Origin of the sequence: Simiduia curdlanivorans, from assembly GCF_030409605.1 — a bacterium.
In the GTDB taxonomy this organism is placed as follows: Bacteria; Pseudomonadota; Gammaproteobacteria; order Pseudomonadales; family Cellvibrionaceae; genus Simiduia; species Simiduia curdlanivorans.
Genome location: NZ_JAUFQG010000004.1, coordinates 1,150,773 through 1,208,443 on the forward strand (window position 1 = coordinate 1,150,773; position 57,671 = coordinate 1,208,443).

Annotated in this window: 42 protein-coding genes (1 of these 42 only partly in view); 30 read left to right on the plus strand and 12 right to left on the minus strand. The window is 49.8% G+C overall.

The features are described from left to right. The 4 genes in view from QWY82_RS05335 to QWY82_RS05350 are tightly spaced (at most 3 nt apart) and all read left to right on the plus strand, a layout consistent with a single transcriptional unit that may run on beyond the window. A protein-coding gene (locus QWY82_RS05335) for a GlxA family transcriptional regulator (protein WP_290260510.1) crosses the window boundary here: on the plus strand, positions 1-771 show its 3' portion. It extends 159 nt beyond the left edge of the window; the window shows 771 of its 930 coding nt (coding positions 160-930); the start codon falls outside the window, past its left edge; its stop codon occupies positions 769-771. Between the two features lie 3 nt (positions 772-774). Further along, entirely contained in the window at positions 775-2,052 is a 1,278-nt protein-coding gene (locus QWY82_RS05340) for a cyanophycinase (RefSeq protein ID WP_290260511.1), read from the plus strand. Next, a complete protein-coding gene (locus QWY82_RS05345) occupies positions 2,049-3,017 on the plus strand; it encodes an arginine N-succinyltransferase (RefSeq protein WP_290260512.1) in 969 nt (322 codons plus the stop codon). Before QWY82_RS05340 ends, QWY82_RS05345 begins: the two co-directional genes overlap by 4 nt. After that, positions 3,014-3,754 (plus strand): arginine N-succinyltransferase, encoded by a 741-nt coding sequence (locus QWY82_RS05350; RefSeq protein ID WP_290260513.1) that lies wholly within the window; start codon positions 3,014-3,016, stop codon positions 3,752-3,754. The genes QWY82_RS05345 and QWY82_RS05350 overlap by 4 nt, the downstream gene beginning before the upstream one ends. Before the next feature lie 284 nt (positions 3,755-4,038). On the opposite strand, the gene QWY82_RS05355 is transcribed toward QWY82_RS05350, so the two are convergent. After that, entirely contained in the window at positions 4,039-7,068 is a 3,030-nt protein-coding gene (locus QWY82_RS05355; protein WP_290260514.1) for an EAL domain-containing protein, read from the minus strand. Between the two features lie 205 nt (positions 7,069-7,273). Continuing rightward, a complete protein-coding gene (locus tag QWY82_RS05360) occupies positions 7,274-11,083 on the minus strand; it encodes an EAL domain-containing protein (RefSeq protein WP_290260515.1) in 3,810 nt (1,269 codons plus the stop codon). A 187-nt stretch (positions 11,084-11,270) separates the two neighbouring features. Between QWY82_RS05360 and QWY82_RS05365 the strand changes: the two genes are divergently transcribed. Beyond that, complete coding sequence (locus tag QWY82_RS05365; protein ID WP_290260516.1) at positions 11,271-11,732, plus strand: GNAT family N-acetyltransferase; 462 nt, start codon at positions 11,271-11,273, stop codon at positions 11,730-11,732. Positions 11,733-11,827: 95 nt separating this feature from the next. Here QWY82_RS05365 and QWY82_RS05370 read toward each other — a convergent pair whose 3' ends face one another. Then, positions 11,828-12,436, minus strand: coding sequence for an HvfX family Cu-binding RiPP maturation protein (locus QWY82_RS05370; RefSeq protein WP_353958677.1), 609 nt, complete (start codon positions 12,434-12,436; stop codon positions 11,828-11,830). Positions 12,437-12,600: 164 nt separating this feature from the next. Between QWY82_RS05370 and QWY82_RS05375 the strand changes: the two genes are divergently transcribed. Together QWY82_RS05375 and QWY82_RS05380 are read left to right on the plus strand one after the other, a co-directional pair. Further along, positions 12,601-13,200 (plus strand): RNA polymerase sigma factor, encoded by a 600-nt coding sequence (locus QWY82_RS05375; RefSeq protein ID WP_290260518.1) that lies wholly within the window; start codon positions 12,601-12,603, stop codon positions 13,198-13,200. Then, positions 13,194-13,448: a hypothetical protein gene (locus QWY82_RS05380; protein WP_290260519.1), complete on the plus strand. Its 255-nt coding sequence runs from the start codon at positions 13,194-13,196 to the stop codon at positions 13,446-13,448. The genes QWY82_RS05375 and QWY82_RS05380 overlap by 7 nt, the downstream gene beginning before the upstream one ends. A 7-nt stretch (positions 13,449-13,455) precedes the next feature. Here QWY82_RS05380 and QWY82_RS05385 read toward each other — a convergent pair whose 3' ends face one another. Further along, on the minus strand, positions 13,456-15,093 hold the full coding sequence (locus QWY82_RS05385) for a sensor domain-containing protein (protein WP_290260520.1): 1,638 nt from the start codon (positions 15,091-15,093) through the stop codon (positions 13,456-13,458). Between the two features lie 139 nt (positions 15,094-15,232). On the opposite strand from QWY82_RS05385, the gene ettA reads away from it, so the two are divergent. The 3 genes from ettA (at position 15,233) to QWY82_RS05400 (ending at position 21,784) form a co-directional block, all read left to right on the plus strand. Then, positions 15,233-16,897 (plus strand): energy-dependent translational throttle protein EttA, encoded by a 1,665-nt coding sequence (gene ettA / locus QWY82_RS05390; protein WP_290260521.1) that lies wholly within the window; start codon positions 15,233-15,235, stop codon positions 16,895-16,897. A 139-nt stretch (positions 16,898-17,036) separates the two neighbouring features. Further along, positions 17,037-18,398 carry a magnesium transporter gene (gene mgtE, locus QWY82_RS05395; protein ID WP_290260522.1) on the plus strand — a complete coding sequence of 454 codons (1,362 nt, stop codon included), beginning with the start codon at positions 17,037-17,039 and terminating at the stop codon, positions 18,396-18,398. Positions 18,399-18,784: 386 nt separating this feature from the next. Next, entirely contained in the window at positions 18,785-21,784 is a 3,000-nt protein-coding gene (locus QWY82_RS05400; RefSeq protein WP_290260523.1) for a ligand-binding sensor domain-containing diguanylate cyclase, read from the plus strand. A 35-nt stretch (positions 21,785-21,819) separates the two neighbouring features. On the opposite strand, the gene QWY82_RS05405 is transcribed toward QWY82_RS05400, so the two are convergent. From QWY82_RS05405 to QWY82_RS05425, 5 genes are read right to left on the minus strand one after another with little or no spacing between them, the layout of a single operon-like run. After that, on the minus strand, positions 21,820-22,689 hold the full coding sequence (locus QWY82_RS05405) for a mechanosensitive ion channel family protein (RefSeq protein WP_290260524.1): 870 nt from the start codon (positions 22,687-22,689) through the stop codon (positions 21,820-21,822). 19 nt (positions 22,690-22,708) lie between these two features. Continuing rightward, entirely contained in the window at positions 22,709-23,677 is a 969-nt protein-coding gene (corA, locus tag QWY82_RS05410) for a magnesium/cobalt transporter CorA (RefSeq protein WP_290260525.1), read from the minus strand. After that, positions 23,667-24,770 (minus strand): succinylglutamate desuccinylase/aspartoacylase family protein, encoded by a 1,104-nt coding sequence (locus QWY82_RS05415; RefSeq protein ID WP_290260526.1) that lies wholly within the window; start codon positions 24,768-24,770, stop codon positions 23,667-23,669. The genes corA and QWY82_RS05415 overlap by 11 nt, the downstream gene beginning before the upstream one ends. Positions 24,771-24,774: 4 nt before the next feature. Further along, positions 24,775-25,680 (minus strand): 30S ribosomal protein S6--L-glutamate ligase, encoded by a 906-nt coding sequence (rimK, locus tag QWY82_RS05420; RefSeq protein WP_290260527.1) that lies wholly within the window; start codon positions 25,678-25,680, stop codon positions 24,775-24,777. 24 nt (positions 25,681-25,704) lie between these two features. Then, the gene (locus QWY82_RS05425; protein WP_290260528.1) at positions 25,705-26,154 is read right to left on the minus strand and encodes an ATP-dependent zinc protease family protein; all 450 of its coding nucleotides are present in this window, start codon (positions 26,152-26,154) and stop codon (positions 25,705-25,707) included. A 228-nt stretch (positions 26,155-26,382) separates the two neighbouring features. On the opposite strand from QWY82_RS05425, the gene cobU reads away from it, so the two are divergent. From cobU to QWY82_RS05455, 6 genes are all read left to right on the plus strand, one after another. Then, the gene (cobU, locus tag QWY82_RS05430; RefSeq protein WP_290260529.1) at positions 26,383-26,913 is read left to right on the plus strand and encodes a bifunctional adenosylcobinamide kinase/adenosylcobinamide-phosphate guanylyltransferase; all 531 of its coding nucleotides are present in this window, start codon (positions 26,383-26,385) and stop codon (positions 26,911-26,913) included. 66 nt (positions 26,914-26,979) lie between these two features. Next, positions 26,980-28,026 (plus strand): nicotinate-nucleotide--dimethylbenzimidazole phosphoribosyltransferase, encoded by a 1,047-nt coding sequence (gene cobT / locus QWY82_RS05435; RefSeq protein WP_290260530.1) that lies wholly within the window; start codon positions 26,980-26,982, stop codon positions 28,024-28,026. Continuing rightward, entirely contained in the window at positions 28,023-28,664 is a 642-nt protein-coding gene (locus tag QWY82_RS05440) for a histidine phosphatase family protein (protein ID WP_290260531.1), read from the plus strand. Before cobT ends, QWY82_RS05440 begins: the two co-directional genes overlap by 4 nt. Then, on the plus strand, positions 28,654-29,406 hold the full coding sequence (gene cobS, locus QWY82_RS05445) for an adenosylcobinamide-GDP ribazoletransferase (protein ID WP_290260532.1): 753 nt from the start codon (positions 28,654-28,656) through the stop codon (positions 29,404-29,406). The genes QWY82_RS05440 and cobS overlap by 11 nt, the downstream gene beginning before the upstream one ends. Before the next feature lie 76 nt (positions 29,407-29,482). Further along, positions 29,483-29,713 (plus strand): DUF350 domain-containing protein, encoded by a 231-nt coding sequence (locus QWY82_RS05450; protein ID WP_290260533.1) that lies wholly within the window; start codon positions 29,483-29,485, stop codon positions 29,711-29,713. Next, positions 29,713-30,531 (plus strand): transglutaminase-like domain-containing protein, encoded by an 819-nt coding sequence (locus tag QWY82_RS05455; protein ID WP_290260534.1) that lies wholly within the window; start codon positions 29,713-29,715, stop codon positions 30,529-30,531. Before QWY82_RS05450 ends, QWY82_RS05455 begins: the two co-directional genes overlap by 1 nt. Before the next feature lie 29 nt (positions 30,532-30,560). Here QWY82_RS05455 and QWY82_RS05460 read toward each other — a convergent pair whose 3' ends face one another. Next, on the minus strand, positions 30,561-31,010 hold the full coding sequence (locus QWY82_RS05460; RefSeq protein WP_290260536.1) for a winged helix-turn-helix transcriptional regulator: 450 nt from the start codon (positions 31,008-31,010) through the stop codon (positions 30,561-30,563). A 126-nt stretch (positions 31,011-31,136) separates the two neighbouring features. Between QWY82_RS05460 and QWY82_RS05465 the strand changes: the two genes are divergently transcribed. The 12 genes from QWY82_RS05465 to QWY82_RS05520 all read left to right on the plus strand — a co-directional run bounded on the left by QWY82_RS05465 (position 31,137) and on the right by QWY82_RS05520 (position 51,356). Continuing rightward, a complete protein-coding gene (locus QWY82_RS05465) occupies positions 31,137-31,457 on the plus strand; it encodes a hypothetical protein (protein WP_290260537.1) in 321 nt (106 codons plus the stop codon). Between the two features lie 441 nt (positions 31,458-31,898). Next, on the plus strand, positions 31,899-32,459 hold the full coding sequence (locus QWY82_RS05470) for an RNA polymerase sigma factor (protein WP_290260538.1): 561 nt from the start codon (positions 31,899-31,901) through the stop codon (positions 32,457-32,459). Then, complete coding sequence (locus QWY82_RS05475) at positions 32,446-34,599, plus strand: vWA domain-containing protein (protein ID WP_290260539.1); 2,154 nt, start codon at positions 32,446-32,448, stop codon at positions 34,597-34,599. The genes QWY82_RS05470 and QWY82_RS05475 overlap by 14 nt, the downstream gene beginning before the upstream one ends. Positions 34,600-34,882: 283 nt before the next feature. Continuing rightward, positions 34,883-35,800: a DUF808 domain-containing protein gene (locus QWY82_RS05480; protein ID WP_290260540.1), complete on the plus strand. Its 918-nt coding sequence runs from the start codon at positions 34,883-34,885 to the stop codon at positions 35,798-35,800. A gap of 478 nt (positions 35,801-36,278) precedes the next feature. Beyond that, complete coding sequence (locus QWY82_RS05485) at positions 36,279-39,377, plus strand: TonB-dependent receptor (RefSeq protein WP_290260541.1); 3,099 nt, start codon at positions 36,279-36,281, stop codon at positions 39,375-39,377. 105 nt (positions 39,378-39,482) lie between these two features. Then, positions 39,483-41,720, plus strand: coding sequence for a polysaccharide lyase 6 family protein (locus QWY82_RS05490; protein WP_290260542.1), 2,238 nt, complete (start codon positions 39,483-39,485; stop codon positions 41,718-41,720). Then, the gene (locus tag QWY82_RS05495; protein WP_290260543.1) at positions 41,713-43,941 is read left to right on the plus strand and encodes an alginate lyase family protein; all 2,229 of its coding nucleotides are present in this window, start codon (positions 41,713-41,715) and stop codon (positions 43,939-43,941) included. The genes QWY82_RS05490 and QWY82_RS05495 overlap by 8 nt, the downstream gene beginning before the upstream one ends. 32 nt (positions 43,942-43,973) lie before the next feature. Continuing rightward, positions 43,974-44,327: a cupin domain-containing protein gene (locus tag QWY82_RS05500; protein ID WP_290260544.1), complete on the plus strand. Its 354-nt coding sequence runs from the start codon at positions 43,974-43,976 to the stop codon at positions 44,325-44,327. A 162-nt stretch (positions 44,328-44,489) separates the two neighbouring features. After that, positions 44,490-45,788, plus strand: a complete 1,299-nt coding sequence (locus QWY82_RS05505) for an MFS transporter (protein WP_290260545.1) — start codon at positions 44,490-44,492, stop codon at positions 45,786-45,788. A 192-nt stretch (positions 45,789-45,980) separates the two neighbouring features. Further along, positions 45,981-46,733: an SDR family NAD(P)-dependent oxidoreductase gene (locus QWY82_RS05510; RefSeq protein ID WP_290260546.1), complete on the plus strand. Its 753-nt coding sequence runs from the start codon at positions 45,981-45,983 to the stop codon at positions 46,731-46,733. An 11-nt stretch (positions 46,734-46,744) separates the two neighbouring features. After that, positions 46,745-47,701 (plus strand): sugar kinase, encoded by a 957-nt coding sequence (locus QWY82_RS05515; RefSeq protein WP_290260548.1) that lies wholly within the window; start codon positions 46,745-46,747, stop codon positions 47,699-47,701. Positions 47,702-48,272: 571 nt separating this feature from the next. Continuing rightward, positions 48,273-51,356, plus strand: coding sequence for a TonB-dependent receptor (locus QWY82_RS05520; RefSeq protein ID WP_290260549.1), 3,084 nt, complete (start codon positions 48,273-48,275; stop codon positions 51,354-51,356). 279 nt (positions 51,357-51,635) lie between these two features. Here QWY82_RS05520 and QWY82_RS05525 read toward each other — a convergent pair whose 3' ends face one another. Further along, positions 51,636-52,394, minus strand: a complete 759-nt coding sequence (locus QWY82_RS05525; RefSeq protein WP_290260550.1) for a FadR/GntR family transcriptional regulator — start codon at positions 52,392-52,394, stop codon at positions 51,636-51,638. A 404-nt stretch (positions 52,395-52,798) separates the two neighbouring features. Between QWY82_RS05525 and QWY82_RS05530 the strand changes: the two genes are divergently transcribed. Together QWY82_RS05530 and QWY82_RS05535 are read left to right on the plus strand one after the other, a co-directional pair. Further along, positions 52,799-54,625, plus strand: a complete 1,827-nt coding sequence (locus tag QWY82_RS05530; RefSeq protein WP_290260551.1) for a polysaccharide lyase family 7 protein — start codon at positions 52,799-52,801, stop codon at positions 54,623-54,625. 244 nt (positions 54,626-54,869) lie between these two features. Next, complete coding sequence (locus QWY82_RS05535) at positions 54,870-56,228, plus strand: polysaccharide lyase family 7 protein (RefSeq protein WP_290260552.1); 1,359 nt, start codon at positions 54,870-54,872, stop codon at positions 56,226-56,228. Between the two features lie 268 nt (positions 56,229-56,496). On the opposite strand, the gene QWY82_RS05540 is transcribed toward QWY82_RS05535, so the two are convergent. Beyond that, positions 56,497-57,423 (minus strand): pirin family protein, encoded by a 927-nt coding sequence (locus QWY82_RS05540; protein WP_290260553.1) that lies wholly within the window; start codon positions 57,421-57,423, stop codon positions 56,497-56,499. Between the last annotated feature and the right edge of the window lie 248 nt (positions 57,424-57,671).

Sequence of the window (57,671 nt, forward strand, 5' to 3'; positions counted from 1 at the left end):
CGTATGTTTTCGGGCCAGGTTGTTGTGCTCATCGGTTCAATGCTCTGGCCCAAGCGCGGGCACCAAAATGTCGACCTCAATGAATTAGTTTTACTACAGATTAAGCGCAATGTTCATGTAATGGCGCTGGGCAATGCAGTGGTACATTTAGCCGCGAGTGGTGCATTGGATGGTAAGCGGGTCTCGGCACATTGGCAGTTACTGGATAGCTTGCGCATTAAATTTCCAGCGCTTAACCCGAGCGCGGCACTATTTGAGTGGGCGCCACCCTTAACCACCTGTGCCGGTGAGTTGGCTAGTTTGCATTTAGCCTTGCATTGGATTCGTTTGTTGTGTGGCGCTGGCATCGCAACGCAAGTGGCCGATTGGCTGCAGTGCGATAAAATTCGCCAGGGTAACGAAAGGCAAAAAGTTCCCTTACAGACCCATTTAGGCTCTCAAGAGCCGAAGTTGCTAGAGGGCGTACTGCTTATGGAAGCCAATATAGAGGAGCCTCTGGCGACCAGTGAAATTGCCGATTATCTAGGCATATCACGACGTCAGCTGGAGCGCTTATTCAAAAAATATTTACAAGAAGTGCCTTCGCGCTACTATTTGAATCTTCGTTTAGATGCTGCAAAAAAACTATTGCTAGAGAGCAATCTTTCAATTGTGGAAATTGGTTCTCGCTGTGGCTTCTCTTCGGGCCCACATTTTAGTACCGCTTATCGACAGCGCTTTCAGCAGACGCCGCGCGAGGAGCGCAGTCAATTTTTAAACTCGGTGGATTAAATAATGCGATTTCTAGTTTTCTTTGTAGTCTTAATACTGTCGTTTACGTTTGGCTCAACGGCGTTGGCCGGAGGAAAATTATTGATCGTCGGCGGTGCTCTAGAAAGCTCCAATGCGCAAGTGTACCGTGCTTTTATCGATGCCATTCCGGCGCAAGCGAAAATTGCCATTGTTCCAGCGGCTTCGGGTCGACCGGCGCTTTATGCTGAGAAATTTCGCAAGGATTTGAATCGCTACGGCGTTACCAATGAGCGGATAGTGATTGTTCCTCTCGCGCTCGTCGATGACCCGTCAACGGACGTGGACGAAAGCAAGTGGCAAGACAACGCTTATTCTACAGACTTACTTGCATCGCTAGAGGGGGTGCAAGGTTTTTGGTTTGTAGGCGGCGATCAAACTCGGATAACGCAACTTCTAATGCGCGATGGTGAGGAAAGCCCGCTACTGAAGTTCATTCGAGACAAGCTACAATCCGGTGCGATTGTTGGTGGTACTAGCGCTGGTGCGGCAATGATGAGTCATCAAATGATTGCCGGTGGCGATAGTGTTAGCGCACTTTTGTCACCGCCCGCCGAGGCTTATACCGGCATGGAGAGTCAGGAGTTAGGCCAATTATATTGGCAGCCAGGATTGAATTTTTTACCCAGCATCTTGGTGGATCAACACTTTGATCGCAAGGCGCGTTTAGGCCGGCTAGCCGTGGCCATGTGTAGGCTAAAGCAAGGTTACGGGCTTGGAGTGGACGAGGATACCGCGGCTTTCGTTGATCTGGAAAAGCAAAGTCTACGCGTATTGGGGCGCGGCAACGTGGTTTGGCTTGAGGCTGCTACTGGCGGTTGTAACCTGAGTGAGGATTCGCGCGAGCAGGCGGATGTCGCAACTGAGGTTATTCGTCAGTTCTCGCTATCGCTCATGGCCGCCGGGGATAGTTGGCAATGGAGCCGTAAACTATTTAAAGCCAGTGACGGCAAGCAGAAAACTGTTGGCCGGGAAGCCTTTGCAGGTGGCGTGCATTCCGGTGGTGGATTTGCACTGGCGAATGCGAGATTGGACCAAAGTTTGGGGTTTGATTTGTTGGATAATAGTGATAGCACGCAACTTGATCGATTCACGCTGGCTCGATTTCAAAACCATGATTACCTAGTTCGCTATCAATTTAAGCAATCCCCCAAAAGCGAGGGCTATTGGGGCTATCTCGATGGTACTAAAGACAGTTACTCTGCTGTTAATGTCATTTTCTCTGTCGAGTTGCGTCGTTTATCAGAAAGGCTTATTCCATGATGTATGTGCGACCATGTCTACTTTCGGATTTAGAAGCTTTGGAGCAGTTGGCCTACGATAGTCCGGTGGGCTTAACATCATTGCCGGAGGATCGCGATCGCCTGATAAGACGATTGCAGTGCAGTGTGGAATCATTCGCCAAAGAGGTGATCGAGCCAACTGACGAGGAGTATCTATTTGCACTAATCGATGCAGACACGGATAGGGTAGTGGGTGTTAGCGGCATTCTAGCTTGCGCTGGAAGGCATGAACCCTATTTCAATTTTCGGCTGGACAAGCACTACGTATTTTCGCCAAATTTAAATCAGCGCCATGTGCAAGACCGCCTCATTCTCTGCGCCGATAATAATGGCAAATCGGTATTTAGTGGTTTTTTTATAGCGGATAAATTTAGCACTAAAGCCAGCATAAATTTACTGGCTCAAGCCAGAATTCTCTACATGGCTAGCTACCCAGAGCGATTCTGTGACGAGGTTATAGTGGAGTTTGTTGGGGTAACCAATAATCAAGCCGAGTCACCGTTTTGGAATGCCCTAGGTAAAGCTTTTTTTGCCATGGAGTACGATCAAGCCGAGCATTACTGTGGCACTTTGAGTAAATCCTTTGTTGGAGAGTTAATGCCGCCACAACCTATCTATACGGCATTGTTGTCGCGCGATGCGCAGGCCGTTATCGGTTGCCATGATAAATGCTTTGATGACCTGCTGGCGGCTGCTTTGTCGGAAGGCTTTAGCAATACACCCTATGTCGATGTGTTTGATGCAGGCCCCTGCTTTTCATGTAAAAAACATGAATTAAAAAGCTTCAGAAGCAGTTCAGTTGACGGCGCTAATGCGGGTGAAAGCTATTTGATTTGCGGTGGTGACGGTTTGGCTTTTCGCTGTACGTTAATCGATAAAAATATCGGTCTTTATCATGTGCCTACAACGAATCGCCGTTATCTGGTGCAGGAGTCTTTGCCTTGAATATTCGCCCTGTACAAATTTCAGATATATCGGATCTGCAAGATTTTATGCCGAGGGCGAGCTGTATCTTCGGCTCGCAATTAGCCCGTACGTGGCAGATAGAAAACCAGGTTAAGGAGTCTGTGACTGCTTTCTTGTACGGAGAAGGTGAGTCCGCTTCAAATTACATCTTCGTGGCGTATGAAAAGGCTCAGCTCATGGGTATGCTCGAGTTACATACGCTCATTGGTTACAGTATTAACTGTTTAAGCTACCGGCGTTCTAAGGCATTACATAGGTCCGATATGTTGTCGGTATGTCACGAGCAGCAGGTGATCACGCTTGATCAGGGGTTGCTCGGTCAACACTCTCTGGCATTATGTGTTGTGGCAAATGGACGGGAACACCTAGCGACGGATTTGATCTCGGCGGCACTTGGTTTTCTAGCGTCGGGCCAGGATAAGTTTTCCGGTCATATTTGTATTAGCTTACCAGTAAGCAGTGGCGAGCATTTTTGGCGCGTTACTGGCTTGCCTTTAACTGGTATATCTTACCAAGACTGCAATCACCATCATGCCGAGCTCTTACCTCAAACTCCGCTTTATGAATGCTTCTTGGGCGGTGCTTTGTTGACTGCTGACAGCAATGATGCGCTGCATGAGCCGTTAGCGATTTGGCTGAGACAGCAAGGATTTATCGATAGCGCTAGACTGTCCGTCTTTGATGGCGGCCCGATATTGACCCGTTTGTTGGGTTAGGGAACCTCTGAATAACTCTGGTACCGCTCTGCGTGACCTGTAGCGGTCAGCCGCAAGGCGAGTTTCGCAGCTAATGGCCTTAGCCCTTAGCAAGAAGCTCAACGCAGCGGATGGCCGCTAAAGGCCGCGCGCTACGGGGCTTCCAGCAAATTCCGTGTGAGTTGGGGGCGGCCATCCGCTTGCGACTTCTCGACAGACCCCGGTATGCCTTCGAAGCCCCGCCTAGCCCACGAAATTTGCTGGAAGCCAGAGCGGCACCAGAGTTATTCAGAGGTTCCTTAGATCTATTCTTCTTTTGATAGCCAGCACTCAATATTTTCGGCCGTTGATGGTCGGCAAAAGAGATAGCCTTGGCCGAAATTACAGGCATTGTCGTGCAGGAAATTTTGTTGTTCCCGAGTCTCGACGCCTTCGGCAATAACTTCAAGGCCCAGGCTGTGGGCCATGGCGATAATGGCTTTTGTTATAGCAACGTCGTGGGTGCTGTTGGGGATGTCGGCAACGAAAGACTTATCTATTTTTAGGCGCCTGATGGGCAGGGCTTTCAAGTAGGACAGCGATGAATAACCTGTACCGAAGTCGTCGATAGCAACCTCTATACCCATGCTCTTTAGCTCATTGATGATTTTTACGGCTTTTTCCATGTCTTCCATCATGAAGTTTTCGGTAATCTCAACTTCTAAATATTTGCCGGGGATCGCATGTAAGTTAAGCGCCTTCGCTAAGGTGTTGACGAGTTCACCTTGGCGCAATTCGGCACCAGAGATATTAATGCCAATTCGCGGAACGCTAATGTTGTTGTTGAGCCAGTGACGAATCTGAGCACAGGACTGATTGATAACCCACTCGCCAATTTTTACGATCAAGCCGCTCTCTTCTGCTAACGGAATGAATAAATCGGGAGCAATCATGCCTTTGGATGGATGAATCCAACGAATTAATGCCTCCATGCCAATAATTTCTTCTGTGGAAAGATTGAATTGGGGTTGATACCAGAGCTGCATTTCATTGTGCGCGATTGCCTTGTGCAATTCGGATTCCATTTCTGCTTTTTTACGCGCTGCATCGGTAAAGCGCTGGGTATAAAAGGTAAAGCTGTCTCGGCCTTTGTGTTTGACCTGATACATGGCTGTATCAGCGTTTCGTAACAGCTCTGAGGGGCTGGTGCCATCGGTTGGATAGACGCTAATGCCGATGCTGGTGGTTGTGTAAAAATCTTTGCTTTGCAACTCGAAGGGCTTGCGAATTTCATGTAGGATTTTTTCGGCCACTTGAGCTGGAGCGCTAGGGTCGATCAGGTTTTCTAGTAGCACCACAAATTCATCGCCGCCAAGACGTGCAACGGTATCTTCGTTTCGTACGCAGGTTTTCAACCGAGCAGCGACTTGTTTTAAGAGTGAATCACCTATGTGGTGCCCCATGCTATCGTTAATGTTTTTGAATCGATCGATATCTAAGAAGAGTAAAGCAATCGCGTGCTTGTTCCTATGTGCATGCACCAGCGCTCGTCCCATTCGCGCTTGCAACATTAACCTGTTGGGTAAACCGGTTAAGGTGTCGTGGTGCGCCATGTGATCGAGCTTTTCCTCCGAGCGCTTTAATACAGAAATGTCGGAGAAAACCGCGACAAAGTGGCTGGTGGTATTGTTGACGTCTTTAACAGCGCTAATATTCAGCCATTCTGGCACCAAAGATCCATCTTTTCTCTTGTTCCAAATCTCGCCTTTCCAGCTGCCATTGATCGTGAGTTCCTTCCACATGGCTCTGTAAAAAGCAGGGGCTTGGCGACCCGAATTAAGCAGTCTTGTGTGCTTGCCGATAACGTCTTCACGCTTAAAACCGGTTACATCTTCAAAGCCTTGATTGACCTCAATGATGTACCCTTTGGGGTCCGCTATGATAACCCCTTCAGCGGTATTGTTAAAAACCGTGGCCGCTAACTTTAATTTTTCCTCGAGTATTTTTTGCTGAGTAATATCTTCATGGGTACCGACTATTCGTCGAGCTTTATTATTCACGCAATACTCTGCCACTTTTCCTTTGGCTCTTAACCATTGGTATTGATTGGCATTATTTCTCGCTCTAAATTCGACATCGAAGGTTTCTGTTTCGCCTCGCATAATGGCGCTGTAAGCTTGATTTCGTCGGGCTACGTCATCTGGGTGTATTTTTTCGTTCCATCGTTTAATAGGTTGTGGATCTGGCTCTGGGGGGTAACCTAGCATGGTAAAAAATTGCCCGTTGGCGGTCCATTTTCCCGACTCCAAATCCCAGTCCCACACACCTTCTTTAGCGGCATCCAGAGCCATTGCCAGCTGTTGCTTAACGTGATTGAGGGCTTTTTTCTCGTTGTGAGAAGTCGTAATATTTCGAATCAGTATGATAAATTCATCGAATCCGTTGATGTTGCGTAGCCTAGCTTCGAAGCGCGTGGTTCCAGTTGGTAGCTCTAATTCGTATTCGTAGCAAACAAGCCCTTTCGTTGCTCGTTGCTCATCGAGCTTTTCCAGAAACAATTCACCTAAATCTTGCGGCAGCACATCCTGCATGCGTTTACCAAGGAATTCCTTTGCCGGTCGGTACAGTTCCGTTTCGGTTTGGGCGCGATAATCAAGAATGGTTCCGTCTGCCCCCAAGCGAAAGAACAGATCGGGCAAGGATTGCAAAATTGCCTCCAACTCACTTTCGTGTTGGTCTCTTTCTTGTTGAGCTTGATGTAATTTGCCAAAGTCTCGCAAGACGCCATAAGTCCCAAGCACTGTGCCGTTGGCGCGCACTGGGCCTTTTGTGGTTAGGTAGGTTGAAACGCCAATTTGGTTGGCAATATTTTCTTCGAAGGTTTTAATTGTTTCAGTGCTTAGGATTTGTTTATCAATTTGCATCGACTTTTGTGCGAGTGCCGGTGTACTTAGCGATAAATCCGTCGCGCCGATGATGTTTTTTAGGGGGTGTCCAATGGCGCAGGCATAGGCCTCGTTGGCGAAGAGGTATTGGCCGTTGGTGTCTTTAATATAGATTGCATCGGTGCTTGTTTGCGCCAAGTCGTGTAGAAGCACCTGCAAGGTGTGAGTAGGGCATTCATTGACTGGTGTAGTGCTAGCTGCAGCGGGCTCTATGTCTGCTAAGAATAGATTTTCTAGCGTTGTAGAAAGGGAGTGCGTGGGATGCTCGAGCCATGTTTTAAGCTGATTTAGGCTGAGTTCTATCGGTTGGGCACCTTCTACTATCAGGCTTGAAGCACCGCTCATAACGAAAAGAGCGCAAGCTTCGGCTAGCGACCGCTTGCTATCAATATGGGGTATTGGGGCGTTCATTATTGATAAACCACTGGCTTCCAATCCATTTGTGGGGCTTGCATTGCTTTCAAGCATAAAAGTAAGCAGATGTGTCAGCATAGACGCGCTTGAATGCATTTGCAGCGAGGGCCCAGCTTATTGTTGTGTCTTTCTTAGTGCGACTCTTGGTTTGGTTATAAAAACTAAAATTGTTCGCGATTGGCGTTATATGTGATCGCGCTGCTTAGGCTGTTGGGCTAATTTCGGCAATATAATTTTCCGCATCTTGATGGTTCATGGGCCGAGCGAATAGGTAGCCTTGACCGAGGTCGCAACCCAGTTCGGTGATGACCGCGAGTTGCGCCTGTGTTTCAATGCCCTCGGCGACGGAGGTCATGCCGAGTGCATCGGCAAGGGTAACGATGGTGGTAACAATTGCGCGATTTTCATTTTTCACGTCGACTTCATCAATAAAACAGCGGTCAACTTTCAATACGTCTAACGGAAACCTGTGTAAATAGCTCAGTGATGAATAGCCTGTGCCAAAGTCATCCATGGCAAGGAAAACACCAAGCTGCTTAAGATCGCCAAGGATCTTTTGAGCGGCAATCACATTTTCCATTAGCGCACTCTCTGTTATCTCAAGTTTTAAGAGTGCGGGGTCTATGCCTGAAATTTGCAGTACATTTTTGATGCGGTCTACCAAGTCGCTGCGTGAAAAGTGTTTGCTAGAAAGGTTTACGCTGATAGATACGGAGCATTGATATTTTTTGTGCCATTGCGATACTTGGATGCAAGCTTTGAGGCACATCGCAATATCTAAATCAATGATCAAGCCACTCTCTTCTGCCAGCGGAATAAAATCACTGGGAGGAATTAGACCTTGGTTCGGGTGCTGCCAGCGTGCAAGGGCTTCAAACCCGTCGAGTTCTGTTGTGCCTAGCCGCATAATTGGCTGATAAAATACATCTATCTCGTTATTGTTAATGGCGTTACGCAACTCTGTTTCAAGCTTGAGCGTATTCATTGCTTTGGTATGCATACTTTGATCGAATACGGCATACTGTCTTTTACCGAGTAATTTCGCCTGATACATGGCTGCATCGGCATCCCTTAGCATGTCTTCTGCTCTTTCATATCCGAGTGCACTATAGGCGACGCCAATACTTGTTGAAGTGAAAACTTCATTGCCTAGCACTACAAATGGTTTGGTAAGATCTTCACAAATACGTTTGGCTACGAGTTCGGCGAAATTCAAACCCTGTACATCATCCAGCAATAAACAAAACTCGTCGCCTCCGAGCCTGGCGACAGTATCTTGTGGGCGAACAAGTTTAGTGAGTCTAACGCCAACTTGCTGTAACAACTTGTCGCCTGCTAGATGGCCTAGGCTGTCATTAATTACTTTAAATCTATCTAAATCTAAAAATAGAACCGCGAATTGAAACTTGTCTTCTCGGTTGCCTTTGCCAATGAGTTGGGCAAGACGATCCATAAATAGCATGCGGTTTGGGAGTTTTGTTAGCACATCGTGGAAAGCATCGAATTCGAGTTTTTTCTCAATCTCTCGACGAATCTCGATTTGCCTTTCTAGGGAAATGTTGGCTTGACGTAGCTCTTGGGTGCGTTGATCTACCCGTTGTTCGAGCTGATCCCGCGCGCGTTTTCGATCGAGCGCAGTGGCTACATGGTGTGAAACGTAAGTCAATAATTCTTCTTCATTTTTACCTAATACAAAGGCAGTATCGTAGGTTTGCACAACTAGTGCGCCTAGAACTTCATTGTCCAGTTGCAATGGTACACCGAGCCAAGAGACTGGCATCTGACCCTTAATATTAATGCGAGATGTAATTTCCTCAACATTCGAAGGGTTTAACAATAACGGCTGACCGCTCTTCATGACATGCTCGGTAAGGTGGTTGCCCATCGGCCTTGGTGCAGGGTCTTTGTCGGAGATGTCGATATAGTAAGGGAAGGTTAAAATGTCTGGGTCATGGATATCGGGTAGCGCGATAAAGAAATATTTTGCATACATAAGCTGGCCAATGGCGTCATGTATATGCTTGTAAAAATTTGACATATCAGAGGTGCTAGCTGATATATCTGCAATTCTGAATAATGCGGTTTGTAAGTGCTCCGCGCGCTGCCGTTCTTTTATCTCATCCTGAAGGCTTTTGTTAAGATCTGCAAGTTCTAGGGTTCGCTCTTCGACGCGCGCCTCTAGAGATTCTCGATAAAACTTTTTTTGAAGTGCCGTGGTGACGTGGGACGAAACGAATTGCAGTAGATCTAGTTCTTTTTGTCCGAATCTATCGGTCTTGTCGTATGTCTGTACGACGATTACGCCAGCCACATGCTCGTCGTAAATTAAGGGTACGCCCATCCAAACTTCGGGCTCTTTACCGACTAAACCAATTTCGCCTTTTGCTTCTAGTTCATGCCTTACCTCGCGGGTTGCCAAGAGAGCTTCACCGGTTCTAATGACGTAGGCTGTAAGGGTTTTTTCGATATGCTTAAAGGGCATATGCGGTATGGTGTCATCCTCCGTGGTTTCGGTAAAGTCGCAGAGCTGGTCGTCGTCATCGGCGTAATAGGGAAAGTAAAGTTTGTTAGATAATTTATTGTACTCGGCGACAAAGAAATTTTTTGCGTGAATAAAGCGCGCTACCAGCTGGTGAATTTCGCGATAAAGCAGGTGTAAATCACTAGTGGTTTGGGTCAGTTCATCGATGGTGAATAAGGTCTTTTGGAGTTCTTCCGCTCGTTTTCGCTCTTCTACCTCGCCCTCGAGTTTATTGTTAATTTCTGATAGTTCCCACGTGCGTTGGTTGACTCTTGCCTCAAGGGTTATGTTTGCCAGTAGCAATGCATCGGAATCTTTCTGTCTTTTAATTGCTTCGGCAAGTTGATCGGCAACAAAGCTCAGAAGCTCTAAATCATGTTCGTTGAACTCCCTAGTCTCATCGTAACTTTGCGCGGCAATAACGCCATAGGCGGTTTCACCTATTACAATAGGTGCGCCAATCCAGCTAAATGGTCTGGAGCCTGCTATTTCTAGTTCACCATTTGCAATAAGTTTTTCTAAGCGCGCTTTATTGATTAGTTGTGGCGCTCTGGTATGGAGAATGTATTCAGTGGCACCATTACTTAGTTTGCGCGATCGGGTTGTAATGTCTTTATGATCGGCAAAGTAGGGAAAGGTTATGCTGTCGCCGTCTTCATTGAGAATGGCGACATAAAAATTACGCGCATAGAATAATTGGGATAAAATTTTGTGAATTTTTGGGTATAGATTATCTACCTCACTTTCCGTATGGGAGAGTTGTGAAATTGAGTAGAGAGCAGCCTGTAGTTTTCGGTCGGCATCTTTAGTGGATAGTGTTTTTTTGAGTTCAATGTTTCTTTTTTTTAGTGTTTTTGTTCTCTCTTCAACTTGCCGTTCGAGTTGTTCGCGGCGCTCAAATCTATCCATCGCGGTGGCAATGTGTTGAGCAAGAAAACTGAGTATTTCTTTATCACTTTCGGTAAATTGGTTTTCTCGCTGGTAACTCTGTACAACAATGGCGCCTCTTTGACCGGTGGTGCGTTTCAGTGGAACACCAATAAGGCATTGGGGCATGACACCCACTAACGCTAAGCGGTGCTGGCGAATGAGCTGTTCGAAGGCTTGCTCACCTTGTAAAAATACCGTGGTGTCGTGCTTGATCAAATAGGCGCTTAAACTGCTGTCGAGTTCACTGAATGGCACCTCGATGACCTCGCCTGGCTGGGCTGGGTCCATGGTATCAACGTAGTAAGGGAACTGAATCGTGCCGCGTTTGGTGTTTTCCAGCGATATATAGAAGTTTGCCGCATACATCAGTCTTGACGTGACCTGATGAGCGCTGGCGTAAAGTGCGTCTAGCGAGGTGGACTTAAAGGATAAATCAGCAATTTCAAACAGGGCTTTCTGTACCTCAATGGCATTTTCTCGCGCTTCGAGTTGGGCTTCGAGGAAAGCGACGCGCTGTGCCAGTATTTGGCTGTCTTGTTGGCCGATCATTTGCTTCGTCATGCACTCTGAACTGTGATTTCTAAGGTTCCGTGGCACCCCGCTGGTCGCAAGTCAGGGTGAGCTTGCTTAAACTATAGCTGGCTGGCGAATAAAGTGGCTAGTTGTGTGGGTGAATAGGGGTGATTGTCACGTTTTCGGCCTTAATGGCCGGCATTGCAACATAAATCTTAGCTAGAAGGGTCTCGCTATGCCGGTACATGTCAACAATCGCCATCACTTGGCCGCCTTCTCGGCCTTGAAGTACGCGTGGATTGAGCGCTTTTTTAGCATCGAGGCGTCAGATCGTAAAATGCTGGAGCGTCCGGCCTGGATTATTGAGCAGGGTGGTTATGTGTTAACCCTCACCTCGGGTGATGAGGTGGTGGGTTGTTGCGCGCTGCTAAAGGGCGACGGGCAACATTTTGAACTGGCGAAAATGGCTGTCACACCAGCCTATCAAGGGCGGGGCTTAAGCCACCTGCTAATGGAGGCGGCTATCGCGCAGGCAAAAGCTGTCGATGCACAGGCCTTAGATTTGCTAACGAGCTCGACCTTGACCCGTGCCATTGGGCTTTACCAACGCTATGGCTTCATTACGCTACCAGCCAAGTGCCATCCAGATTACTCCCGTTGCGATGTGGTGATGCAACTGGATTTGCTGAACCACTGATGGCTGTCAAATGTTAGTAGCAGTTCACCTAGACAATATCGAATAGGGTTTTCATCAAATACCGGCCGTTTTTTCTTGTTTACCCAGTTGGCGCTCTAGTGGTTGCAGTTGACAGAGTGTTTGAGGCCGACATAGTGATCGAGGCTGACGTAGCGGCCGCCGCCCATGACCAGTAACGCTAAGCACAAAATAAGATAAGTGATAGAAAACTCGATACCATTATTTAATATCACAAAGTTGCCGCTTTCCGTTAGCCACTCATAATTGCCGTGGGTTTGTAAAATTTCGCGCGCGCGCTCAAGTTTTTCCGATGCGGTATGTACCGAGGCGTTGGCAAAGGGTGCGCTAGCATCGGCAATGGCCTGCCAGCCGTTTTGCCAATGCACGGTAAACGCCGCCACCAGCATGGTGATCGCGAGCGGTATGCTGATTAAACGGGTGCCAAAGCCCAGCAGTAGTAATATCGCACCCAGCGCTTCGGTCGCGCTTGCTAGCGCCGCCATCAACCAAGGCAAGGGCAGCCCTAAGCCCCAATCAGCATTGCCGAACCAGGCCACGGTGCTGTCAAAGTTATTGAGCTTACTGGTGCCGGCCATCCAAAACACCGGCACTAGGTAGAGCCGAATAGCCAGTGCAGGAATGCCATCTAAGTGGATAAAAGTTCGGCCTAACTGCAAGTAGTATCGATAAAATGATGAAAGCACCAGCAAATCCCCAAAAATTTATAAAAATGTGAATTTTTTGCAAGCCATTGCGTATTAGCTTAGGTCTATGGATGTACGTGGCCTGCCGCTGTTACAGGGGTGGGTGTATTTATGGTTAAATGCGCTCGGCTCAATGGCTTGAGCGCAGAGGTTTAAGAATGGCAATGGAACCTGATTTAACGTTATTGCGCGCCCAAGATCACGGCGCGTTTACCCAGTTGGTGCAGCAATATCATCCACAATTGCTGGTAGTTGCGCGCGCAATAGTGCGCAATGCGCAGGCCGAGGAAGCGGTGCAGGAGGCGTGGGTGTCGATATTTCGGGCGCTGCCAAAATTTGAAGGTCGCTCAACCCTGAAAACTTGGATGTATACCATTGTCAGTAACGCGGCCAAAGGCAAGTTACGCAAAGAGGGGCGGGAGATTACCGTTGAAGACGTGGGTGGCGTGGTGGGCGACTATCTCTCCGAGGACCGCTTTCAAAGCGACGGTCATTGGGCAAGCGGCCCGTCGAGTTGGCATATGGAATCACCTGATCGGATCTTAGAAGAACAGCAATTGAAACAGTGTATCGAAAAAAATCTCGCCCTATTGCCAGAATCGCAGCGCGCAGTATTCCTGTTGCGCGATGTGGAGCAGGAGCCGCTAGAGGTCATTTGTAACATGCTGGAGCTGTCTAACTCTAATGTGCGTGTTTTGTTGCACCGGGCGCGAGTCAGCCTTTTGTCTGTGATTGACCACTATCAGGAAACCGGCAAATGTTAACCTGTAAAAAAATTGTCGAGCAGTCGAGCGAGTATAGAGAGGGCAATATGACTCTATCGCAGCGCCTGAGTTTTAAGCTGCATTTGTATATGTGTTTGCGCTGCCGTCGTTATCTTAAACATTTTGAAACCACTATTGCTGTCGCATCTCAGTGCGCTAAAAAGTCGCTACCGGAAGTTGACGCGCAACAGATATCCAATCAATGCAAGCAGCAGAGCCGTTCGGCCGAAGGGCATAAAAAGGACTAATGCTTGCCTAGGTCAGCGCTAGATCCTCGGGCGAGGCTGGCTCTCTAAGCAGGTAGCCCTGTACCGCTTGACAGTCTAGCTGCTGTGCCACTTCCAATTGCAGCGGATTCTCAATTCCCGTCATCACTACTTCCACGCCCAAACTATGCAGGTAGCTGGTTAAACCTTTCAATTGTTTAGTGGCTTTTTCGTCGGGCAGTTTTTTCGCAAAGCGGCGATCAATTTTAATTTGGTCAAAGGGTAAATCTTGTAATTGGTAGAGGCAGGTTAAGCCTGAGCCAAAATCATCGAGGGTTAATTTAACCCCTAGTTTGTGTAGTGCATTTAAACGCGTTAGCGCGTCGTCGGTTTGCAGTGCAGCTTCCGTAATTTCTAGGTGAAGTTGGCTAGGGGTAAGTTTCGATTCTTGTAAAATATCTCGCACCAGTGCAATCAAATAGTGTTCTTGAAATTGCCGAGCGGACAAATTGACATTGACACATTTTAAGCTTGCCCCCTGACTTTGCCAGCGCAGAAACTGCTTTACCGATTCGCGCAATACCCAATTACCTATGGGACGCATGGTGCCCGTCGCCTCGGCAGCGTCGAGAAATAAGCCGGGCAATAACAGGCCCTGGCTTGGGTGCTGCCAGCGAATTAGCGCCTCGGCGCTGATAATTGCGCCCGTCTCGCTGCATAAAAGTGGCTGGTAGTGCAAAACGAATTGCCCATCCTGTACGGCTAGTTGTAATTCCTTGGCAATCTTTTGTCTTGAGGTAGCCGCTTGTTGCAGGGCCGGGGTAAACAGCAAGCTTTGGCCTCTGCCTTTCTTCTTTGCTTGTAACAATACGGTTTCGGCTTGTTTTGTGTGTAGCGCGGGTGAGTCGGCGTCGAGCGGATAAAGTGCGGCGCCTGTTGCGATACTGATGCCGCGCTGCAAGTTCGGCATGGCTTTGCCTAGCTCCAGTTGTAATTTCTCCGTGACTTGTGTGAACGCTGTAATGGCCGCGGCTTTATCCTTTAAGTCTGGCATGAGCAGGGCAAAGCGTCCCTGTCCTAGGCTCGCCAAGGTGTCTTGGGCGCGAAACAGATTGCGCATGCGGTTGGCAACATCGAGCACGATTTGCTCGTAGGCCTGCACGCCCAGTTGCTCGCGCAGAGATTCTGCTTGATCCGGCTCGAACAGAATCAGCGCCACAATATGTTGCGAGCGCTTGGCACGCAGTTGCGCCTGGCCGAGGCGATCGTTGAGTAAGGCCTGATTGGGCAGTTGGGTGTGTAAATCGAAGTAGGCCATTCGGTGTAGTTTGACGTCGGCCAGCTTGCGCTCGCTAATATCGCTGAAACTCACGAGAAGGCTCGGCCCGCGGGTGGTCTGTAGCTGCTTTATTTGAACCGCCGCCTGGAAGCTTTTACCCGGCTGTTGGTACTGCAACTCGCCCTCCCACCAACCTTTGCGCTTAATGGCATCGTTGATCGAGTTGAGCATTGCCGCACCCTGAATTGCCTCGTTTAACAGCGGACAACCCTTGCCCTTGAGGTGTACTTCATCCAGCCCGGTGAGCGCGCAATAGCTCTGGTTGGCATGCGTTAGAGCGAGCTTTTGGTCGAGTAAGCATTGGGGCTGCCGAGATTGGTAAAAAGCCGCTTCTAGCGATGGCTGCACAGAGAATCTCCTTATAATGTCCACTTCATAGTATAGGCTGTAAGGGCAATGAGCCAAATACTGATGCGGTGATTGAAAAGCGCGCGGCGTTTGCGGTAACGTGCGCGCCATTAACCCTGATACTTAAGGAAGGCCAGCTATGGCGCAATACGTTTTTACCATGAATCGTTTGGGCAAGATCGTGCCCCCGAAGCGCGAAATTCTCAAAGATATCTCCCTATCCTTTTTCCCCGGCGCCAAAATTGGCGTGTTGGGCTTGAATGGCTCGGGTAAATCCACGCTATTGCGCATCATGGCCGGTGTCGATCAAGACTTTAATGGCGAAGCCCGGCCCATGCCGGGTATTAAGGTTGGTTATTTAGAGCAGGAGCCGCAGCTGGATGAGTCGAAAGACGTGCGCGGTAACGTTGAAGACGGCATGCGCGAAGCCGTTGACGCCCTAAAGGGCCTGGAAGACGTGTACGCCGCCTACGCCGAGCCCGATGCCGACTTCGATGCCCTAGCCAAAAAGCAGGGCCAGTACGAAGATATTATTCAAGCCTGGGACGCCCACAACCTAGATCACACCTTGGAGGTGGCCGCCGATGCTCTGCGCTTGCCGCCTTGGGACGCCGATGTCAGCAAACTATCCGGTGGTGAAAAACGTCGCGTCGCTTTGTGTCGCCTGTTGTTGTCGCGCCCAGACATGCTGCTGCTCGATGAGCCCACCAACCATTTGGATGCCGAGTCGGTGCATTGGCTGGAGCGCTTTTTGTGCGAGTTCGAAGGCACAGTAGTGGCTATCACCCACGATCGCTATTTCCTCGACAATGCCGCTGGCTGGATTTTGGAACTGGATCGGGGCCATGGCATTCCCTACGAAGGTAACTATTCATCTTGGCTAGAGCAAAAAGATGCGCGTATTGCCCAAGAGCAACGCACCGAAGCCGCGCATCAAAAAGCCATGAAGTCGGAATTAGAATGGGTTAGACAAAATCCGAAAGGCCGGCAGGCGAAAAGTAAGGCGCGAGTGACACGCTTTGAAGAAATGCAAAGCCAAGAGTTCCAAAAGCGCAACGAGACCAATGAAATTTACATTCCGCCAGGCGAGCGCTTGGGCGACAAGGTCATAGAGTTCAACGGCGTGACCAAAGCCTATGGCGATCGCGTACTGATAGATAATTTAAGTTTCAATATTCCGAAGGGTGCTGTGGTTGGCATCATCGGTGGTAACGGTGCCGGTAAGTCGACCCTGTTTCGCATGATTGCCGGTGACGAAAAACCCGATAGTGGCAGTATCGCCATTGGTGAAAGTGTTAAACTGGCTTTCGTCGAACAGAGTCGACAGAGTTTAAAAGATTCCGATACCGTGTGGCAGGCCATTTCCGGTGGCCAAGACTTGCTTAAAATTGGTAACTACGAAGTGAGTTCGCGCTCTTATGTGGGGCGCTTTAATTTTAAAGGCACCGATCAGCAAAAGCGCGTGGGCGAATTATCGGGTGGTGAGCGTGGTCGTTTGCATTTGGCCAATACGTTGAAGCAAGGCGCTAACGTTTTGTTACTCGATGAACCGTCCAATGACTTGGATGTGGAAACCTTGCGCGCGCTGGAAGATGCGGTATTGGCCTTTCCTGGTTGCGTGTTAGTTATTTCCCATGATCGTTGGTTCCTCGATCGCATCGCCACACATATATTGGCCTATGAGGGCGAATCCGATGTGGTGTTCTTCGAGGGCAACTATACTGAGTACCACGAAGACTTTGTCAAACGTAAAGGCGCAAATGCAACGCCACAGCGCATGAAATATAAGCGCTTAAAAGCCTAGTGTTATTGATGAGTGCTGTTGCAAGCAGTTTTAATTAGCTGCTTGCCGTTTTCCCAGCGCTAGATTGGCTACGCTGGGCTAGCCTCGCCAAGTGATATTTAATAGATCTAATTTCTCTACAAAGCAGCAGGAGAACCCTTTGGAAGCTACCGAAATCCTCAGTCACGAGCCCTTGATCGATCCGATCCTAAGCGAGCTCGCGGAGGAAAATCCGGTGCTCAGTGAGGCCACGCAGGCGGCGATTCTAGAACTGCCAAGTGAAGACGTCGCGCTGTTGCTCGAGTCTTTACCTGGCGAGCCTCGGTTAAAAGTGTGGGCCCTCATCTCCGCCGAAGAGCGCGGTGATGTTCTCTTCGAAATGCACGATGATGCGCGTCGCCATCTCATTAACGACATGGAGGAGTCAGATTTGCGCTCCATGGCGGCGCGCCTTTCGCCGCAGGAACTGGTAGAGCTTAACGAACTCATCCCACCTAAGCTTTACTCCCGCCGCTTGAAATTGATGAGTTTAAAAGAGCAGACAGCTGTTAATACGGCGATGCGCTTTGAAGACGATCAAGTGGGTCGCAACATTGATTCGGATTTTATTAGCATCAGCGAGGGGCTCACCTCTCAGCAGGTGATGCGCCTGTTGCGTCAATGGGAGTTTCCCTCGCATACCGACCTTCTCTGCTTGGTCAATGAGGAAGGCTTGTATGCGGGTTCTGTGCAACTAACGGACCTATTCAACGCCCATCCGCAGCAGCAGATCAAAGATCTGAAAATGGAAGACGATCCGGCTGTGCGCGCCGATATGCACATGGGCGAAATTGCCGACCTGAGTTATCAAAACCATCACGCGATGATGCCGGTGGTCGATGAAGCAGATCATTTGCTCGGGCGAATTACCTCGCAAGATATTTTGGGTTGGGTGCAAACCGAAGCCGAAAATCAACTGCTGCAACAGGCGGGTTTATCCGAAGATGAGGATATATTTGCGCCGGTAAAACGCTCGGCTAAGCGTCGCGCTGTGTGGTTGGGCATTAACCTGTGTACCGCGCTACTCGCGTCGTGGACCATTGGTTTATTTGAAGCAACGCTTGAACAAGTGGTGGCGCTGGCGATATTGATGCCTATCGTTGCCAGTATGGGCGGTATTGCCGGCAGTCAAACCTTAACACTCGCCATTCGCGGTCTAGCGCTGGGTAATTTATCTTCGTCCAACGCCAGAATTATGTTTCGAAAGGAAATATTAGTAGGCCTACTTAATGGCATCGTCTGGTCGTTGGTGATCGGCATTATGGCGGGTTTGTGGTTTCGTCAGCCGGCCATTGGTTTCGTTATTGGCGCCGCAATACTGGTCAATTTAATTTTTGCCGCTATGAGTGGGGTGATTATTCCACTGGTGCTCGACAAATTTAAAATTGATCCAGCGCTATCCGGCGCCGTTATTCTTACCACAGTAACCGATGTCATCGGCTTCTTTGCTTTCTTAGGCCTAGGTTCATTATTTTTAGTGTGATGTTAAACGTTGTGAGCTTGGACGTGATGCTAAAAATATAACGGCATTGACAACTGGGCCTACCTGCGTCTTTTGTCCACTTGACGTATAACTGCTGGATAGTAATTAAAATCATTCGCGGCTAATGATTCTAACTGTGCTTGCTTTCGCCTTTATCTTTCCTTCAGTCGGCACTGAGCTTGTTTTATCGCCTGACGCTCTAGACGATCCTTACCCAGCTCGGTTCAGGGCAGCTCTGCTCGCTCCAGCGTTGGCGTTAATGACGCGGTAGTGGGGCAGATTACCTGTCTTATCGCGGTTAAATGATAAGGTAATTTATGCATTGACCTTGAGGCTAGCCTAGCTGTCTGCTACTTTTTTTAGTAGTAAATTGCCAAGGCTCTCCTATGAATGCCCTGCACAGCGCGCTTTCTAGGTGGAAAGTGCGATTAGCCACCTTTTTTTCACTTCTCTTTTGTCTATTTTTTAGTACTTATCCTTCTATAGCTTTTGCTCAGCCAGACCCTCTCAGGCACTACCAATACGCTACTTGGAGTGTTGAAGCTGGCTTACCGCAAGTAACGGTAACCAGTATGGCGCGCGGCGCTGATGGGCGTATGTGGATAGGTACCCAAAATGGTTTGGCTCGGTCTGACGGTCAAGATATCGAAATCTATCAAGTAAACGAGTTTGCCGCCTTAGGTTCCAATTGGATCAAACTCATTCAAGCCACCGATAACGGTGACTTGTGGGTGTCGACGCTAAAACATCTCGTGCGCTGGCGCGATGGTGCGTTCGAAGTGATGGCAACGCGCGAGCAGATTGGCGAAGTCACCGCTTTGTCGGTCGATAACAAGGGCAAGTTATGGGTTGCGGCAAGTCATCTCTGGTATTTCGATGGTGCAGCGCTTGTTCAATCCGATCAGTGGTCAGGTGGTGTTCGCACCTTAGTTGCAGGCGCTAATGTATGGTTAGCTAACGACCAGAATGAGATTGTGAAGCTGGGCAAAAACGCTGTCGAATTTATATCTTGGCCTGCGGAACCTTTGGTTGTTCGGCACATGGCGATTATTAAACAGCGCCTTTGGGTGGCGACGCATCAGGGCTTATATCGAAGTAATGGCAAACGCTTAGAGCGGGTGACTAATAGTCCGGTGCTAGCCTTAACAACACATGGCGACGTGTTGTGGTTTGTGAGTGAAGAGGGTGTTTTTGCCTGGCGTGGCGATCAGATTGAAGCACAGCTGTTAACGGAAGAAGCGAGTGATTTTACTTTAATTACGACCATTTTCGTCGATGAGAATCAAGCGTTCTGGTTGGGCTCGCAGGCCCATGGGGCTAGGTATTTTTGGCGTGCGAGTTACGTGCAAATATCCAAACAGGACGGGCTTAGTGAATCGAGTTGGAGTTTGGTACCCATCAAAAATGGCATATTGGTGGGCTCTAATCGAGGTCTATTTTTAGGCCAGGACAATAAATTTAAAAAAATAGTAGATGCTGAAAAGATTCCCGGTGGCGTCGGTTACGCCGTGTTGCGCGACAGTAGTGGCCGACTTTGGGTTGGCACTCGAGAAGGCTTGGCGGTGCAAGAACAAGGTGTTTGGCAAAAAATAGTAGAGTTGCAAGGTAAGCAAGTAAACAGTTTGCTGGAAACGAAAAGTGGCGAAATCTTAATTGGTTCGACAAGAGGTCTTTTTCATTGGGATGGTACACATGTTGGAATATTAACGGGTACCCAAGCACTGGCAGGACATTCTGTGCGCTCGTTATTAGAGGATGACAAGAATATCCTTTGGGTTGGCACTGAAAACGGGCTGAAGGCATGGCGCGCAGGTGAATTGATTGCGGGTGAATTAAGGTTCGAGACTGCGTTGCCGCTTGCTCAAGATTTCGTTCCTGCGCTGTTGCAGTTACAAGATGGTCGTGTTCTCGCTGCCACCTACCAGCGGGGTATTTTTATCAAATCCACAGGCGGTGCTTGGACGCCAGTTGAATTGAGTCGCGGTCTGCCGACTCAAGGTGCTTTCGGTCTGTTCGAATACGAGGGCTGGCTATGGATTTCAAATGGCGATGGCGTGCAGCGAATCGAGGTAAATCAACTGGAGTTAAATAATCCAAGGCTTCAGGTTGTGTATTATGACGAAGGTGAAAAACTGGGTCGATCGCGATTGCGTTGTTGTAACGGTGGTGGCACTGGCCGAGCGGTAGTCAGCGAGGGCTACGCTTGGTTTTCGTCCTTGGCTGGCGTGGTCAGAATAGACACCAATTTGCCTGAGGTTAAGGTGCCGGTGGCAAAAATACGAAAAGTGCTCGATGTGGGTAAGTCCGAAAGTCGACTTATGAAAGACTTGGAAATTCACTACAGTGTTCTAGATTTTCGTAACGCACAACAAATCGCCTATCGCTATCGAATGACGCCTTATAATAATCAATGGCAGGAGGCGGATGATCGCCGTATTGCTTACTATACCAACTTGCCGCCGGGAAATTTTGCCTTTGAAGTACAGGCGAAGCACACATTTGGCAACTGGGGTCCGGTAGCGACCACGAAAATTTCTGTTGCGCCAGATTATTACGAAACCCTTTGGTTTAAACTTCTAATTGGCGTCTTGGTTTTAGCTTTCTTGTATGGCGTGTTCAGAATCAGGACCTTTAGCTTGCGCACCCGAAGCGTTTATTTAGCGCAAGAAATACGTGCCCGTACCGCTCAGCTTGAAACCATGAATACGGAGCTTGAAAGAGTCAATAAAGAATTGCATGTGGCGAGCATTACTGATCCTTTAACCGGTTTACATAATAGGCGCTTCATGACCGAGCAGATTGGTTTTCAGTTGGCTCGTATGAAACGGCAAAGGCAGCAGGCCGCGCAAGATGAGAAAAACAATGTCTTGGGTTTTTTTCTGATTGATTTGGACTGGTTTAAACATGTGAATGATCGATATGGCCATGGCGTCGGCGATCAACTTTTGACGGAAACAGCAGCCAACTTGAAAAAGGTATGTCGTGAGAGCGACATGTTGCTGCGCTGGGGCGGTGAAGAGTTTCTTTTGTTGACACCAGACAACAACCCTAGTGAATTTTCTCGTGTCGCCGATCGATTGCGCAATGCCGTCGCAATGGCCGGTGAAAAAATGGGCTTGCCGCAGAGAATCTCGGCCTCTATTGGCTGTGTTCCCCATCCTTTGTCTCAGCATAGCGATATCGATAATTGGACCTTTACCTTGGCCTTGGCTGATTACTGTCTCTATCAAGCCAAGGCGGCTGGTAGAAACTGCAGTGTAACTGCTGTGATTGACGATGAATTACTATCAACCTATCGAGAAGCGAAGATAACGAGTACCGAGCTTGCTACTTGGCAGGAAGAGGGGCGGTTAGATATTGTGATCCTAAGTTCAGTAGTTGGCTAGTGGCAGTTATCATTTGATAGTTAATCTAAATATCATTAATCAAGATCTCGGTCGTTGTGTTGGCTTCTAGAGTCAGAGCGGACATGCAGGTCACGCTGCGGGAAAGGAATCTCGAAGCCGTGTTGGGTTAACGCTGATTCTACGGCCCAAAAGTATGCAGACTTAGTCCGTGTTGGTTTTTGTGCCGCTTCATGTATCACCCAAACCACAAGCACAAAGTCTAGGCTTGAATCGCCGAAGCCAGTCATAAAAACACGCGTTGGATAGCGTGGCTCTATATTAACGGTTGTTTCTACCTCATTGGCGGCGGCAATGACTATATCGCGCATTTTGTCTTTGTCTGTACCGTAGGCAACGCCGAAGGGTATCCGAAACCTAACCAGACCTTCCCGCAAAGTCCAGTTAGTCACTTGGCCTGATAGAAATTCAGAATTTGGCACCAGAACATCCATGTTGTCTGGTGTATTGACGAGCGTTGAACGAACATTGATCTCTTTGATGGTGCCGAAAGTCCCCGACTGAAGCTCGACAACGTCACCAACGTTGATATTTCGCTCAAATAACATGATAACGCCGGAGATAAAGTTATTGGCTATGCCTTGCAAGCCAAAACCAATGCCTACAGACAGTGCGCCGGCGACAATAGCGAGCTTGGTAAAGTTAAAGCCGGCCAGTGATAGGCAGATAATGAGTGATAGGATAATGATGATGTAATGCAGTATGCGACCAACGGAATAAGCGGCACGTTGATCGATACGGCGGTTATCTTTTGCAAATCGCAACAGCGAGCGCTGCGTGCCACGCGATATCAAATATCCAGCGATCATGACCGCAATAATTTTAGACAGGGTGAATAGCGTGAGTGTATAGCCTTCAAAGCTGATGAGGTTTATGTCAAAGTTCAATTGCCAACTCCGCTAATTATTACAGCCAGCCTTTGCGTTTAACAAAGGCAATGCCGAAAATAGTAAAACTCACCATAAAACCAAGCACGAAAAAGTAGCTGTAGTGCCAGCTAAGCTCTGGCATGTGCTGGAAATTCATGCCATATATGCCGGCCACAAGGGTTAGCGGAAGGAATATCGCCGTCACAATGGTGAGGAGTTTCATGATGTGGTTGGCTCTATGAGCGCTGATGGATATAAAGCCGTTGATAAGATCGTTGGTGAGCTCCTGGTATAAATTTGCTAGGCTGGCAAGGCGTTCAAAATGTTCGAACAAGTCAATAAGTTCGTGTTCATCGAAAGCAAGGAGTTGATGTTCATGGCTGTTCATGATTTCTTCGATCACTTCTTTTTGATAAACGAAAGATCGGCGCGCTTTTTTTAACTGCGAGCCGTAATTAATCAGCTCGCCTAATAAATCGTCTGTGCTGGCGTTGAATATTTCGTCTTCAATTTCGCTTAAGCGCTGTTCAACTTCGAACATGAGTGGCAGATAGCGATCTACTATGCCGCGTAAAAGTTGATAGCAAAGCTGACCCATGCCGCCGCGCGGTAATTTTTTATCGGTAGTAATTTGCTGCCAATATTTATCCACCGCTTCCGAAGCTAAATCGTGCCGGGTAATGATGTGTGAGTTGTTGCTAAAAATCGCCAGTTGATGGCGCGAAAAGTTTTCTTGGTCTCCGAGTTTTGTCAGCTCGTGCATCAATAGAAACACATGATCATCGAAGGCTTCATATTTCGGCGGGTGCCGGTGCCGTTGGGCATCGCGATGCGCCAGTGGGTTGAGTTCGAATTTGGCCAGCGCATTGAGTTCGCGCTGGCTTTCTGCGCCACAAATATCTAGCCAAAGAAAGTGGTCGCTGTCGTGGTAGTGGGCTAGGAGTTCTTCCTGGCCCTGCTGAACCAACTCGCCTTGCGCGTTAAATAGAAGCGCTCTAACTGTCATAGCGCTCTCCCCAGGGGTCGGTAAAACGGAGGTCGGGGTCGCTTAAGTCTTCCATGTTTTCGTGAAACTGCTCGACGGTTTTCTCCGCATCTTGAACCGTATCGAATCTGGCGATATGAAATAGGGCTTCACCTTCATTGACTACGGGAATATTATTTCTGCCAATAATGATGCCGTTGGCCGGCGACCGAACTTCGAGTTCCATGCTCCCGTAGGGGTCGACAATCAACGCCAATATGTCATCTTTTTTAACCCGCTCGCCAAGTTCGACATTGGCCACCATCATGCCATCGTGATTGGCTCTAACCCATTGGCTTGATCGCGCCACAATTGACTCGAGTGACTTTTTACCGGACTTACGCGCCAGCATACCTAGGTGTGTCATAACGCCCAAGACACCTTTCACGCCGCCATTGATTGAGGCTTCGTCGAAGCGCAATGCTTGACCCGCTTCATAAAGGATAAATGGCTTGCCGAGTTTGTCGGCGGCGTCGCGAAAGGAGCCGTCTAAGTTAGATGAGTGCAAGACTACCGGCGCGCCAAACGCGTGAGCCAATTCCAAATTTTCTTCACTCTCTAGGTTGCCGCGAATTTGCGGCAAATTAGAGCGGTGAATCGCACCCGTGTGTAGGTCGACCACATGGGTACAGTGGGTGAGAAGTTCTGTGCGCAAAAGATAGGCGATGCGAGAACCCAAAGAGCCTTTTTCGCTGCCTGGGAAGCAGCGATTCAAGTCTCGCCTATCGGGCAGATAGCGAATCTGTTGAATAAAGCCGAAAGCGTTTACCACCGGCACCAAAATTAAGGTGCCCTTTAACTTGTCCAGTGCCGGCGACTTGCTGAGCCGACGACACACTTCAATACCATTGAGCTCGTCGCCGTGAATCGCGGCCGTCACTAATAATACCGGGCCCTCATGCTTGCCGTGGATCACTTCAACACCGATGGTGAGCGGTGTGTTGGTGTAGAGCTTGCCGATGTCCATCTCCAGCTTGGCGCGTTGGCCGGCTGGAATTGTTTCACCCAGAAGTTCAAAGTCTGGGCGGCGGGACCTACTTTGCCGCTTATCTTTATTGCCTGTTTGCCCCGCCATAGTCTCAGCCCTTGCCTTTTGTTTTTGACGCGTGTTGCTTGGCGTTTTTTTCCAGCCATAAAATAATTTCGCCCGCGATATCTTTACCGGTGGCCCGTTCGACACCCTCTAAACCGGGCGAGGAGTTGACTTCCATGACCACGGGGCCCGAGGACGAGCGCAGCAAATCAACGCCCGCAACATTTAAACCCATGGTTTTTGCTGCCCGCACCGCGGTTTCGCGCTCTAGCGGGGTAATTTTTGCCAGCGAGGCGGTGCCACCTCTGTGCAGGTTGGAGCGAAATTCGCCTTCTTTGCCTTGACGCTTCATGGCTCCAACCACTTTATCGCCGACGACGAAGCAGCGGATGTCGGCACCGCCGGCTTCTTTAACAAATTTTTGCACCATGATGTTGGCGCCCAGGCCCATGAACGCCTCCAAAATGCTTTCGGCGGCTTTGCGGTTTTCCGCCAGTACAACACCAATACCTTGAGTGCCTTCAAGTAACTTAATCACCAAAGGTGCGCCGCCGACCATATCGATGAGATCGGGAATGTAGCGGGTTTGGTTGGCGAAGCCCGTGGTTGGCAAGCCAATATTTTTCCGCGCCAATAATTGCATGGAGCGCAATTTGTCGCGCGAACGCGAAATAGCAACGGATTCGTTGAGCGGGTACACACCCATCATTTCAAATTGGCGCAAGACCGCGGTGCCATAGAAAGTGACTGACGCACCAATGCGCGGGATTACGGCGTCGAAGCCAAGTAGCTCTTTGCCTTTATAGTGCATATCGAGATCGGAGGGGTTGATGGCCATGTAGCAGCGCAATGCATCGATAACTTCAACCTCGTGACCGCGAGCTTTTGCGGCTTCGATGAGGCGGTTGGTTGAATAGAGTTTTGCGTTGCGTGAAAGGATGGCAATTTTCATGGAGCAATATCTCCTATGGGGATGTTAGGCAACAGGCCTAACGGACTGTAAGTAGGACCCTTTCGAGTCTACTAAAAAACGCCCTTCGAGTGCTTTTCGCCCGAGCAGCATTCTAAATTTCATGTTGTCGCGGCTGGTCAATGTAAGCTCCGCACGAAAGCTGTGTTTACCCAATGTAATTAAGGTTTCAATCACTGGTCTCAGCTCTTCGTGGCCGCCCGAGTCGCGCACGATACGCTTATCGAGGATTTTCGCGTCGGTAAAATATTCTTCATCGCTTTTTTGGCGCGGATGTAAACCAATACGCACCCACTCCTCACCGTCTTTATTGAAATAGTTGAGCGAGAAAGTGTGCAGTGCCGAGGTGCGCGCGCCTGTATCCACTTTAACTTTCAAACTTTTTACCCCGAGTTCGGGCAATGACACCCACTCGCGCCAGCCAATACAGGCGGTGGCTTGTCTACTTTCAGTCATTGGTTGTGTTCCTTAATGTCCGTTAACCCTACTCGGTGTCCGCGCGGGCGCGCAACATACAATAGGGGAGGCTAGCGCACTAGATGTTTCTGATGCTTTTTATGTTATTTTGAAGTAAATCAATAGTTTGTTAAGTTTAGCTGAACCTTGGCTCGCTCTGATTCTTTATTTTGGGCGGGCGATATTGGGATACTGGCGAGTGCAGGAACTGTACATAAGGGAAAAGTATTGAAACAGCTTATTTTAGGTGGCGCACGTTCAGGTAAAAGCCGATTAGCGGAGGCGTGGGTCAGGCACAAATGTGGCGCCGCTCCTGCCCACTATATCGCAACGGCTCAGCGCTCAGCCTGCGATGAGGAAATGTTGACGCGTATTGAGCTGCATCGGCAGCAGCGGGCTCGGCATTGGCTGGTGTCAGAGGAACCCTTGTGCCTTGGCCAGCACCTCAGTGAATTACCTGATAAGGTCGCGCCTGTGCTGATAGACTGCCTGACGCTCTGGTTGAGCAATTGCTTGGCGGCAGGTTGTTGGACGGAGCAAAAGGCGCTATTTCTCGACGCTGTACAACGTTTTAGCGGAGATTTAGTACTGGTGAGTAATGAGGTTGGCTTAGGTATCGTACCTATGGGGAATTTGAGTCGGCAGTTTGTCGATGAGAGTGGTTTCCTACACCAAGCGTTAGCCGATTTGTGCGATCGCGTGATTTTTACCGCAGCAGGTTTGCCTTTAGTGATGAAGGGCGAGCCTTGGTCGCTGTGAAGGCGAGTTAGATGCGCAAGAATTGAATTCGACGGATGTACCTAAGCAATGATTGAGGAATGTTGTATGCAAGGTTGGTTTTTGCAATCCCCAAAATTACTGAGTGATAAACATAGAGATAAGGCTGCAGCATGGCAGCTGCAATTAACCAAGCCGGCCGGCTCTTTGGGGCGACTTGAAACCCTCGCGGTAGAGTTGGCGGCCATGCAGCATAAATTGCACCCGCACGTCCAGAAAGTAGATATTTGCGTTTTTGCCGCCGATCAAGGCGTCTGCGCCGAAGGCGTATCGGCCTTTCCTCAGTCAGTTACTAGCCAAATGATTGCCAATTTTGTTGGCGGTGGCGCGGCCATTTCCGTGTTGGCGAAATCGCTCGGGGCAAATTTATCGGTGGTCAATTTAGGTACTGTGTTTGAGTCGGTCAGCCACGCCAGCATCTTTGATCGAACCATTGCCTCGCAAAGCGGCAATATCGTCAAGCAGCCAGCGATGACTGAGGAGCAACTCCAAACTGCCTTAATGCAGGGTAAAGAAGCGCTCACGCGAGCCAGAAAATCGGGCTGCGAATTGTTCATTGCCGGTGAAATGGGCATTGGCAATACCACCACCACCACGGCGCTATTGGTTAAGCTATTGCATTTACCTGTGACCGATTTAGTGGGCTCTGGCACGGGTTTGAATGCCAAAGGTGTGGCTCATAAAGTCGAGGTGATAGAACGGGCTTTGGCGCGTCACCAGCAAGCTATTTTACCCTTGGATATTTTGCGTTGCCTCGGTGGCTTCGAGCTTGCCGCTTTAGTGGGTAGTTATATTGCGGCTGCACAGGCGGGAATCCCGGTGTTAGTTGATGGTTTTATTTGTACCACGGCAGCGCTGCTGGCTTGCCGGGTGAACCCAGGTGTGGAGGCTTGGTTAATCCTGGCTCACGCCTCTGCAGAACCCGGCCATAAGGCCGCGGCACAGGCGCTGAATAAAGTACCTTTGTTAGATTTTCAGCTTAGGCTGGGCGAAGCCAGTGGCGCCGCCCTGGCTGTGCCACTGCTGCGCTTAGCCTGTGATTTGCACAATAACATGGCGACCTTTGCTGAAGCCGGTGTTGCCGACAAAGCATGACGGCCACCCTAGAGCACAGCGCCACCAGCGTCTACCTACTGCGCCACGGCCAATGCGAGGGCGGGCAAATCTTTCGCGGTCACACCGATTCGGCACCCACAGAGGTGGGCCGGCACTTGATGGCAAGGCGGTTGAACTCATTAGCGGGGCAATCGCTGACGGCAGTTGTAAGTTCTCCGGCGCAGCGCTGTCAGCTTGCTGCTGAGGCCTTTGCCAGTGATCAATCTCTGGCCTTTATTGGCGAACAAGGCTTTTTAGAGATAGATTTTGGCGAGTGGGAAGGGCAGTTGGTATCTGCGGTTGCAGACCGTATGCCCCGAGAATTGGAACAATTTTGGCGCGACCCGGTTAGCTATACCCCACCCATGGGCGAGACGCTGCTGGCTTTCCAAGCACGCGTGACGGCGGCGTGGCAGAAGTTATTGGCGCAGTATCGCGGCCAGCGCCTAGTGTTGGTCACCCACGGTGGCGTTATTAGGATGATATTGGCCAATGTACTCGCCATGCCTCTGCGCCCGCTTTCGCATCTAGCCGTGCCACACGGGTGCTTGTCTTGCGTGCAATATCACCATGCAGAGGGTAAACCGGATTGGCCGCAGCTGCTGTTTCACAATGGTCGGGTGGGCGATGACAACTAGTTTTTGGCTGGCGCTGATGTTTTTAACGCGCATCCCCGCGCCGAAGTTGAGGGTAGTGACTGACCGGGATCACGGCCGCGCCCTGGCCTTCTTTCCGCTTATCGGTTTAATTCTCGGCTTGCTGTTAGCGGCGATGTGGTTTTTGTTGCCCGCGTCGATGCCGCTATTATCGGCAGCGCTGTTGCTCTTGGTGTGGGTTTTTATCACCGGTGGTTTGCACATCGATGGCCTAGCAGATTCCGCCGATGCCTGGTTGGGCGGCTTAGGCGATAAGGCGCGCACCCTCGAGATCATGAAAGATCCGCGCGCCGGCAGCGCGGCGATTATGGCAGTGGTGTGTGTGTTGTTGGTTAAATTTGCTGCGCTGGCGAGTTTTGCCGGCTCCGACGGCATGTTGGCGGTTATGATAGCGCCGGTGATTGGCCGCTGTGTGCCCGCGCTATTGTTTTTGACCACGCCCTATGCCCGAACAATTGGTTTAGCCTCGCCGATGCTGCACAATGCCGAGCCGCGCCTATGCCTAGGGGTGGTCGCGGCGCTGCTGATGTTGGTATCCGCCGCGCTGTTTAGCCTGCTGGCCTGGTACGTCATTGTTTTTTGGCTGCTATTGGCGGCCTTGCTATGGGCGCTGCGTAGCTTGATGCTCGCGCGCATTGAGGGTGTAACCGGTGATACGGTAGGTGCCAGCGTAGAGATTATTGAAATGTCGGCCTTAGTGTTGATGTTGCTATTCATGCAATAGAACACATAAACCAGTGCCAGAAAGTGTCGTAAACGGTAAAAAATTGCATTTAAAAATCATGTTAAAAAGGTGCGTTATGGAGTGGGATTTTTTATTGGCAACACTGATGAACTTAACGGTGAATTTGGTGTACACCTTAGTGGCGCTCTTTGTGGGTGTGAAATCGCTGTTGTTAATTGATGACAAGCTGATGAAAACCATTAGCTTCGAAGAAGAACTTAAAAAAGGCAATGTCGCGGTCGCCATTTTTGCCTCGTCTATTTTGATTTTTGTTGCACTCATCGTGACCTTCGGCTTTAAAGGCTAATGGGCAAGCTGGTATTTTGGGTGGGTGTGCTGTTGCTGTTGAGTCAGTTTTTCGCATCGCTAAAACAAAAAACTGAAGAACAGGTGCTAACGGATCGCGCCCTGAGTGCCGAAGACTTGTTGCTTAGCGAAGCACTGGAAAAAATCTCGGCGGAGGAAGCCCAGCAAGGGCCTAAGCCCGGTGAGGTAGAGATTATCGCGCGCGGCAAACGCGTTGGTGAGTCGCAGCTGCATACGCTGCTGGGCTTAGATAACAAACGCTCGGCTTTTTTTACCTATAAATTTTACGGTGTAGAAAATGCCACTGCCTCGGCTATGGGGGTGGATAAAAAACATCACTTCGTAAACGCCTACCTCGAGGGTTACAGCCCGTTCGAAACAGACAATGTTTTTATTCCCTTGTCGGTTTTGGCGCGTCGTAAAACCTATATGCTCGACAACCTTAACTATGGCGCCGAAGAAATTTGGCAAACCAGCAAACAGGCACATGTTTTTACCCGCGGCGATTGTGAAGACCACGCCATTGCGCTAGCCGATTGGTTAATTGCCATGGGTGAAGATGCGCGCGTTGCCCTAGGGCGCTATCAAGGCGGCGGTCACGCTTGGGTGGTGCTGATAAAAGATAATAAAGAATACATTTTAGAGGCCACCAAAAAGCAGGGTTTGGGGGTAAAGCGCTTTCCGCTCGCGGCGGCCATGCCAGACTACCAACCGGAATATCAATTCAACCGCACCCAGTTTTGGCACAACGTGGGCTCTCCTGCCATCACCCAGTATCGTTCGGCGCAGTGGCTCGAGAAGAGCCGATTTCTGCGCTAAACCTCAGCCCTAAGAGTGAGCCCTAAGTCTCAGTCAGAATTCACGGGCAAAATATCCTCTGGCCCCAAGCGTCGGCCGTCAGCAGACATCACACTTAACGGTTGTATTGGCTGGCGGTTTTTCCGGTCGATAAAGGTGAGCGGCGAGCGCTCCGGATCGGAGCGCCACTTATCGAACCACTGGGCGTAGCCAATCAAAATTGGCATGAGCTCCCAGCCTTTGTGGGTCAGCTTGTATTCCATGCGCCGCCCACCTTCTTGTACTGGCTGCTTGGTCAACACCTCTTCCAGTTCTAACCGCTTTAAGCGCTCGGTCAGAATGTTGCGTGAAATCCCTAGGCTCTCTACTAGCTGGTCAAACCGGCAAGTACCGCCTTCTAGCATCAGGTTGCGTAGCACCAGCATGGACCACCATTCACCCACGATTTCCATGGAGCGGGCCACAGGGCAGCAGGAGTGCGAAAAGCTGTTTTTGACCATAGGGTTCTGCCTTTGACTTTTAACTGATATTAGTTGCATAAAAGAACTAAAGCAACTATTATAAGTTCCGTTAAGCAACTGTTGTTTTATGAAACTTATCTTTAACGTGAGCATAGGGTGTATCAGATGAAATTATCTCAAATGATCAAAGCGGCCGCCTCGGGCCTGCTGTTGGTGGGTGCAGCGCAATTATCTGCTGGCGAGTTTAACCAAGGTCAGGCGCGTGAATTTTGTGAGGCCAAAGTGTCTGAGTCGCAAGCCGATCAGTCTGACTTTGCTTTTCGCCGCAAAGCCGTGACCAATTACCGTCGAGGTGTTTACACCTTCATGTTTAACTACACGGCCAAAGCCGAGGGCGAAACCGTGTCGCGCAAAGTGAAATGCGAAGTGACCAAAGCCGGTGAACTGCAGGCGCTTGACGTGCAAAACGGGCGCTGGAGCTTTTAATCGCTGCAGTGTTGATTGTCACTAACTGTGCGCGCCAACGGCTGTCGCTGCGCGCACGGTTGTTTTTGTTTAACGTCAACCTAAGTACTTCAGTCCTCAACTCTCAGTCCTCAAACCGTACACCAGTAAGCAGCGTTGAGCTCAAAGTCTGTGACTCACTTCCGCTGCATAACCAGCTACTTACAACCCAACGTCAGCATCAGCCGCCAAAACAAACCCCTGCCCAGTTAGCTACTCGGGTCCCTCGTTCAGCAGTCACTATTGATCAACCATGGCTGCGCATGGGCGATAGAGCTGACTCGGTAAAAGTAGCGCGACGATCGTCGCTTAGCCCAATGCGTCGCCCCTTAGGTGGATCTACGGCATAATCACGGATTCGTAAACCAAGGAATTGGCGATCTAGCTCGTCTAATGCTGGAACAGGGAAAATAACCGTGCCCCATGACCGATAGCAATTTAATCAAAGCGGCGCAAGCTGGCGACCGGCAGGCGTTTGCGCGCTTGGTCGAAGCGCACTACGACCTGATGTTTCGCTGCGCCATGAAATGGTGTGGGGTAAAAGCCGATGCCGAAGATATCACCCAGCAGGCCTGTATTAAATTGGCGCGCTCGCTTGGGCAATTTCGTTTTGAATCCGCCTTTGAGACTTGGCTGTACCGCTTGGTGATCAATTGCGCTAAGGATTGGCAGCAAGCCCAGGGCCGGCACCAGCGCCGCCGAGCCCACGAAACGCCGGAGCAGCCATTGCTCGATCAACAGCCCAGCCTTAATGAAAATCCGGAAGCGAGTTTGTTTTTGTTGAGTGTGTTGGCCTGGATCGCGCTGATGGGCGAGGGTTTTAAAGAGGCCGTGTTGCTGGTGCTAGGCGAGGGGCTCAATCACAAAGAGGCGGCCGAGGTGTTACAGGTGAAAGAAAGTACCGTGTCGTGGCGGCTGCATGAAGTGCGAAAGCGCTTAAAGCAATGGCACGCGGAAGGAGGGGTTAGCTATGAGCGACCGTAAACCAGAGCAAGATTTGCAAGATGCATTCGATGACGCGGCGGCTGTTAACGCCAGTGTCGATGCCCGGGCGCGGGCGCTTCAGGCGGCACTGACGGCCTTCGACCAGGTGCAAGATGAAAAAAAATTCGCTGAGCACCAAGGATTTATCCAGCGCTGCCGTCAAAGGGTTAAATCCATAACCCCGAGACTCAATATCATGGCAAATTTTCAACGCAAATGGCTTTACACCGGCATGGCAGCGGCAAGTGTAGCGGCACTGGCTTTAATGGTGACCCAGCAAATGCCTGCACCCGATGTCGATGGCAATGCCCCGGTGTTTTCCGCTGAGACAAAGAAGGCTGCAGAGCAAAGGCTGCGCGCGCAAAAGCAGAACCAACACGCTGTCGAGTCCGAGGCCGCGCGCCAAACAGCGTCGACTTCCGGCCGAGCTGACCTAGCCACCAATCAGCCCAAGGCGTCTAAAGACGAAGCTTATTCCGTGGCTGAAGCTGAACCCGTGTTGATGGAAGAGGTTGCGCCATCGGTCATGCAGGATAGCGCGATGGCGGCAGTGCAAATGGCGCCCGCCAAAGAGAAGCTGGCTCAAGCAATGCCCGCTTCGCCGCCGCAGGTGGCTCGATTTGCGCCAGCACCTCAATCAGTCGCCCTAGGTGCGCAGGCTTCTACGGTCATGTCGCCCGATGTGATTGCGCCGGCACCTTATACTGATGTCGGCCGCGACGATTTCGAAAGCGTCGAGGAAAACCGTGTAAAGCGGGTGGCCGATGCACCTGTCTCTACCTTTTCCACTGATGTGGATACTGCCTCCTACAGTTTTGTGCGTCGACAATTAAACCAAGGGGTATTGCCACAAAAAGATGCGGTGCGCTTGGAAGAAATGTTGAATTATTTTGATTACGACTATCCTCTACCCGAAGGAAAGTCACAGCCCTTTACCACGAATGTTGTGGTGAGCGATTCGCCTTGGACTGCCGGCAATAAGCTCATGCACATTGGAATTAAGGGCTACCAAATTTCTGCCGCGCAAAAGCCAAAAACCAATTTAGTGTTTTTATTGGATGTGTCGGGCTCTATGAATAGCCCAGATAAATTACCGCTGGTGAAGCAATCCATGGAGTTGCTGTTAAGTCAACTCAACCCAGACGACACTATCGCTATTGCCGTTTATGCCGGTGCGGCTGGCACCGTGCTGGCGCCAACTCCAGCTAAAGAAAAGCAGAAAATTCTACAAGCGTTAAACCAATTGCAAGCGGGGGGATCAACCGCTGGCGCTGAAGGTATCAAACTCGCCTATCAATTAGCGGCGCAAAATTTTGATAAACAGGCGGTGAATCGTATTGTGTTGGCCACCGATGGCGATTTCAATGTGGGCATTACCGATCGCGATGAATTGAAAGGCTTTGTCGAACGCGAGCGGGAAAAAGGTATTTATCTCTCGGTGTTGGGCTTTGGCCAGGGCAACTACCACGATCACTTGATGCAGGAGTTGGCGCAAAACGGCAATGGTGTTGCGGCCTATATTGATACCTTGAGCGAGGCGCAAAAAGTCTTAGTGACCGAGGCCACCAGCGCTTTGTTCCCCATCGCCCAAGACGTAAAAATTCAAGTGGAATTTAACCCCGCAACCGTGGCCGAATATCGCTTGCTGGGCTATGAAACTCGCGCCTTAAATCGCGAAGATTTTAACAATGATAAAGTCGATGCCGGCGACATAGGTGCGGGCCACACGGTGACGGCAATCTACGAGCTGACGCCCGTGGGTGGCAAAACATTGATGGAGGCAACGCGCTACGAACAAACAGCCGCCAAGGACACGCCTAAATCCAATGAGTTTGCGCTGGTGAAGCTGCGCTATAAGTTACCCGGCGAGAAAACGTCGAAACTCATCTCTCAGGTGGTGCAAGCGGAAAATACCGCCAATGAACGCACCCGAGTCGCGGCCTGGGTGTTGCAGGAAACTCAGTTCGCCACCGCTGTAGCCGGTTTTGCGCAACTGCTTAAAGGCAGTAGCTACACCGGTAGCTGGAGCTACGACGATGCTCTCGCCCTCGCGCAAGCCAATAAGGGCGATGACCCCTATGGTTATAGGACGGAATTTGTTCAATTGGTGCGCAAGGCGAAAATGGCGAAAAACATGTAACCAAAACCAAGTAATAATTTTCTACGCACAAGAGAAAAAAGCGCCAAAGCCGGCGCTTTTCTCTTATAGACTAGCAAGCGAATAAATCAGTTGGTTTATCAAATCAATCGCTAAGGAACCTCTGAATAACTCTGGTACCGCTCTGCGTGACCTGTAGCGGTCAGCCGCAAGGCGAGTTTCGCAGCTAATGGCCGTAGCCCTTAGCAAGAAGCCAGAGCGGCACCAGAGTTATTCAGAGGTTCCCTAACCAAACTAATTGCGCATCAAATAAAAAGGAAAGATCATGGCCGGTGTGAGCCTCCTCGCGTTACTCGACGATATTGCGACAGTATTAGACGACGTCGCCCTTATGACCAAGCTTGCGGCGAAGAAAACCGCAGGCGTACTGGGCGATGACCTAGCACTTAACGCCCAGCAAGTGAGTGGCGTTCGAGCTGAGCGCGAACTGCCTGTGGTGTGGGCTGTGGCCAAAGGCTCGACGGTAAATAAGTTGCTGTTGGTGCCGGCGGCGCTCGCCATCAGCGCTTGGCTGCCTTGGTTAGTCACGCCCTTACTCATGTTGGGTGGCCTCTACTTGTGCTTTGAAGGCGTGGAAAAGCTCTGGCACAGCTTCGCCCATAAAGCCGCCGTGGCGGCGGAAAAGGCCGAACTGCACCAGGCGCTGTTGAAGCCCGAGGTCGACCTTGTGGCCATAGAGCGAGACAAAATAAAAGGCGCGATCAGAACGGATTTCGTGCTCTCGGCTGAAATTATTGTCATCGCTCTGGGCACGGTGAGCCATGCGACCTTTGTCGAACAGCTAGCGGTGCTATCGCTGGTGGCGGCGCTGATGACTGTGGGTGTCTACGGCCTTGTGGCTTTTATCGTCAAGCTAGACGACATGGGGCTGGTGTTACTCGACAGCGTCGGTGACTCGCCGTGGGTTAAGTTTAAGCGTGCATTTGGTGGCGCCATTTTGGCCTTTTGCCCCTGGTTGATGAAGACCCTGTCCGTGGTCGGCACGGCGGCCATGTTTTTAGTGGGCGGTGGCATTCTGGTGCACGGCTTCGCGCCTCTGCATCACGCCTTAGAACCTTGGTCTGCGCAATTTCTTGGCTTGTTAGTGTTACTGGCAAACCTTGTGGTTGGCTTACTGGCTGGTGCCTTAGCGCTCTTAGTTGTTAACGCCGGTGCATGGGCTAAGTCTCGGTTAACTGCTTAAATCATCGCTTTACCACCAGCCTCTGCGCGAGCAGGCGTGTCAATCGAGCTGGCATCTAAATCAGCTCAGGTCGTGGGTTCAAACGCTCTTTATCTTCAGCTATTTGCCTGGGTCTCCGGTTCTCGGAGTGCCTAGGCTGCTGCGCCTCAGGCAACTTAATTAAGGCCGAGGCAAGAAAAATCTATCAGACAGGTTTCCTCTAGAGTAAATTTATTCTTCGTTGCATTGCGCTTACAGATAGCGCAAAGCCGTGGCTTGGCCGATGCTTGAGCCGATGCGCTACGGGATTCCACTAGGCTATCTGGCGCTCCACTGTTGCTCTGTGCAAGCCTAAAATCTATAAAAATCAGTAGGATAGCTTGGTAGCGCTAAGTATTGGTCTGATCAATAGCGGGTAAAATCAGATCAATTGGTTGAACTGGTTATCTGACTTCGATATAGTCTTGATTGACGATAACCATAAAAACGGAGACGACACATGTCGATCGAGAAAAGAGCAGAGGCCCGTCAGCTTGACGGGAAAAATGAAACAATATTCGCACAGCGTCCATTGGCACATTGGGTCAAAGTCCTCGCCGTTACCGGCATGGCAGCTAGCCCTTTGTTTTCAGGCGCGGCGTTGGCGCAAGACGCGGCGGCTGAGTCTGTGGGCGCATTGGAAGAAATTACTGTTACCGGTACGCGCAAACTGATTCAAGATCAGATCGCTATCAAGCGCGATGCCACCACCATTGTAGATGGCTTATCTGCTTCTGATATTGGCGAATTACCGGCGCTGTCTATTGGTGAGGCCTTGGAGTCCATCACAGGCGCGTCTTCACACCGTGAAAACGGTGGTGCAACAGAAATTACTATTCGTGGCCTAGGTCCTTTCCTCAGTGCGACGCATTTCAATGGTCGCGAAGCCACCAACGGCAGCGGCGATCGCTCCGTAAACTTTTCCCAATTTCCCTCTGAGCTAATGAGCAAAGTCGCCATTGCCAAGTCACAAGATGCCACCATGATTGAAGGTGGTGTGGCCGGTGTGATCATGCTGGAAACATTAAAGCCGCTGGACTTTGGCAAGCAGCGCATTCAAGTAGATGCCAAGCTGAACTACAACCCCGATGAAAGCAATGTCGATAACGCGCTTCAGGATGATTTGGGCCATCGCGGTACCTTTAGCTATGTCGACCAATTCGAGTTTGGCGACGGTCAGGCTATCGGTGTATCTATCGGTGCACAGCAGCAGTCCATTTCGCAGCCAGAGGCCGAATACCGCAGCTCAAGCCCAACCGGTAGTTCGCTGTGGGCTTGTTTAAACGACCCTGCCAATACTAATGAAGGTTTTTTCCGCAGCTCTTCGGGCGATTGTGAAGATCAGGTGAGTGGCAGTCCAAACCAAGGCTATCAAACTACGATCGATCCCGTAACTGGCAAGGCCGAGAGCTACGGAACCCCTTACGCCTGGACGGGTAGCAGCCGTGGTTATCGCCAAAATGAAACCTCCGACGAGCGCGACGCCTTCTTTTTTGCTGTGCAATATCAGCCATCGGAAGCCTGGGACATTAACGTTGATGCCCAGATCTCTGATCGTACCCAAGCCGAAGAGCGTCACGACCTTTATTTCGATCAAAAGCGTGCCACGTTTGAAGACGGTGAACCAATTACCGGCCAGACCTTGGTGGTTGATTCGAACAATCAGATCGTTCATTGGGAGGGTGAAACACGTGCGCACATTGCGGGTGAGAAATTTTCCCGCGAAGAAAATTATGAGGCCTATGGGCTAAATGTTTCCCATAATGTGAATGATCGCTTTACCGTGGAGCTGGACGGCTCTTTTTCAAAAACCAATCGCGAAGAGCTGCAAATCACTAACGATACTCGCAGCACTGATTATGAGCGACTAACTTGGGATATGGGCGATACCATCCCAAATTTCACCATCGAAGATTTTGATGTTACCTCGCTCGATGAATTTGAACGTTACCGCACCCGTATTGACCGAGAAAATGTACGTGAAAATGTGTCGCGCGCAGTTCGCCTCGATTTCGATTATGTACTGGGTGGTGATTTCGTAACCTCAGTGCAAGGTGGCATTCGTGGATCTGAGTTGACCTATCTTCAATACGGTGGCACACAAGGTAATGGTTCACGCACCACTGTTAACAATAATGCTTGGAATTCATCTACGTTGCTACCCTCGACTGGCTTGAGTCTCGGTGAAAGTTGCGGTATTAACTTTCCCGAGTCGGGCCTGCTTGATCGCGTAAGTGATGGCAATTTAATTACTAACATCGACGCCAACGGCGATGTGATTGCAGATGGTACAGGCAATAGTTATGCGGCTTTTAATAACCAGTGTGTTTCCAATGCATTAGTCGAGCTCTATAACTTAGACCCCACCCTTGACCCTGAAGATCACATAACCTTCGCTTATCCAGAAGTTGAGTTGGAGAACCCTGGCACCATTGATGTTACCGAAGAAACTCTAGCGGCCTACGCCATGGCTAATTTCCAGACACAGTTTATGGAGCGTGGTTTGCGTGGTAACTTTGGTGTGCGCGTCGTGCAAACCGATGTCACCTCTATTGGCTATCGTGCGCCTTACACCATAGTAACGGACCCAGATACCGGCGTATTAACACTGGCGACTGGCGACGGCATCGAGGAGGTTAGCGGCGGTGGTAGTTATACTGAATGGTTGCCTAGCGTAAACCTCGTGTGGGATTACGATGAAGACAAAATTGTGCGCGGCGGTATTTATCGCGGCATGTCTCGCGTTGATCCTTCGGATATGGGTTATAGCCGTACTTTCCAAACTGCGGATGACGACGCAAATCCCACCACGCCTGAAGAGCTGCTAATTGGCGCCACCGGTGCAGGCAACCCAGACTTGAAGCCTTTGCTGTCTTGGAACGCCGATTTATCACTGGAGTGGTATCCAACCGATGACGCCATTTTATCGGCCGGTCTTTACTACAAAAAATTCCTCGGTGGCTTCGAAAAGCGCACGCAATTGGAAACCTTTGTGGTAGATGGTGAAAGCGTCGTATTGCCTATCACTAATGATGTGACGACTGAAGATACCAGCAACATGTACGGTATCGAAATTTCGGCTGCATATCGCTGGGACACTGGTGTCGGCGTAAAAATGGGTTATAACTGGGCCGACACTGACTTTGAGTTTGAAGACAGTAACTACGGTGATACCTATACCACGGATCTGGATGGTGTAACCACGCAGCTTAAACAGGGTAATGTCGACCCCGCTTCCGTGCCCGGCTTTTCCAAGCACGTATTCAACGGTCAGGTCTATTACCAAATCGGTGAATTCGACATGGCTGTGATCTATAAGTACCGCAGCGGCTATTTCCAACCCTATACCAGCAACGGTACGCGGTTACGTTTTGTTGAAGATGTTGGCACTTGGGAAGCGCGCGCATCCTATAAAGTTAACGATCACGTAAAGCTGAAAATTGAAGCCATTAACCTACTAGGTGCGCCAAAAGAGCAGTACTACTACCAAGAGGGTAACCTTGGTGAAGTTAACGACTATGGTTCACGTATATTTGCAGGTATTACGGTTAAGTTTTAAGTATGGGAATGTAGATCTATGTATGCGCCCGCATCCGTAGATCGACACGTTTAGAACAGGACAGGCCCGCGTAAGCGGGCTTGTTCTCAATATAGAGTTATTTTTATGTGGCAAAAAATTGCGTTATGCGTGGCCTGTGCACTCCTGCTAGCGGTTTATGCGTGTACAGATGGCGGCCTCACCGTTTCTAATGAAGCAGAGCTAAAGCGGGCCGTGCAGCAAGCGCAGCCAGGTCAAACCATCGTGATGAAAAACGGGGTTTGGAAAAACATTGAAATTCTCTTGCAAGCTGAAGGTGAGGAAGGCAAGCCAGTTTCGTTAGTGGCCGAGAGCCCCGGCGGTGTGATCATTTCCGGCGAATCAAATTTAACTCTCGCGGGTAATTATTTGGTGGTGAGTGGCCTGGTCTTTAAAGACGGCTATTCACCCACCGGTAGCGTTATTAGTTTCCGCAAGTCGAAGACTGAATACGCCAACCACTCTAGAGTGACCGAAACGGTGATCGATCGCTTTAATAAAACCGAGCGCTTCGAGTCTGATATCTGGGTAACACTCTACGGAAAAAACAATCAGTTTGATCATAATCATCTGGTTGGAAAAATGAACCAAGGTGTAACCTTGGCGGTTCGGCTCGATACCGAAGAAAGCCGTGAAAATAACCATCGAATCGAGTACAACTATTTTGGCCCTAGACCGGTGCTGGGTAGCAATGGCGGCGAAACCATACGCGTCGGCACGAGTCACTATTCTTTAACAGACTCGAAAACGAAAATTACCCATAACGTATTTGATCAATGTAACGGCGAAGTGGAAATTATTTCCATAAAATCGGGCGCCAATGAAATTTCAAACAATCTGTTTGTTGAATCAGCCGGCACCTTAACCCTGCGCCATGGCAATGGCAATATCGTAGAAAACAACGTTTTCTTAGGCAACAATAAACCCCATACCGGCGGCATCCGAGTCATTAATGCCGATCACATCATTCGCAATAATTACCTCCAAGGTTTAACCGGCTATCGCTTCGGTGGTGGTTTGGTCGTTATGAATGGCGTGCCCAACTCACCGATCAATCGCTATCACCCCGTTAAAAATGTCGTGATAGAGCGCAATACACTGGTGGATATCAGCGCTGTTCAGTTAGCTGCCGGCGCAGATGCCGAGCGCAGCGAGGCGCCCAGTGACACGAGTTTTAACGAAAACTTGTGGATGGCCACGGCACCCATGGGTGAAACGTTTACCGCCTACGACAGCCTAGATGGCATAACCTTTTCCAATGGCGGTGTGAGTGGATTAACGACGTCTGTGGCCATTAACGCCAAGGAAACCGCTGTATCAAAAAATGCCGCTGGATTTTGGCAGGCCGATGATAATTCTGTGGGTGCAAAAATGGATAATGCACCGGTTACGCTCGATCAGGTAGGCGTGGCCTGGTACCCCAAAGGCGACTTACGACCCAAGCTAAATTCAGGTAAAACAATTAGCGTCAGTGCGCAATCGGGTATGTTGGAGGCAGCAGTTGCCAACAGCCAGCCTGGCGATGTGTTAGAACTCGCTGCGGGTGAATACACAGTAGATCGCGTTCTCGTTGTGCGCCATCCCATCACCATCAAAGGTGTTGCCGCGCAACAGTTATCCGACCTCGCAACAAAGATACAGTTTACCCGCAATGCACTTTTTCAAATAGAAGACGGTGGCAGCCTGCGTATAACTTCTGTGGTTATCGATGGCAGTTCAGCGGACGATTCGGCGGGTAATGCCGCTATTCGCACCACTCGCTACGGCATGCTCAATAACTATCGGTTGGAATTGGATCGCGTTTGGGTTAAAGACCTGAACATCAACCACTCGTTTTCGCTGCTGAAGGTGTCCATGTCTACCATGGCGGATGAAATCTCCATTCGCAATAGCCGCGTTGAAACCGTCACGGGCGATGTGCTGCGTTTGAATGTTGAAACCGAAGACCTCGGTATCTTCAATGCCGACTACGTCACTCTAGTCGATAATGAATTCTCCAAGGTAGATGGAAATATTGTTGCGCTCTATCGAGGCGGCACCGATGAAAGTACCTTTGGCCCGCATTTACTTATGCAGAGCAATCGTATTGCCGACAGTGGCAAGGGTTCGCGCAATGCACAGAAGACTATCGCTTTGTTGGAGGGCGTTCAGGTTGTCGATATTCTAGACAACAGCGCCAGTCAGTCCGGCGATTTCATCGCCCACAGCCGCGTTGGTGAACCTGTATATTGGATTAAAAATAATCAGCTCGGTGAGTCTAAATTGATGGTGAGTTACAAAGGCGTTCCAGTTGACGTATCAGCAGAGGTAAACGAGCGTGAATAAACTTGTATCAAACGTATTGCTAGGTGTCGCTTTAACTTTCGTTGTTGCCTGCGGGCAAGACACTACTACTGAGCAAACTAAAGTGAAGGCCAGTGAGGCTGCACCAGTTGATGTGCAGGCCCATCCTAACTTGCTTTTGGCCGCGAAAGATTTGCCCACGCTGAAAACTGAAGCGGCTAACTATCCATTGTTCAGTCGCGCTCTGAACGCGGCGAAAACTACCGTGGACGAGGCCATGGCAGCGCCTGTGGATGTACCTTTTCCGAAAGATCCCGGCGGTGGTTACACGCACGAACAGCATAAAAAGAATGCCTTGTTAATGTATCAAGCGGCCACCTTGTCTGCGATCACCGGCGATACAGCTTATAGCGATTGGGCTATCGCCCTAATGAAACGCTACGCAGAGCTCTATCCGAGCGTGCCGTTACACCCAGAGCACAAGCATCAAGCGCCCGGAAAATTATTCTGGCAGGTGCTTAACGATGCTTGGTGGCTGGTCTACATCATTCAAGCTTACGATGCACTGCTACCGCAGATGAGTCAGGCCGATCAAACCCTCATTAGCCAGCAGTTGCTTTTACCGCATGCGAATTTTTTATCCGAGGGCTCGGCTGAAACTTTCAACAAGGTGCATAACCATGGCACTTGGGCTGCGGCCGCTGTGGGTATGACGGGTTTAGTCTTAAAGGATGATCACTTAGTTAATATCGCGTTGCGCGGGCTGGATGGCAGTGGCGCGAGTGGCTTTTTGGCACAGCTGGATCAATTGTTTTCGCCAGATGGCTATTACACGGAAGGGCCTTACTATCAACGCTATGCGTTATTACCCTTTGTGGTTTTTGCGCGCGCATTGGAGCGCAATAAACCCGAGCTAGGTATCTTTGAATACCGCGACGGCATCGTCTTAAAAGCGATTTATGCGTCCATTCAGCTGTCTAATGGCGGCCTCTTTTTCCCGTTGAATGATGCCATTAAAGACAAGGGGCTCGATACCATTGAGATGGTATTCGGCGTTGATGTGGCCTATGGCCTCACCGGTGATAAAGACCTGTTAGCCATTGCTCAGTATCAGCAACAGGTCACACTGAATGGCGATGGCTTGGCTGTTGCTCGAGATCTGCATCAATTAGCAGCAACCCCGGCTTTTAGTTTTGGCTCTAAATTGTTTCGCGATGGCCCCGCCGGCGACCAAGGTGGTGTGGCGATATTGCGTAGCAACAATGCAACCGTTGTTTTTAAAGCGGCCTCACAGGGCATGGGCCATGGTCACTTCGATCGTCTCGGCTGGATCTATTACGATGGCGCTAATGAAATCGTCAGTGATTACGGCGCCGCGCGCTATCTCAACGTTGAACCTAAGCGCGGCGGCATTTATTTACCGGAAAATGACACTTGGGCAAAACAAACTGTCGCGCACAATGCCCTGGTTCGCAACGAGGAGTCGCAATTTTCCGGCGACGTGAAAGCGGCGAGTAAGCACAATCCAGAGATAACCCGCTTTACTCGCGGCGATGGCTGGCAATTGGTCTCAGCTACCGAATCCCACGCCTACCCAGGCACCGAGTTCGATCGGACTTTTGTATTGTTAGATAATCTTGGAACAGAGGCACCTGTGGTGCTGGACCTATTGCGGGTTGACGCCAATGAAGCGGCGAATTTTGACTTGCCTTTCCACTATCAAGGTCAGTTGATGTTTCACACTGGGAAAGCAAATTTAGCCCTTGATGCGCTCAAGCCACTTGGCAAGGCTAACGGATACCAACACCTTTGGAATAAGGGTGAGCTGGTTGCCGAGAAAAATACCGTGCAAGTGAGCTGGTTGCAACGCAATCGTTTTTATACCTTGACCCAGTGGATGCCGGAGAAGTCGCGCATGGCATTAACCGAGTTGGGCGCTAACGATCCAGAATTTAATTTGCGCCGCGAAGCTGGCCTTGTGGTGCGCTATGCCAAGACCAAGCAAGCTACATTCGTATCCGCCTTGGAAAGCCATGGTGAATACAACGGTGTACGTGAATATACATTGGCGCCGCGCGGTGATATTGGTGATATAGGCTACAGTAGCGTCGGTGATTATTCGCTGGTTCATATCAAGCTAAAGTCGGGTCTTGCCTACACCGTTGCGATTGCCCACGTGGCACAGGACGGCGAGCACACAGTGAATACTGCCGAGGGTGCTATTACCTGGACGGGCGATGTGACTGTGGTGCCAAATAATTAATTACGTATCATTTTTTTAATAGGAGTAGGCTTGTGGTTAACCCTAGCCCAACATTTACATTTGGCAATGAGATAGCGCTTGAAGATTTAGGTAACGGAATATCCAGAAAAATTCTCGCCTATGAAAACTCGCTATTGCTCGCTCAGGTTTGGTTTGAAAGTGGCAGCGAAGGTTATGCACATTCTCATCCCCATGCACAGATTACGACCGTCGTAAGCGGTAGCTTTCAGGTGACCATCGATGGTGAAACCGCCGTGCTTAATGCCGGCGATTCATTCTATGCTGTGCCAAATAAAGTCCATGGCATGACCTGTCTTGAGGCAGGCTCTGTTATCGATAGCTTTAGCCCAGTGCGCGAAGATTTTTTAGTTAATACCAAGCAGTAGATAACAATATCGTCGGTGTTAGATGTCGGGTCTTTGTCCATACAACTAACAATAATAGTTAAGCCGTGGCGCTTTGCCGCTGCTATAGGCAGATGTTAAAGCGTTATTCAATTGTTCGTTATGCTTTAACGGTGCGATAAAAGTTTTTTCAGGAGAGCCAACATGAAGCTAAAAGGTTTGCGGTGGTGGGTGATTGCATTAATTGCGTTAGCCACAGTTATTAATTATATCGATCGTCAATCGCTCAATGTTCTTTGGCCAGCGATTGCTGCCGATCTCTATCCAGACAAATCGCCCGATGAGCGCAAAGAAATCTATGCCTTTATCTCCGTGGTGTTTGTATTTTCTTACGCTTTCGGTCAGGCTATTTTTGGCAAGATTTTTGATTGGGTAGGTACGCGGTTCGGTTTTGTGTTGTCCATCGGTATATGGTCTATAGCCACCGCCTTGCATGCGTTTGCGAAGGGTATCGTATCCTTTAGTATTTTCCGCGCTATCTTGGGTGTTGCAGAGGCCGGCAACTGGCCCGGCGCAACGAAAGGCAATGCCGAGTGGTTTCCCACTAAGGAGCGCGCCCTAGCGCAGGGAATATTCAACTCGGGCGCGGCCATTGGCGGTATTGTTTCCATTCCTCTCATCGCATTTTTGTCCATCTATTTTTCTTGGCAAATGATTTTTGTGTTGGTGGGTTTAGTCGGTCTGTTGTGGCTGGTGCCGTGGATTGTGTTGGTTAAAGCGCCGCCAAAAAAGCACCCCTGGATTACCGAACAAGAGCGCGAGTACATCTTAACCGGTCAGCGCAATAACGACGCAGACACAGACAAAGATGATGATGGTTATAACCCGTCGACAGTAGAAATGCTGTCGCGCAAGCAGAGCTGGGGCGTCATTATCGCGTCCGCGGCTATCGACCCCATCTGGTGGTTGTTTGTTTTCTGGATTCCAATTTATCTATCGGAAGTTTACGGCATGAACGTAAAAGAGATAGGTATTTACGGCTGGGTGCCCTATGTAGGCGCGATGTTGGGCGCTTGGTTTGGTGGCCTTTTGGCGCAGAACCGATTGAAGGCCGGTTGGAGTGTCGATAAAACCCGCAAGCTGGTAATTACGCTCGGTTGCCTCATCATGCTGCCAACCTTATTGGCAATGGCCAACCCGGGCGAACCGGTGACCGCGGTGTTATTGATGGCGGTGATTTTGTTTGGCTTCCAAACCGCTATCGGCAACGTACAAACATTGCCCAGCGATTTATACGGCGGCAAAACCGTGGGCACGCTGGCCGGGTTTTCCGGTATGGCAGCCAAGTTAGGCGCGGTAGGTCTGACCTCATTGGTGCCATGGCTAACCTCGGGCGGCAACTACACGCCGGCGTTCGTCATTGGAGCCGCTTTGGCGGTGACAGCCATGGCCAGTGTTTGGTTGCTGTGCCCGAAGATCGAGCCTTTGAAGCCTAGGGGTTGAGTGAGTGTATGGGTCTAGGCGCCGTGCCGAAGCCCATACCTAGGCGAGCGGTTCAGCCTAAGGTCTGACAGATAGTCTATCAAGTCAGACAAATTGGTTGACCATAAAATCAGATAAAGTTATAGTGTTTTCAACTAATCAATCCGAAGGCGTTTAGGTCGCCGGAGAATTACAGACAAAGGGGTTTGAGTCATGGCGGATAAATTGAAAGGAAAAATCGTACTTGTAACCGGCGGTGGCCGCGACATAGGCGCAGCTTGCGCTATTGAGAGTGCGGCGCAAGGCGCGAAAGTTGTGTTGACCTATATGGCGAGCGCGGCTGGAGCGGAAGAAGTGTGCAAGCAAATTGCGGCCAACGGCGGCGAAGCCACGGCCTTGCAGGCTGACTTGACCAAGCAGGAAGATGTCACTCGCACATTGGCAACAGTACAGGAAAAATATGGCCGTTTAGACGTGTTGATGCATGTTTCTGGTGGCTTAGTTGCGCGTAAAACAACCGCCGAGTCGGATCTCGATTTCTGGCATCAGGTGATGGATTTGAACCTCACCTCACTGTTCATGACCGTTAAAGCATCTTTGCCATTAATGCCCGAAGGCTCGGCTATCGTGACCTTCGCCTCACAGGCAGCGCGCGATGGTGGTGGCCCAGGTTCAGCGGCTTACGCCACATCAAAAGGCGCCGTGATGACCTACACCCGCTCACTGGCTAAAGAGTTAGGCCCACGTATTCGCGTTAACTCCCTGTGCCCAGGCATGATCAACACCGATTTCCACAACATTTTCACCAAGCCCGAAGTGCGTGAAAAAGTAGCTGGCGGCGCCGCGCTGAAGCGCGAAGGCCGTTCCGATGAGATTGCCAAGGCTGCTGTGTACCTGGCCTCTGCAGAAGCGTCTTACATGACTGGCGCCAATGTGGATGTTAACGGCGGCACTTACTTCTCTTAAGGTTCTACATTATGACGCGCCCAGCCGTTGCTGTTATTGGTGAGTGCATGGTTGAAGTCTCGCTAGCGAAATCGGCTAGCGGGCTGTCTGCATCGAGCTTGGCCGCCAACTTATCTTTTGGCGGCGATGTATTGAATACCGCTGTGTACCTTTCGCGCCTGGGTTGCGGCGTCGATTTTGTTAGCGCCGTTGGCGACGACAAAATCAGTGATTGGCTAGTCGACCAGTGGCAACAGGAAGGTGTGGGTTGTGACTTAATTGAGCGCATGCCCAATCAGTCGCCCGGCATGTACATGATTTCCACCGACGCCAGCGGCGAGCGCAGCTTCAGTTATTGGCGCGATAGCTCGCCGGCGCGCAAGGTATTCGATGACCCAGAGAAGGCCGAGGCCTTATTTGCCCAGCTCGGCACTTATTCGTGGTTGTACTTTACTGGCATCACCTTGGCAATACTGCCTGCCCAGGCGCGCGAAAGCTTACTGCGCTTCGTGGATAGGTATCGCGCGGCGGGTGGCAAAGTCGCTTTTGACAGCAACTTTCGTCCGCGCTTATGGCCGGATAGAGCGCTGGCAAAAGATGTTTTTAATGCTGTCTACGAGCGTACAGATTTAGCCCTGTTAACCATCGAAGATGAAGTTGATCTATTTGGTGCCGGCAGCCTCGATCAGCATGTTGCACGTCTACAGGGTTCAGGCATTGCGGAGCTAGTGCTCAAGCAGGGCCCTGAAGGCTGCGAAATAATCTTAGCAAACCAGCGCTTGAATGTGCCGGCACAGAAAGTGCGCCCGGTGGATACAACGAGCGCCGGGGACGCTTTTAACGCAGGTTACCTAGCGCAGCGAATTGCCGGTAAAACGCCGGAGCAGGCTGCACAAGTCGCGCATCGCTTGGCGGCAGTGGTGATTCAGCACCCAGGCGCAATCGTGCCGAAAGCGGTGACTGAAGCGCTGGAATTCGGCTCGGCTTAAGGTTCAAAAATTTAGCGGTGGGCACCGCTAATATCGCTCTCTCGCCCAACTTAAGGCTGCACTTTGTGCGGCCATTTTTTTTGCCTATTATCAATAGGTTTTCACCGCTTTTAGCGAATCTCATTGCCCGCACGCTCTTGCTGGCTCACCCGCCGTATGAATCTGGTGCGGGCGTTAAACCATGCCGCGCATCAGCATCAATTGGTCAGATGGGTGTTGTCGTCTTTGGCCCCGCTTGTTTGCGGAAGTCTCGGGCAGCCATTTTTTTTGAATATTTTCTGTTCGTGATGCGCCGCAGCGCTAGATCTAATTCAGACTAAATATTGCACTCGGAGGGGTCGGCTACAGCCCCCAGCAACTGGGCGACCTAGCGCATTCTGTGAAAATTATTAACAAAATCAAGAGGTTGTTGATTTGAATAAGGGTCTGATACATAGCCAAAAACCCCGTGTTTTTGGTCTGATGGTTTACTTTCTTATCTTACACTTTGGTCTGACTAATTTGTTGACCGTCAAATCGAGTTTGGATTATAGTCGCTCTTGATGAAAAACATAAAAACGGAGACAGCATCATGTCAATCGAGCAACAAAATGAAGCCCGCCAACGAGACGGGAAAAGCAGCCTAGGTTTTACCAAACGTCCCTTAGCCCAGTGGGTCAAAGCGCTTGCTGTTGCAGGTGTAGCGGCTAGTCCGCTCTTCACCGGCATGGTTATGGCACAAGATTCAGAGGCCTCCGCCGAGGCTCTTGAGGAAATTACCGTTACCGGCACCCGGAAGTTGATCCAGGATCAAATTGCGATTAAACGCGACGCCACCACCATTGTGGACGGCTTGTCGGCGTCAGATATCGGCGAGCTGCCAGCACTCTCTATTGGTGAAGCGCTGGAGTCTATTACTGGTGTAGCGTCCCACCGGGAAAACGGCGGTGCCAGCGAAATTACTATTCGTGGCCTTGGTCCGTTCTTAAGCGCAACAAATTTTAACGGTCGCGAAGCTACCAACGGTAGCGGTGACCGCTCGGTAAACTTCTCGCAATTCCCTTCAGAGTTAATGAGCAAAGTCGCCGTTGCTAAGACGCAAGACGCCTCGATGATCGAAGGCGGGGTCGCCGGTGTAATTATGCTGGAAACATTGAAGCCGCTCGAATACGGCAAGCAGCGCGTAACTGTAGATGCAAAGCTTAACTACAATCCAGACGAAGCCAATGTTAATAACTCTTTGCATGATGAGTTGGGTTACCGAGGCACTTTCAGCTACGTGGATCAGTTTGAGTTTGGCGATGGTCAAGCTATTGGTATCTCAATTGGCGCACAGCAGCAGTCAATTACACAACCGGAAGCAGAGTACCGTAGTTCCGATAATACCGGCTCATCTCTATGGGCCTGCTTAAATGACCCTACCATTACCGATCAAGGTTTCTTCCGTAGCAATTCCGATGATTGCGAAAACCTACTCGTCGATGGAAGTAACGTGGATACTGGCTATAACACTAGCATAGATCCCAATACAGGAAAGGCTGTTAATGACGGTAGCCCTTATGCTTGGGCTGGTAGTAGTCGTACCTACCGTCAGAATGAAACTTCTGATGAGCGCGACTCCTTATTTTTTGCAGTGCAGTACCAGCCTTCAGAGGCGTGGGATATTAATTTTGACGCACAAGTTTCTGACCGCATTCAGGCAGAGGAGCGTCATGATTTTGTGATTTTCAACAAGCGTGCGACTGCGGGCGTTACCGGTAGTACTTTGTTAACGAACTCGGCCAACCAGGTTATTTACCGCGAGGGTCAAGACTATCTTGGTATCAACGGTGAAAAGTATAATAGGGAAGAAAACTACTTAGGCTATGGCCTTAACGTGGCACACAATGTAAACGAGCGTTTAACGGTTAAGTTAGATATAGGTTACTCTGAAACTAATCGTGAAGAGCAGCAAATTGTTAACGATTCGCGCACTTCCGCACGGAAAGACTTTATCTTGGTGCAGGGTGCACATATCCCTAATATCACCGTAGAGAATTTCGATCCAAATTCCTATGAAGGCTATAACAACTTCCGCACCAGAATCGATACTGATAATGTGCGGGAAAATATTACGAAGGCAATTCGTTTAGACTTTGACTATGCCCTAACAGGTGATACTTTTACTTCAGTGGCCGGTGGCATTCGCAGTTCTGAGCTTACCTATGTGCAGTTGGGTGGTAACAATGGCTCGGGCTCGCGCGTAGAAACGACGAGATCGTATACATCAGAAACTATACTACCTTCTACGGGTCTCACTATTGCGGATAGCTGCGGTATCAGTTTTAGAGAGTCTGACTTCTTAGATCGTATGAGCGATGGGCCGCTAATCACAAACGTAGATTCAAATGGTAATGTTATTGCAGAGGGTACCGGTAGCACTTTTGCCACCTATGATAACCAGTGTTTCTCTGATGCGATGATTGAGTTGCATAACGCCAACCCAGCTAACGCTAATAATCAATTTACAACAGCTTATCCTGAAGTAGAACTTAGAAACCCCAATAGCATCAATGTGACAGAGACAACTGTGGCCGCCTACGCCATGGCGAATTTTGAGTCGCTGTTTCTAGAGCGTGGCCTTCGCGGTAACTTTGGTTTGCGAATTGTGCAAACTGATGTATCGTCTATTGGTTATCGCGCGCCTTATACAGTGATTACAGATCCTATTACCGGTATTTTGTCGTTAGATATTGGCGAGGGCATCGAGGATGTTGAGGGTGGTGGTACTTACACTGAGTATTTACCTAGCGTGAATGTGGTTTGGGATTTTGATGAAGACAAAATTATACGCGGAGGCGTTTTCCGTGGTATGTCTCGTGTTAATCCAACGGATATGGCGTATAACCGTAGCTTCAATACAGCCGATGAAGATACGGACCCAATGACCTTAGATGAGCTTCTAACCGGCGCCAATGGTACGGGTAATCCAGATTTAAAACCTCTAATGTCGTGGAACGCTGATTTGTCAGTGGAATGGTATCCAGTTGATGATGCTATCTTCTCGGCGGGTGTTTACTACAAGAAGTTCTTGGGTGGTTTTGAAAAGCGTACGCAAATGGAAACCTTCACCATTGATGGCGAGAGTGTTGAATTACCCATTACCAATGATGTGACCAGTGAGGATGCCAGTAATCTATTAGGTTTAGAGTTCACAGCCGCTTATCGTTGGGACTTAGGTATTGGTGTCAAGATGGGCTATAACTGGGCCGACACTGATTTCGAAGTTGAAGACAGCCTTTACGGTGATACCTACACAATAGGTTTAGATGGCGTACGAACTCAATTAACTGATGGAATAGTTGCCCCTGCTTCAGTCCCAGGATTCTCTGAGCACAGCTTCACCGGTCAGGTGTACTATCAGATCGGAGAGTTAGATGTGGGTGTCATATACAAATATCGTAGTGATTATTTTCAGCCGTCTACCACCAATAGTACCCGTCTTAGGTATATTCACAGTGTAGGCACATGGGAAGCGCGCGCTTCATATAATATTACCGATAACGTGAAAGTAAAAGTTGAAGGCATTAACTTGTTCAGTGCGCCAAAAAAGCAGGATTACTTTGAGCAAGGTAACTTAGGTGAAGTAAATGACTACGGTCCGCGTATTTTCGCGGGTGTTACCGTTAAATTCTAATGGGCTAAGTTAATCGGTTAGCCTAGGTAACCCCTAGGCTTTGCCCTGAGCGAGCAAGATTGAAAAATCCAATGGGTTTCGGCTTTTTGGATTTTTTTGTAATTAAATAGTGGTAGTTTTACTGGTGAGGGAGGGGAAGCGCTAGTACAAGATACTGGGACTGGGAAAGTAAACGACGGTGGGCAAAGGTCATACTGCGAATAAAAAATGCAGCCATAAGACTAAGACTGCATTCTTGGGCGCTGAGAATCTATCTAACAGCGCTATCCTTAGGGTTAACTAATAGCTTCCCGTCGTTAAGTGGCTCAAAGAGAACTGCTGGCGGCTCTTGAGTGCTTCTTGTCGTGCAGCCTCAATAGCCTGTGCTTCGGTGACGTGTAGCAAGGCATCGATCAGCCGGGCGAAGTGCATGTGCATCGCTTTGCGCGCGGCGCCGGAGTCTCTGGCTTTGAGCGCGTCGTAAATAGCCTTGTGTTCATCCAGCCGATTTTTACCATCCAATTTACACACACCCTCATAAGAGCGCTTAACGCGAGCAGAAGTCTCGCGGATTTCCCACAGGCGTTTGATAGTCATGAGAATGGCCGCGTTATTGGTGGCCTGCGAAATAATCAGGTGAAAACGCCGGTCGGCGGCCTCAGCGGTGAGGTCGCCCTCTTTATTTTCTTGCGCCATGAGCGCCAAGGTGCCTTCCAGTTCGACTAGCTGTTCCGGGGTGATCATGGTCGCGGCAATGGCCGCCGCTTCGCCTTCAATCACGGCACGGGCTTGGGTGAGCTCGAAGGGGCCTATGTCTGGGGCGTAGAAAGCCGCGTTTTGTTGCGGCTCTTTAACGTAGACACCGGAGCCGGTTTTCACCCGCACCCGGTCTAGCGTCTCTAGGGCAATAATCGCTTCGCGTATGGTTAGGCGGCTGACTTGAAAGCGCTCGGCTAGCTCGCGCTCTGGTGGCAAGCGGCTGCTAGGCGGGTAGTCGCCGGAATCAATTAATTTATTGATCTCTTCGACAACCTGTTGATAGAGACGACGTCCAGTCATTTATGTTCCCCTGTGGGTGTTGAGGCGCTGATGCCGCTGTAGTTAAGCCGAGTTACGATGTAGCTGGGTAAAGCTATCTGATGGATTTTATCGTATATCTATTCATCTGCCTACCCGCTTGCAAGAGGCGGATTGAGGACGCTGATCCTTTCCTTAGCGCAAGCCCTGCCTCCGTAGCTTAGTAGAAGCGCGCGCCAAAGCCAAGCAACCTATCTGGCACTGATGTCTGATTGCTTAATGCCAAATGGTTTTCCTATTGGTTTACTTATTGGTCTGATTGTGGTTTTATAGTTCGCCCTTGATGCGCGCTTGCCGCATGGGTATCGACTTAGGGGCCTCCCGTGGGTATGGGGCAAGTTGTGTTGAAAATAATTCAAATAATGAAAATGACACGAGTAGTGAGTATGAGATCCACCAAAACTGCGTTTTTACTGCTTCCCCTCGCTATCGCGATTAGCAGCTATAGCTTCGGCCTTACACCAAGCAATGTGACCGATAGCGGCAATGATGGTCACGTAGCGGCAAATACCTTGGATGGCTCGCTCGACCCCGAGTCTCGTTGGTCGGCCCAGGGTAGTGGCCAATATTTACAATATGATTTTGGTTCGGTGCAATCCTTCAGTGGCGTTAACATTGGCTTTTTTAAGGGCAACGAACGCAGTACCCGTTTTCAATTAGCAACGTCGACTGACGGCTCAAACTGGTCCACCGTATACGACGGCGCATCGAGCGCCTCAACCTTAGCTTTTGAATCTTTTAACATCAGTGGCGCATTAGGCCGCTATGTGCGCTTGGTTGGTTTGGGCAATAGCTCAAACGATTGGAACAGTATTACCGAAGTGAGTTTTGATGGCGCCACGGGCACAGCCTTAACGCCGGTAACCATTCAAAGTGCCTCTGCCAGTGCCGACGACGGCAACGTGGCCAACAATGTTTTAGACGGTAATATCAATACCCGTTGGAGCGCGAACGGCGCTGGGCAAACGCTCACTTTAGATTTAGGTGCGAGCAAAACCATTGATGCGGTTGACCTGGCCTTCTTCAAAGGCGATCAGCGCCAGGGTTTCTTCAACTTGCAGGCCAGCACTAATGGCAGTTCTTGGACGACGCTTTCAGCTAATTTGGTGAGTTCGGGCAGCAGCGTGCAAGCCGAGCGCTTCGCGGTGCCAAGCACCAGTGCAAGGTATGTGCGCTACGTGGGTAATGGCAACAGTGCAAACTCGTGGAATAGTGTCACCGAAGCGTTCGTGCTGTCGGCCAACCTAACGCCAACACCAACACCAACACCAACACCAACACCAACGCCAACACCGACGCCAACGCCGACACCATCCGGCACCTGCTCAGGTATGGATTTGTCTATTTGGGGTTACACCATTTCAGATGGTGTGTCACACAATGACCAAGCTGATATTCAGAAATTGGTAGACAGAACCAATATCGGTTCAGACTTAACCTTTGACAGCCAAGGCTGCCCCACCTTTAAGGCACCTAATAAAGGCAGCACCTCTACCAACTCCAGCTTTGTGCGCAGCGAGTTGCGTGAGCTTATTAGCGAGTACACAGATAGCTCGGCAGATGTGAAGGGCTTGACCAAAAACAACTGGGTCACCAGCAAGGCGTCATCGCATAACCAATCCCTCGTGGGCGGTGTAGATGGCACGCTGCGCGCTAAATTGAAAATCAATGCGGTATCCGTTGATGCCACCAGTAATGATCAAATTGGCCGCATTGTGGTGGGGCAGATTCACGGCGAAAATCATGAGCCAGTGAAAATCTACTACCGCAAGTTACCGGAGCACACCAATGGTTCGGTGTTCTTTACCGTGGACGGCTCCAGCGGCAGCCCGGTAGATCGCATTAACGTTGTGGGCTTCACCGACAAGAACGATACCGCCTCTGGTAGCAGCTCTGTTGAAGATCCAAGCAACGGTATTCCCTTGGGCGCAGTTTGGGAGTATGAAATAAAACTGGTAGGTGATCAGCTAACCGTTACCGTGTGGTACAACGGCAAAACTTATACCACGGCAGATTCTATTGCTTATACCAAAACACGTTCAAAAGTGCTGATCAGTAACAGCAGTGATATTAATGCCATCACCATCGCCGACTTTTATAAAGATGACTACATGTACTTTAAAGCGGGTTTGTACAATCAAAATAATACCGGTACCAGTAGCCCTAATTACGCGTCAGCTACTTTCTATACCATTGATGTACAGCACGACTAAATTTGTTTGTAACGGTTCCCTCGTAGTGCGACTGAGAAACCGAGAGCTTTGTATCGCGCACTCTTTATATTTCTAGTTTGCACCTTATGCGTCATACCCTCGGGATGGCGCTTTTTTTTAACGTTAAATAAGACAAGGAAAATTGTCGGTTTAGATTTTTTCCCCTATGGCCAGGTAGTAGAAATGCATAGTCATCGCTACTCAACGTGCAATCTGGCTTCTATAAAAAAGAGAGAGAATAATTATGCGAAACAAGAAAATAGCAATGATATTTACCGCGCTTTGGTTGGCCCTGCTCGCCCTAATGGCGCAGGCTCAGAGTCTTTCTAATGCCAGCTTTGAGCAGCAGTGGCAGGGCTGGCAGTACGCCAATGGCGCCGCGCTTTCCGATAAAGCGCGCACGGGCGATCACTCGATAAAAATAGCTCAAAAAGGCGCTGTGGTGAGTCGTGTTGTCGAAGTGCAGCCAGACACCCGCTACCGCGTAACCGCCTATGTGCTCGGTGCCGGCACCTTAGGTGCAAAGGCTGACGGGCAAATGTATTTCGATCAACCGAAACGCAAAACCAAAGGTTGGACCAAGCTCTCAGTTACCTTCGAAACCGGTGGTGCTAAACAAGCCGTGCTGTTTGCAACTTATGCCGGCTCCGAGGGTCGCTTTGATGATTTTAGCTTCGAGGCGGTGGCGGATGAAAATACCGAGTTAGCACCTACTATCGTGGCAAAAAGTGATGGTGGCACGGGCCTTTCGCCCGACCTGCCGCCGAGCCGAAACTTTGATCTGTTAGGCTGGTACCTGAGCACGCCGCGCGACGATGACGGCAATGGGGTAGGCGATATTTATTATGAGGTTGAATTAGCTCAGGGTTTTGAGGACGATCTCTACTTCTTTACCCGCTGGGATGGCGGCATGACCTTTCGCGCGCCCAACAAGGGCGGAAGAACCTCCGCCAATACCAAATTTACCCGCAGCGAATTGCGCGAAATGTTGCGCCGCGGTGACAAATCGATAAAAACCAAAGCCACCGGCGGGCCAAATAAAAATAACTGGGTTTTCTCCAGCACTTCAGCGCGCACCCAGCGCCTTGCTGGCGGCGTCGATGGCCGTATGGAAGCCACATTAGCCGTTAACTATGTCACTGTAACAGGCGAGCCCTATCAGGTTGGCCGCGTAATTATCGGCCAGATTCACGCGAGTGAAAACGAGCCTATTCGGCTCTATTACCGCAAGCTACCCAACAACACCCGCGGCTCCATTTATATGGCACACGAGCCGGCCCCCGGCCACGGCGAAGAAGTGCTTATCGATATTATCGGTAGCCGCGCCGACGATGCCGCCGACCCAGAAAATGGCATAGCCCTGGATGAAAAATTTACTTACGTTATCGACGCTAAAGGTCACCAATTAACTGTCGATATTGTCGTTGACGGCAAAGTGCGTGCGCATCAAGCCTTTGATATGAGCCAGTCAGGCTATGACTCAAGTGAAGACTATATGTATTTTAAAGCCGGCGTTTACAACCAGAATAATACCGGCGATTCAAATGATTTTGTTCAGGCGACTTTTTATAAGTTAGAGACCAGCCATGGCGAGGTCAAGTAGAGCAGCTTGTGTTACTAAACCGATAATTTATTTTTCGTTAAGGCCCAACCTTGAGAAGAAAGGGCCTTAATTGTAGTTGAGCATTAAATTTTCAATACTTCGTTTGATACTCGAGCTGTGTGCGCTAAAAACAGAGGGGATGTATCCCTATATGCATCCACCGATGGTACAGGCCGTGTTCAAGCATCGAGCAGTTATCACAATTGAAGCCGTTCATCGGATTCTATCAAGAGCGTAAGATAGCGATTTAATCGGTTATTACGCTGGGTTATGCGGAGCTTTGCCCAGGTAAAGGAATAAACTCTACTTCATCGTCAATCACTTTTGGAAACTCCCTCTGTACCCACGCTCGCTTGGCTTGGTCTATCTTGTTCCTGTCGGTGGCAACGAAATTCCACTCGATAAAACGCTCGCCTAAGGATTCACCGCCGATGAGTACGAGCCGAGTCGCGCAGGTCGCTTCAATGACTAGGTTGCGCGCCGGATCGAGGAACGCCATGCTGTTAATGGGAATGATGCTGTCTTTTACCTTAACTTCACCCTGCACTACATACAGCGCTCGCTCCTCGGCATCTGGCAGCGTTATGCGTTCTCCTGCCTCAAGCCTGAGTTCGAGATAGAGTGTATTGCAATGGACTTTTACCGGTGATGTGTGACCAAAAGCGCTGCCCATTACAATTTTAATCTTGACGCCATCTACAATGACCTCGGGAATATCCATACTTGGGTAGTGATAAAATGCGGGTTCAATGTCTTCAACAGCTACCGGTAGCGCCAACCAAAGCTGTAGCCCGTGCAGTGTTCGCGGTGCCAATGTTGCTTCTTTGCGCTCGCGCTCAGAGTGAGTTATCCCTTTGCCGGCTACCATAAGGTTTACATCGCCCGGCAGAATCGATTGATAACTGCCCAGCGAATCGCGATGTAATATTTCGCCCTCAAACAAATAGGTGACGGTAGATAGGCCAATGTGTGGGTGTGGCCGAACATCAATACCCACGCCCGGTTCGAAATGTGCAGGGCCCATATGGTCAAAGAAAATCCACGGCCCTACCATTCTACGGTGAGCGTTGGGCAACGCGCGTCGCACGGAAAAGCCGTCCAGATCTTTTTTCTTTGGCTGGGTAACTAATGCGACGGCAGTGCAGCTGTCTAAAACGGCGCACTCGTGTTCACAGGTTAGGGAGAAATTACTCATGTTGATATCACCTCTGTGTGTTGGCGCTTAAGGCTAGTATAGGTATAAACAGTCGAAATGGCCGATAGCTGTAAGTTGGGGAGCATTTCTAATGCTAATGTATTGATTCCTTTATCACTATCGGCACTGAGATCTTCAATTGTGCGAGATAATTTAACGATCTGCAAAGAGGGCGTTGTGCATTCCGGCCCGGGTAAAAAATCGGTCTACACTTGGGCCATTGTTTTAGGTGCGAGGGATGAATGAAT

Excerpts from the sequence above, each read along its gene's own strand:
- QWY82_RS05360 (WP_290260515.1), bottom strand. The coding sequence starts at position 11,083 with ATGACGAAGCAAATGATCGGCCAACAAGACAGCCAAATACTGGCACAG.
- QWY82_RS05440 (WP_290260531.1), top strand. The coding sequence starts at position 28,023 with ATGACGGCCACCCTAGAGCACAGCGCCACCAGCGTCTACCTACTGCGC.
- QWY82_RS05460 (WP_290260536.1), bottom strand. The coding sequence starts at position 31,010 with ATGGTCAAAAACAGCTTTTCGCACTCCTGCTGCCCTGTGGCCCGCTCC.
- QWY82_RS05470 (WP_290260538.1), top strand. The coding sequence starts at position 31,899 with ATGACCGATAGCAATTTAATCAAAGCGGCGCAAGCTGGCGACCGGCAG.
- QWY82_RS05480 (WP_290260540.1), top strand. The coding sequence starts at position 34,883 with ATGGCCGGTGTGAGCCTCCTCGCGTTACTCGACGATATTGCGACAGTA.
- corA (WP_290260525.1), bottom strand. The coding sequence starts at position 23,677 with ATGACAGTTAGAGCGCTTCTATTTAACGCGCAAGGCGAGTTGGTTCAG.
- cobS (WP_290260532.1), top strand. The coding sequence starts at position 28,654 with ATGACAACTAGTTTTTGGCTGGCGCTGATGTTTTTAACGCGCATCCCC.
- QWY82_RS05455 (WP_290260534.1), top strand. The coding sequence starts at position 29,713 with ATGGGCAAGCTGGTATTTTGGGTGGGTGTGCTGTTGCTGTTGAGTCAG.
- QWY82_RS05515 (WP_290260548.1), top strand. The coding sequence starts at position 46,745 with ATGACGCGCCCAGCCGTTGCTGTTATTGGTGAGTGCATGGTTGAAGTC.
- QWY82_RS05340 (WP_290260511.1), top strand. The coding sequence starts at position 775 with ATGCGATTTCTAGTTTTCTTTGTAGTCTTAATACTGTCGTTTACGTTT.
- QWY82_RS05535 (WP_290260552.1), top strand. The coding sequence starts at position 54,870 with ATGCGAAACAAGAAAATAGCAATGATATTTACCGCGCTTTGGTTGGCC.
- QWY82_RS05510 (WP_290260546.1), top strand. The coding sequence starts at position 45,981 with ATGGCGGATAAATTGAAAGGAAAAATCGTACTTGTAACCGGCGGTGGC.
- QWY82_RS05505 (WP_290260545.1), top strand. The coding sequence starts at position 44,490 with ATGAAGCTAAAAGGTTTGCGGTGGTGGGTGATTGCATTAATTGCGTTA.
- QWY82_RS05525 (WP_290260550.1), bottom strand. The coding sequence starts at position 52,394 with ATGACTGGACGTCGTCTCTATCAACAGGTTGTCGAAGAGATCAATAAA.
- QWY82_RS05345 (WP_290260512.1), top strand. The coding sequence starts at position 2,049 with ATGATGTATGTGCGACCATGTCTACTTTCGGATTTAGAAGCTTTGGAG.
- QWY82_RS05380 (WP_290260519.1), top strand. The coding sequence starts at position 13,194 with ATGTTAACCTGTAAAAAAATTGTCGAGCAGTCGAGCGAGTATAGAGAG.
- QWY82_RS05490 (WP_290260542.1), top strand. The coding sequence starts at position 39,483 with ATGTGGCAAAAAATTGCGTTATGCGTGGCCTGTGCACTCCTGCTAGCG.
- QWY82_RS05365 (WP_290260516.1), top strand. The coding sequence starts at position 11,271 with ATGCCGGTACATGTCAACAATCGCCATCACTTGGCCGCCTTCTCGGCC.
- QWY82_RS05355 (WP_290260514.1), bottom strand. The coding sequence starts at position 7,068 with ATGAACGCCCCAATACCCCATATTGATAGCAAGCGGTCGCTAGCCGAA.
- QWY82_RS05475 (WP_290260539.1), top strand. The coding sequence starts at position 32,446 with ATGAGCGACCGTAAACCAGAGCAAGATTTGCAAGATGCATTCGATGAC.
- QWY82_RS05540 (WP_290260553.1), bottom strand. The coding sequence starts at position 57,423 with ATGAGTAATTTCTCCCTAACCTGTGAACACGAGTGCGCCGTTTTAGAC.
- QWY82_RS05465 (WP_290260537.1), top strand. The coding sequence starts at position 31,137 with ATGAAATTATCTCAAATGATCAAAGCGGCCGCCTCGGGCCTGCTGTTG.
- ettA (WP_290260521.1), top strand. The coding sequence starts at position 15,233 with ATGGCGCAATACGTTTTTACCATGAATCGTTTGGGCAAGATCGTGCCC.
- QWY82_RS05400 (WP_290260523.1), top strand. The coding sequence starts at position 18,785 with ATGAATGCCCTGCACAGCGCGCTTTCTAGGTGGAAAGTGCGATTAGCC.
- cobT (WP_290260530.1), top strand. The coding sequence starts at position 26,980 with ATGCAAGGTTGGTTTTTGCAATCCCCAAAATTACTGAGTGATAAACAT.
- QWY82_RS05375 (WP_290260518.1), top strand. The coding sequence starts at position 12,601 with ATGGAACCTGATTTAACGTTATTGCGCGCCCAAGATCACGGCGCGTTT.
- QWY82_RS05425 (WP_290260528.1), bottom strand. The coding sequence starts at position 26,154 with ATGACTGAAAGTAGACAAGCCACCGCCTGTATTGGCTGGCGCGAGTGG.
- QWY82_RS05485 (WP_290260541.1), top strand. The coding sequence starts at position 36,279 with ATGTCGATCGAGAAAAGAGCAGAGGCCCGTCAGCTTGACGGGAAAAAT.
- QWY82_RS05530 (WP_290260551.1), top strand. The coding sequence starts at position 52,799 with ATGAGATCCACCAAAACTGCGTTTTTACTGCTTCCCCTCGCTATCGCG.
- QWY82_RS05415 (WP_290260526.1), bottom strand. The coding sequence starts at position 24,770 with ATGGCGGGGCAAACAGGCAATAAAGATAAGCGGCAAAGTAGGTCCCGC.
- QWY82_RS05450 (WP_290260533.1), top strand. The coding sequence starts at position 29,483 with ATGGAGTGGGATTTTTTATTGGCAACACTGATGAACTTAACGGTGAAT.
- rimK (WP_290260527.1), bottom strand. The coding sequence starts at position 25,680 with ATGAAAATTGCCATCCTTTCACGCAACGCAAAACTCTATTCAACCAAC.
- QWY82_RS05520 (WP_290260549.1), top strand. The coding sequence starts at position 48,273 with ATGTCAATCGAGCAACAAAATGAAGCCCGCCAACGAGACGGGAAAAGC.